The 54,500-nt window shown below is 67.5% G+C and carries 57 protein-coding genes (2 of these 57 running past the window's edge); 30 read left to right on the top strand and 27 right to left on the bottom strand.

Annotated features, from left to right (window positions below):
• Positions 1-342, top strand: partial view of a LysR family transcriptional regulator gene (locus tag J0J10_RS12190; RefSeq protein ID WP_291646831.1) — the 3' portion only. 627 nt of this gene lie to the left of the window's left edge; 342 of the gene's 969 nt are visible here — the last part of the coding sequence; its start codon lies beyond the left edge, outside the window; the stop codon is at positions 340-342.
• Complete coding sequence (locus tag J0J10_RS12185) at positions 339-1,793, top strand: SNF2-related protein (RefSeq protein ID WP_291646830.1); 1,455 nt, start codon at positions 339-341, stop codon at positions 1,791-1,793. Before J0J10_RS12190 ends, J0J10_RS12185 begins: the two co-directional genes overlap by 4 nt.
• Before the next feature lie 114 nt (positions 1,794-1,907).
• On the opposite strand, the gene J0J10_RS12180 is transcribed toward J0J10_RS12185, so the two are convergent.
• Entirely contained in the window at positions 1,908-2,090 is a 183-nt protein-coding gene (locus J0J10_RS12180) for a hypothetical protein (protein ID WP_291646829.1), read from the bottom strand.
• 153 nt (positions 2,091-2,243) lie between these two features.
• Here J0J10_RS12180 and J0J10_RS12175 point away from each other — a divergent pair, with 153 nt between their 5' ends.
• Positions 2,244-3,005 (top strand): SDR family NAD(P)-dependent oxidoreductase, encoded by a 762-nt coding sequence (locus J0J10_RS12175; protein ID WP_291646828.1) that lies wholly within the window; start codon positions 2,244-2,246, stop codon positions 3,003-3,005.
• A gap of 235 nt (positions 3,006-3,240) precedes the next feature.
• On the opposite strand, the gene puuE is transcribed toward J0J10_RS12175, so the two are convergent.
• Together puuE and uraH are read right to left on the bottom strand one after the other, a co-directional pair.
• Complete coding sequence (gene puuE / locus J0J10_RS12170) at positions 3,241-4,665, bottom strand: allantoinase PuuE (RefSeq protein ID WP_291646827.1); 1,425 nt, start codon at positions 4,663-4,665, stop codon at positions 3,241-3,243.
• Positions 4,666-4,737: 72 nt separating this feature from the next.
• On the bottom strand, positions 4,738-5,091 hold the full coding sequence (gene uraH / locus J0J10_RS12165; RefSeq protein ID WP_291634262.1) for a hydroxyisourate hydrolase: 354 nt from the start codon (positions 5,089-5,091) through the stop codon (positions 4,738-4,740).
• Positions 5,092-5,246: 155 nt separating this feature from the next.
• Here uraH and J0J10_RS12160 point away from each other — a divergent pair, with 155 nt between their 5' ends.
• The 3 genes from J0J10_RS12160 (at position 5,247) to J0J10_RS12150 (ending at position 9,752) form a co-directional block, all read left to right on the top strand.
• Complete coding sequence (locus J0J10_RS12160) at positions 5,247-6,497, top strand: urate hydroxylase PuuD (RefSeq protein ID WP_291646826.1); 1,251 nt, start codon at positions 5,247-5,249, stop codon at positions 6,495-6,497.
• A 260-nt stretch (positions 6,498-6,757) separates the two neighbouring features.
• Positions 6,758-9,196, top strand: a complete 2,439-nt coding sequence (locus J0J10_RS12155) for a glycosyltransferase family protein (RefSeq protein ID WP_291646825.1) — start codon at positions 6,758-6,760, stop codon at positions 9,194-9,196.
• Between the two features lie 70 nt (positions 9,197-9,266).
• Entirely contained in the window at positions 9,267-9,752 is a 486-nt protein-coding gene (locus J0J10_RS12150; RefSeq protein ID WP_291634268.1) for a cysteine hydrolase family protein, read from the top strand.
• Positions 9,753-9,785: 33 nt separating this feature from the next.
• Here J0J10_RS12150 and J0J10_RS12145 read toward each other — a convergent pair whose 3' ends face one another.
• A complete protein-coding gene (locus J0J10_RS12145; protein ID WP_291646824.1) occupies positions 9,786-10,868 on the bottom strand; it encodes an NAD(P)/FAD-dependent oxidoreductase in 1,083 nt (360 codons plus the stop codon).
• A 151-nt stretch (positions 10,869-11,019) separates the two neighbouring features.
• Positions 11,020-11,454, bottom strand: a complete 435-nt coding sequence (locus tag J0J10_RS12140) for a GlcG/HbpS family heme-binding protein (RefSeq protein WP_291646823.1) — start codon at positions 11,452-11,454, stop codon at positions 11,020-11,022.
• Positions 11,455-11,645: 191 nt separating this feature from the next.
• Here J0J10_RS12140 and lysM point away from each other — a divergent pair, with 191 nt between their 5' ends.
• From lysM to J0J10_RS12095, 9 genes are all read left to right on the top strand, one after another.
• Positions 11,646-12,089, top strand: a complete 444-nt coding sequence (gene lysM, locus J0J10_RS12135) for a peptidoglycan-binding protein LysM (protein WP_066472202.1) — start codon at positions 11,646-11,648, stop codon at positions 12,087-12,089.
• Between the two features lie 171 nt (positions 12,090-12,260).
• Complete coding sequence (locus J0J10_RS12130; protein ID WP_291646822.1) at positions 12,261-13,313, top strand: TRAP transporter substrate-binding protein; 1,053 nt, start codon at positions 12,261-12,263, stop codon at positions 13,311-13,313.
• An 8-nt stretch (positions 13,314-13,321) separates the two neighbouring features.
• The gene (locus tag J0J10_RS12125; protein WP_291646821.1) at positions 13,322-13,825 is read left to right on the top strand and encodes a TRAP transporter small permease; all 504 of its coding nucleotides are present in this window, start codon (positions 13,322-13,324) and stop codon (positions 13,823-13,825) included.
• Positions 13,822-15,141 (top strand): TRAP transporter large permease, encoded by a 1,320-nt coding sequence (locus tag J0J10_RS12120; protein WP_291634280.1) that lies wholly within the window; start codon positions 13,822-13,824, stop codon positions 15,139-15,141. The genes J0J10_RS12125 and J0J10_RS12120 overlap by 4 nt, the downstream gene beginning before the upstream one ends.
• 20 nt (positions 15,142-15,161) lie before the next feature.
• Positions 15,162-15,476, top strand: coding sequence for a rhodanese-like domain-containing protein (locus J0J10_RS12115; protein ID WP_291646820.1), 315 nt, complete (start codon positions 15,162-15,164; stop codon positions 15,474-15,476).
• A 71-nt stretch (positions 15,477-15,547) separates the two neighbouring features.
• Positions 15,548-16,513, top strand: a complete 966-nt coding sequence (locus J0J10_RS12110; protein WP_291646819.1) for a YiiG family protein — start codon at positions 15,548-15,550, stop codon at positions 16,511-16,513.
• A gap of 128 nt (positions 16,514-16,641) precedes the next feature.
• Positions 16,642-18,951: a xanthine dehydrogenase family protein molybdopterin-binding subunit gene (locus J0J10_RS12105; protein WP_291646818.1), complete on the top strand. Its 2,310-nt coding sequence runs from the start codon at positions 16,642-16,644 to the stop codon at positions 18,949-18,951.
• A gap of 132 nt (positions 18,952-19,083) precedes the next feature.
• Positions 19,084-19,518: a c-type cytochrome gene (locus J0J10_RS12100; protein ID WP_291646817.1), complete on the top strand. Its 435-nt coding sequence runs from the start codon at positions 19,084-19,086 to the stop codon at positions 19,516-19,518.
• A gap of 243 nt (positions 19,519-19,761) precedes the next feature.
• Entirely contained in the window at positions 19,762-20,700 is a 939-nt protein-coding gene (locus J0J10_RS12095; protein ID WP_291646816.1) for a cytochrome c, read from the top strand.
• A gap of 39 nt (positions 20,701-20,739) precedes the next feature.
• On the opposite strand, the gene J0J10_RS12090 is transcribed toward J0J10_RS12095, so the two are convergent.
• The 4 genes from J0J10_RS12090 to J0J10_RS12075 all read right to left on the bottom strand — a co-directional run bounded on the left by J0J10_RS12090 (position 20,740) and on the right by J0J10_RS12075 (position 23,944).
• On the bottom strand, positions 20,740-21,360 hold the full coding sequence (locus tag J0J10_RS12090) for a helix-turn-helix domain-containing protein (protein WP_291634293.1): 621 nt from the start codon (positions 21,358-21,360) through the stop codon (positions 20,740-20,742).
• A 107-nt stretch (positions 21,361-21,467) separates the two neighbouring features.
• Positions 21,468-22,397 carry a DMT family transporter gene (locus J0J10_RS12085; RefSeq protein WP_291646815.1) on the bottom strand — a complete coding sequence of 310 codons (930 nt, stop codon included), beginning with the start codon at positions 22,395-22,397 and terminating at the stop codon, positions 21,468-21,470.
• 149 nt (positions 22,398-22,546) lie between these two features.
• The gene (locus tag J0J10_RS12080; RefSeq protein WP_291646814.1) at positions 22,547-22,999 is read right to left on the bottom strand and encodes a GNAT family N-acetyltransferase; all 453 of its coding nucleotides are present in this window, start codon (positions 22,997-22,999) and stop codon (positions 22,547-22,549) included.
• Between the two features lie 165 nt (positions 23,000-23,164).
• Complete coding sequence (locus tag J0J10_RS12075; protein WP_291646813.1) at positions 23,165-23,944, bottom strand: SDR family oxidoreductase; 780 nt, start codon at positions 23,942-23,944, stop codon at positions 23,165-23,167.
• 118 nt (positions 23,945-24,062) lie between these two features.
• On the opposite strand from J0J10_RS12075, the gene J0J10_RS12070 reads away from it, so the two are divergent.
• Both J0J10_RS12070 and J0J10_RS12065 read left to right on the top strand, forming a co-directional pair.
• Positions 24,063-24,896: a UDP-2,3-diacylglucosamine diphosphatase gene (locus tag J0J10_RS12070; protein WP_291634301.1), complete on the top strand. Its 834-nt coding sequence runs from the start codon at positions 24,063-24,065 to the stop codon at positions 24,894-24,896.
• Positions 24,896-25,984: a glycosyltransferase family 4 protein gene (locus J0J10_RS12065; RefSeq protein WP_291646812.1), complete on the top strand. Its 1,089-nt coding sequence runs from the start codon at positions 24,896-24,898 to the stop codon at positions 25,982-25,984. Before J0J10_RS12070 ends, J0J10_RS12065 begins: the two co-directional genes overlap by 1 nt.
• Here J0J10_RS12065 and J0J10_RS12060 read toward each other — a convergent pair.
• Positions 25,923-27,710 carry a cation:proton antiporter domain-containing protein gene (locus J0J10_RS12060; protein ID WP_291646811.1) on the bottom strand — a complete coding sequence of 596 codons (1,788 nt, stop codon included), beginning with the start codon at positions 27,708-27,710 and terminating at the stop codon, positions 25,923-25,925. The two genes, J0J10_RS12065 and J0J10_RS12060, sit on opposite strands and share 62 nt — an antisense overlap.
• A 198-nt stretch (positions 27,711-27,908) precedes the next feature.
• Between J0J10_RS12060 and J0J10_RS12055 the strand changes: the two genes are divergently transcribed.
• Complete coding sequence (locus J0J10_RS12055) at positions 27,909-28,754, top strand: AAA family ATPase (protein WP_291634307.1); 846 nt, start codon at positions 27,909-27,911, stop codon at positions 28,752-28,754.
• Here J0J10_RS12055 and J0J10_RS12050 read toward each other — a convergent pair.
• The gene (locus tag J0J10_RS12050) at positions 28,729-29,391 is read right to left on the bottom strand and encodes a hypothetical protein (protein WP_291646810.1); all 663 of its coding nucleotides are present in this window, start codon (positions 29,389-29,391) and stop codon (positions 28,729-28,731) included. The genes J0J10_RS12055 and J0J10_RS12050 overlap by 26 nt on opposite strands.
• A 50-nt stretch (positions 29,392-29,441) precedes the next feature.
• Here J0J10_RS12050 and J0J10_RS12045 point away from each other — a divergent pair, with 50 nt between their 5' ends.
• Together J0J10_RS12045 and J0J10_RS12040 are read left to right on the top strand one after the other, a co-directional pair.
• Entirely contained in the window at positions 29,442-30,008 is a 567-nt protein-coding gene (locus tag J0J10_RS12045; protein WP_291646809.1) for a DUF2975 domain-containing protein, read from the top strand.
• 10 nt (positions 30,009-30,018) lie between these two features.
• Entirely contained in the window at positions 30,019-30,264 is a 246-nt protein-coding gene (locus J0J10_RS12040) for a helix-turn-helix domain-containing protein (RefSeq protein ID WP_291646808.1), read from the top strand.
• Positions 30,265-30,273: 9 nt separating this feature from the next.
• Here J0J10_RS12040 and J0J10_RS12035 read toward each other — a convergent pair whose 3' ends face one another.
• On the bottom strand, positions 30,274-31,533 hold the full coding sequence (locus tag J0J10_RS12035; RefSeq protein WP_291646807.1) for an ABA4-like family protein: 1,260 nt from the start codon (positions 31,531-31,533) through the stop codon (positions 30,274-30,276).
• 103 nt (positions 31,534-31,636) lie between these two features.
• Between J0J10_RS12035 and J0J10_RS12030 the strand changes: the two genes are divergently transcribed.
• From J0J10_RS12030 to J0J10_RS12000, 7 genes are all read left to right on the top strand, one after another.
• Positions 31,637-32,323, top strand: a complete 687-nt coding sequence (locus J0J10_RS12030; RefSeq protein ID WP_291646806.1) for a TetR/AcrR family transcriptional regulator — start codon at positions 31,637-31,639, stop codon at positions 32,321-32,323.
• A 38-nt stretch (positions 32,324-32,361) separates the two neighbouring features.
• Positions 32,362-32,889 carry a SixA phosphatase family protein gene (locus J0J10_RS12025; RefSeq protein WP_291634319.1) on the top strand — a complete coding sequence of 176 codons (528 nt, stop codon included), beginning with the start codon at positions 32,362-32,364 and terminating at the stop codon, positions 32,887-32,889.
• Positions 32,890-32,902: 13 nt separating this feature from the next.
• On the top strand, positions 32,903-34,351 hold the full coding sequence (locus tag J0J10_RS12020) for a YcjX family GTP-binding protein (protein WP_291646805.1): 1,449 nt from the start codon (positions 32,903-32,905) through the stop codon (positions 34,349-34,351).
• Positions 34,352-34,364: 13 nt separating this feature from the next.
• Positions 34,365-35,372 (top strand): YcjF family protein, encoded by a 1,008-nt coding sequence (locus J0J10_RS12015; protein ID WP_291646804.1) that lies wholly within the window; start codon positions 34,365-34,367, stop codon positions 35,370-35,372.
• A gap of 297 nt (positions 35,373-35,669) precedes the next feature.
• Entirely contained in the window at positions 35,670-37,082 is a 1,413-nt protein-coding gene (locus J0J10_RS12010; protein WP_291646803.1) for a flagellar hook protein FlgE, read from the top strand.
• 64 nt (positions 37,083-37,146) lie between these two features.
• Entirely contained in the window at positions 37,147-39,009 is a 1,863-nt protein-coding gene (gene flgK / locus J0J10_RS12005) for a flagellar hook-associated protein FlgK (RefSeq protein ID WP_291646802.1), read from the top strand.
• A gap of 12 nt (positions 39,010-39,021) precedes the next feature.
• Entirely contained in the window at positions 39,022-40,539 is a 1,518-nt protein-coding gene (locus tag J0J10_RS12000) for a flagellar biosynthesis protein FlgL (protein WP_291646801.1), read from the top strand.
• A gap of 160 nt (positions 40,540-40,699) precedes the next feature.
• Here J0J10_RS12000 and flaF read toward each other — a convergent pair whose 3' ends face one another.
• The 8 genes from flaF to J0J10_RS11960 form a co-directional block, all read right to left on the bottom strand.
• On the bottom strand, positions 40,700-41,071 hold the full coding sequence (gene flaF / locus J0J10_RS11995) for a flagellar biosynthesis regulator FlaF (RefSeq protein WP_291634331.1): 372 nt from the start codon (positions 41,069-41,071) through the stop codon (positions 40,700-40,702).
• Positions 41,055-41,447, bottom strand: coding sequence for a flagellar biosynthesis repressor FlbT (gene flbT, locus J0J10_RS11990; protein ID WP_291634334.1), 393 nt, complete (start codon positions 41,445-41,447; stop codon positions 41,055-41,057). Before flbT ends, flaF begins: the two co-directional genes overlap by 17 nt.
• Before the next feature lie 47 nt (positions 41,448-41,494).
• A complete protein-coding gene (locus J0J10_RS11985) occupies positions 41,495-42,829 on the bottom strand; it encodes a flagellin N-terminal helical domain-containing protein (RefSeq protein ID WP_291646800.1) in 1,335 nt (444 codons plus the stop codon).
• A gap of 206 nt (positions 42,830-43,035) precedes the next feature.
• Positions 43,036-44,361, bottom strand: coding sequence for a flagellin N-terminal helical domain-containing protein (locus J0J10_RS11980; protein WP_291646799.1), 1,326 nt, complete (start codon positions 44,359-44,361; stop codon positions 43,036-43,038).
• Positions 44,362-44,636: 275 nt separating this feature from the next.
• A complete protein-coding gene (locus J0J10_RS11975) occupies positions 44,637-45,110 on the bottom strand; it encodes a flagellar protein FlaG (RefSeq protein ID WP_291646798.1) in 474 nt (157 codons plus the stop codon).
• A gap of 189 nt (positions 45,111-45,299) precedes the next feature.
• A complete protein-coding gene (locus J0J10_RS11970) occupies positions 45,300-45,788 on the bottom strand; it encodes a hypothetical protein (protein ID WP_291634341.1) in 489 nt (162 codons plus the stop codon).
• On the bottom strand, positions 45,778-46,164 hold the full coding sequence (locus J0J10_RS11965) for a rod-binding protein (protein WP_291634342.1): 387 nt from the start codon (positions 46,162-46,164) through the stop codon (positions 45,778-45,780). Before J0J10_RS11965 ends, J0J10_RS11970 begins: the two co-directional genes overlap by 11 nt.
• Entirely contained in the window at positions 46,164-47,417 is a 1,254-nt protein-coding gene (locus J0J10_RS11960; RefSeq protein ID WP_291646797.1) for a flagellar basal body P-ring protein FlgI, read from the bottom strand. The genes J0J10_RS11965 and J0J10_RS11960 overlap by 1 nt, the downstream gene beginning before the upstream one ends.
• 241 nt (positions 47,418-47,658) lie before the next feature.
• Here J0J10_RS11960 and J0J10_RS11955 point away from each other — a divergent pair, with 241 nt between their 5' ends.
• Positions 47,659-48,066, top strand: coding sequence for a flagellar assembly protein FliX (locus J0J10_RS11955; RefSeq protein WP_291646795.1), 408 nt, complete (start codon positions 47,659-47,661; stop codon positions 48,064-48,066).
• A gap of 184 nt (positions 48,067-48,250) precedes the next feature.
• Here J0J10_RS11955 and J0J10_RS11950 read toward each other — a convergent pair whose 3' ends face one another.
• The 3 genes from J0J10_RS11950 to J0J10_RS11940 all read right to left on the bottom strand — a co-directional run bounded on the left by J0J10_RS11950 (position 48,251) and on the right by J0J10_RS11940 (position 50,568).
• Positions 48,251-48,796, bottom strand: a complete 546-nt coding sequence (locus J0J10_RS11950; protein ID WP_291646792.1) for a 2,4'-dihydroxyacetophenone dioxygenase family protein — start codon at positions 48,794-48,796, stop codon at positions 48,251-48,253.
• A gap of 113 nt (positions 48,797-48,909) precedes the next feature.
• Positions 48,910-49,626 carry an SDR family NAD(P)-dependent oxidoreductase gene (locus J0J10_RS11945; RefSeq protein WP_291646790.1) on the bottom strand — a complete coding sequence of 239 codons (717 nt, stop codon included), beginning with the start codon at positions 49,624-49,626 and terminating at the stop codon, positions 48,910-48,912.
• A gap of 195 nt (positions 49,627-49,821) precedes the next feature.
• Positions 49,822-50,568 carry a hypothetical protein gene (locus J0J10_RS11940; RefSeq protein ID WP_291646788.1) on the bottom strand — a complete coding sequence of 249 codons (747 nt, stop codon included), beginning with the start codon at positions 50,566-50,568 and terminating at the stop codon, positions 49,822-49,824.
• Positions 50,569-50,902: 334 nt separating this feature from the next.
• Between J0J10_RS11940 and J0J10_RS11935 the strand changes: the two genes are divergently transcribed.
• Complete coding sequence (locus J0J10_RS11935; RefSeq protein ID WP_291646786.1) at positions 50,903-52,117, top strand: NADP-dependent isocitrate dehydrogenase; 1,215 nt, start codon at positions 50,903-50,905, stop codon at positions 52,115-52,117.
• 145 nt (positions 52,118-52,262) lie between these two features.
• Positions 52,263-52,724, top strand: a complete 462-nt coding sequence (locus J0J10_RS11930; RefSeq protein WP_291646784.1) for a GFA family protein — start codon at positions 52,263-52,265, stop codon at positions 52,722-52,724.
• Positions 52,725-52,734: 10 nt separating this feature from the next.
• Here J0J10_RS11930 and J0J10_RS11925 read toward each other — a convergent pair whose 3' ends face one another.
• The 4 genes from J0J10_RS11925 to J0J10_RS11910 form a co-directional block, all read right to left on the bottom strand.
• Complete coding sequence (locus tag J0J10_RS11925; protein WP_291634362.1) at positions 52,735-52,938, bottom strand: DUF4167 domain-containing protein; 204 nt, start codon at positions 52,936-52,938, stop codon at positions 52,735-52,737.
• 39 nt (positions 52,939-52,977) lie between these two features.
• Positions 52,978-53,136 carry a hypothetical protein gene (locus tag J0J10_RS11920; protein WP_291646782.1) on the bottom strand — a complete coding sequence of 53 codons (159 nt, stop codon included), beginning with the start codon at positions 53,134-53,136 and terminating at the stop codon, positions 52,978-52,980.
• A gap of 244 nt (positions 53,137-53,380) precedes the next feature.
• Positions 53,381-53,989: a hypothetical protein gene (locus tag J0J10_RS11915; protein ID WP_291646781.1), complete on the bottom strand. Its 609-nt coding sequence runs from the start codon at positions 53,987-53,989 to the stop codon at positions 53,381-53,383.
• 17 nt (positions 53,990-54,006) lie between these two features.
• Positions 54,007-54,500, bottom strand: the 3' portion of a protein-coding gene (locus J0J10_RS11910) for a cyclic nucleotide-gated ion channel (protein ID WP_291646779.1). 658 nt of this gene lie beyond the right edge of the window; the window shows 494 of its 1,152 coding nt (coding positions 659-1,152); the start codon falls outside the window, past its right edge; the stop codon is at positions 54,007-54,009.

Below are 54,500 nucleotides of genomic sequence, written 5' to 3'. Positions count from 1 at the left end.
GCGCGGGGGCTGACCGTCGATCCGGTGCTGACCTCGACCAATGTCGCGAGCCTGCGCCATTTCTGCAAACTCGGCGGCGCCGTGATGTTCGCCAGCTCGATCTCGTTCGGGGCCTCGATCCGCGATGGCTCGGTGGTGGCGCTGCCGCTGAAGGACGGCGATCTGCCGCCGCGCAGCCTGCAGATCCAGACCATGTCCGGCCGGGCACTGCCGAAAGTGGTGACGAATTTCATCGGCACGCTGATCGAGCGGCTGCAAAGCGAGAATGCGGCGGTCGCCGAGGCCGCGCCCGCAGGCGAAGCGGCGAGGCCGGGTGATCGTCCGCAAGGGCTACAGGGATGAGGCTCGATGACGTGACGGGCCAGGGCGCCGCGCCCGACACCATGGTGCCGCATCCGCACCAGCTGATAGCGCGCGACGCGATCCTGGCGGCGCGGGCGGCCGGCAAGCCCGGATTCCTGCTCGGCGATCTCACCGGCCTCGGCAAGACGCTCTCGGCCTGGCTCGCCATCGCGGCGATGCCTGAGCAGGAGGTGCTGGTGATCTGCCCGAAGGGTGCGATCCCGCAATGGCGGCGCACCATCGCCCGTTCCGGCCTGCCGCCGAAGAAGCTGACCCTGATGAATTTCGAGCGGACGAAGTCGCTGCTCGCGCCGCCGCCGGCGAGCAACAAGCGTTCGACCAGGGCGAAGAACAACGAACTCGCCAAGCATGGCACGCCGAAGCGAACCTGGCCGCTGGTGATGATCGACGAGGCGCACCGCATCCGCAATCCGAATTCGCAGCAGGGGCTGGTCTGCCGGCAGATGGCCGCGGCGGCGCAGTTCACGATCTATATGAGCGCGACGGCCGGGCAGGCGCCGCATGAACTCTCCTATCTCGCGAGACTGCTTGCGGAGGCGACCGGCGCGCCCGATGGCGATCTCGACGGTTTTCGGGCACTGATGAAGCGGCTGAAGATCGGCAAGGCCAGGGGGCGCTGGAAGAACTGGAGCTGGGAGGCGAACGAGTCCGACCGCAAGGTGATGGCCGAGCTGCTCTATCGCGGCCGCAACGCCATCGGCCTGCGCCGGCGGCCGGAGGAGATCGCCGGCTGGCCGGAGGTGCAGCGCGAACTCGCTCCCGTCGCGCTCGATGCGGGCGAGCGCAAGCTCTACGACGCGACCTGGCGCGAGTTCCGGCGCGAGCTCGGCCTCGCCGGCGGCTCGACCCGCAAGCCGGCCGGCTGGGCGGCGGATCTGCGCTTCCGCCAGAAGGCGAGCCTGCTCAGGACGGCGGGCACGGCCGATTTCTGCCAGGATCTGCTCGAGAATGACGAGCAGGTCGCGATCTCCGTCGCCTTCCTCGAAACCGGCGCCATGCTGGCGGAGAAGCTCGCAGGCCGAGGCTGGCGCGTCGGCTCGATCACCGGCGAGCATTCCGGCGAAGCCAATGAGGCGACGCGGATCGCCTTCCAGACCGGCAGGCTCGACGCCGTGATCTTCACCGTGACCGAGTCGATCTCGCTGCATCGGGCCGAGATGCCGGGCGGCGAGCGCGAGCGGGCGCTGGTCGTCCATGATCTGCGCCACAGCGCGATCCAGCTCCAGCAGATCGAGGGGCGTTGCCATCGCGACGGCCAGCACGCGACGATCTTCTACGCCTATGCCGAGGACACGGTGGAAGAGAAGGTCGCCGCGACGGTGCTCCAGCGCATGGCGGCGATGGAAGGGCTGGCCGGCGACGAGACCGCGCTGATCGAGGCGATCGCCGGCGAGATCGAGCAGGCGGCCCTGGCGAGGGAAGCGGCGTAGGCTTTTCGATGCTTTCCGTCATGGTCGGGCTTGCCCGCCAGCCACGTCTTTGCCGGTCGAAGGCCGTGTTCAAGACGCGGATGCTCGCCAGAAGGGCGAGCATGACGGAGCCGCTCAATTCATCTGGGTGCGCGGCGGAGCGTTCGGCGCCCGCTCGCTGACGCGCTTGGCCTCGTCGACAACGCGCTCGGTCGCGCCGACGGCCTTGGACCAGAGGTCGCGCGTATAGGAGCCCTGATGGACCACGGCGTCGTAGCCGATCGCGACGACCGCGATCACCAGCAGAATGCGAAACATGGGTTCCCCCGTCATTGCGATGTCGGCTGGAAGAACGCCTCGGCCGCCGGGCGGTTCCCGCAGCGTTCGGCGGTCGACCGGTTGACCGGGCCGGTGCGGCATTGTCCCCTCGCAGCCTGACAACGCTTCGCAGGGCCGCGGGAGAGAAACGGCATGTTCGACGATCTGAAGGGAAAGCGCGTGCTGGTGACCGGCGCTTCCTCCGGGCTGGGGGCGCATTTCGCCCGGCTGCTGGTGGAACGCGGTGCGCATGTCGCCGCTGCGGCGCGCCGTGCCGACCGGCTCGCGGCGCTGGCGCAGGAAGCCGCCGGCCTGCCGGGCAGGATCGTCCCGCTGGCGCTCGATGTCGCTTCGGTCGCCGCGATCGAGGCCGGGATCGGCGAGGCGGCCAGCCTGCTCGGTGGGCTCGACGTGCTCGTCAACAATGCCGGCGTCGGCGAGACGGAGCAGGCGCTTTCGGTGAGCGAGGCGCAATGGGACGCCCAGCTCGACGTCAACCTGAAGGGCTGTTTCTTCGCGGCGCAGGCGGCGGCGAAGATCATGGTGGATCAGGGAGGTGGCGGCGCCATCGTCAACATCGCCTCGATCCTCGGCGAGCGCGTCGCCGGCAGGGTCGCGCCCTATGCGATCTCCAAGGCGGGGCTGATCCAAATGACCAAGGCGCTGGCGCTGGAATGGGCGCGCCATGCGATCAGGGTCAATGCGCTGGCGCCCGGCTACATCATCACCGACATCAATCGCGAATTCTTCGCGGGCGAGTCCGGGGAGGCGCTGAAGAAGCGCATTCCGATGCGCCGGGCGGGCGAGCTCGAAGACCTCGACGGCCCCTTCCTGCTGCTCTGCTCGGATGCAGCCCGCTACATGACCGGCGCAGTCGTCGCCGTCGATGGCGGCCATCTGGTCAGCGGTCTGTAGGGGCTGCGCCTCACCGTCATTCCGGCCGCACCGAAGCGGAGCGCCGGAATCCATGGCCTCGACGCTGCTCCAGCTCGTCATGCTCGCCCTTGTGGCGAGCATCCACGTCTTGAACACAGGTCTCTGCCAGCGAAGACGTGGATGGGCGGGACAGGCCCGACCATGTCGGAAAGGGCTGTGTTCATGGCTTCCGGGCTCAGGCCTGTGACCTGCCCCGGAAACAACGCGGCGTGTTCTAGCTGGCCGGCAGCAGGTCCCTCAGCCTGATCAGGGCGATCTTCTCGACCTGCGTCAGTGCGGTCTCGAACTCCTGCTCCGGCGTGCTCTTCAGCCTGGCCTCGAAGGCGGCGAGGATGTCCGCCTTCGTCAGCCCCTTCACCGCGAGAATGAAGGGAATGCCGAATCTGGCCTTGTAGGCCTCGTTCAGCGCGGTGAAGCGGGCGCGCTCATCCGAGGTCAGCCGGTCGAGCCCGGCCGAGCCCTGTTCGCCGGCCGATTCCGGCGTCAGCTCTCCCGCCGCAGCGATCTTGCCGGCAAGGTCCGGATGGGCGAGGAGCAGCGCCTTCTGCCGCTCGCGCGGGGCGGCGCGCATCACCGCGACCATCGCCCGGTGCAGCGCCTCGGCGCCGTCATGCTGTGGCCCGAGCCCGGCAGCATGGGTCGCCTCGGCGATCCAGGGCGAATGCTCCCAGATGCGGCCGAAGGCCTCGACGAACAGCGCTTTCGGCACGGCCGAGGGGCGATAGCCGCCGGCGGGCGGATGCGTCCGCACCCAATGGCGGGCGATGTCGAGCCGGGTCGCGACCCAGACGCGCTCATGGCTCTGGACATAATCGAGGAAGCGGGCGAGGGCCGCGGCGCGGCCCGGGCGGCCGACGAGGCGGCAATGCAGGCCGACCGACAGCATCTTCGGGGCGGTCTCGCCTTCCGCATAGAGCGTGTCGAACGAGTCCTTGAGATAGGCGAAGAACTGGTCGCCGCTGTTGAAGCCCTGCGGCGTCGCGAAGCGCATATCGTTGGCGTCGAGCGTATAGGGCACGGCGAGTTGGGGGCCATGCGGGCCTTCGAGCCAGTAGGGCAGTTCGTCGGCATAGACGTCGGCGGTGTAGAGGAAGCCGCCTTCCGCCATGGTCAGGGGAATGGTGTTGACCGAGGTGCGGCCCTGATAGCAGCCGAGCGGGCGCTCCCCGGAGAGCTCGGTCTGGATGCGGATCGCTTCCTCGATATGGGCGCGCTCGGTTTCGGCTGGCAGGTCGCGATAATCGATCCATTTCAGCCCGTGCGTGGCGATCTCCCAGCCGGCCTCCTGCATCGAGGCGACGATCTCGGGATAGCGCTGCAGCGCCGACGCGACGGCGAAGACCGTGACCGGCAGCTTGCGCTGCGTGAACATCCGCCAGAGCCGCCAATAGCCGGCGCGCGAGCCGTATTCGTAGAGCGACTCCATGTTCATATGGCGCTGGCCGGGCCAGGGCGCGGCGCCGACGATCTCGGAGAGGAAGGCTTCCGAGGCCGCGTCGCCATGCAGCGTGCAGTTCTCGCCGCCTTCCTCGTAGTTGATCACGAACTGCACCGCGATCCGCGCCTCGCCCGGCCAGTGCGGATGCGGCGGGGTGCGGCCATAGCCGACGAGGTCGCGCGGATAGGATGAGGGGTTCATAGCTAGATTCAAGTCCATGCGGAGGTGATTCAGGAGCGGCGCGTAAGGCGTTGGAAACGGAATCGTTTCGCCTCAGCTGCCGCGATAGGTCGAGTAGCTCCAGGGCGAGGCGAGAAGCGGCACGTGATAGTGCCCCTCCGGCTCGGCGATACCGAAGCGGATCGGTACCTGGTCGAGGAAGGCCGGCTCCGGCTGGGCCGTGCCGAGTCCCCGAAAATAGTCGCCGATGCGGAAGCTCAGCTCGTAGCAGCCTGTCGTCAGCGTGCCGCTCAGCAAGGGGGCATCGGTGCGGCCATCGGCATTGGTCTGGGTTTCCAGAACGCGATTGCGCGAGCCGTCCGGAGCGATCCAATCGAGCGTGAGGCGTACCCCCGCTGCCGGCCTGCCATTGACCGTGTCGAGCACATGCGTCGACAAGCGCCCCATGCCTGATCCTTTCGCTGGTGAAGCCGCGGGAGCGCGGCGGGAATGATGCTTGCGTTCCGGAAAAGGCCGAACCTAGTCTGGAAGCCGCATGCAAGTTCCATCCCCGAATCTGCCCTGTCAATTCGCGCGCCGAGGCGCCTTCGCGGAGACGCCGCATGCTTGAGGCCTATCTCATGGAATGGGGCGGCATGCTGCTGCGCTGGCTGCATGTGATCGCCGCCATAGCCTGGATCGGCTCGTCCTTCTTCTTCATCCATCTCGACGCCTCGCTCAGGGCGGCGCCCGACGCGCCCAAAAACGCGGCCGGCCAGCCGACCCAGTTCCTCGCCTGGCAGGTGCATGGCGGCGGCTTCTACGCGATGCGGAAATATCTGGTCGCGCCGGAGGTGCTCCCGAAGGAACTGACCTGGCACAAATGGCAGGCCTACTGGACCTGGATCTCCGGCTTCTTCCTCCTGGTCTGGGTCTATTACGCCCAGTCGGAACTCTATCTGATCGACCCGGCGGTGATGGCGCTCTCGCCCTTCGCGGCAGGGGCGATCGGCATTGCGGCTTTGGCCGGCGGCTGGCTGTTCTACGACCTGCTCTGCAAGTCGCCGCTGGGCAGGAACGACGTCGTGCTCGGGCTGCTCGGCTTCGGCTATGTCATCGCAGCGAGCTGGGCCTTCTCCAGTGTCTTCTCAGGCCGCGGCGCGCTGATCCATACCGGCGCGCTGATGGCGACGATCATGTCGGCCAACGTCTTCTTCGTGATCATGCCGAACCAGCGCAAGACCATCGCCGCGATGGTCGCCGGCGAGGTGCCCGATCCGAAATACGGCAAGCAGGCCAAGCAGCGCTCGCTGCACAACAACTACATCACCCTGCCGGTGCTGTTCCTGATGCTGGCGAACCATTACCCGGTGACCTACGCCAATTCGGCGGTGATCCCGGTTCTGGTCGCGCTCGTGATCGTCGCCGGCGCGCTGATCCGCCACTTCTACAATGTCCGCCATGCCGACCATGCGAAATCACCCTGGTGGACCTGGGCGGTGGCGGCGCTGGCGCTCTGGCTCGCCTTCTGGGGCGCGATGGCCTCCTCGCCCGGCGGGCGCGAGCGGCTCGGCCTGAAGCCGTTGCCGGAGAGCAAGCCGATCATGCTGGCCGGGCTGGTGCCGCCGCCGGCCGAGGTCGCCAACATTGTCACCGGGCGCTGCGCCATGTGCCATGCGCCGGAGCCATCCTGGCCCGGCATCGGGGTCGCGCCGAAGGGCGTCTATCTGCACGAGCCGGAGCTGATCGCGCGCCAGCGCCATGCGATCGGCGTGCAGGCGGTGATGACCCATGCCATGCCGCCGAACAATCTGTCGGGGATGACCAGGGATGAGCGGCGCCAGCTCGCCGCCTGGGTGGCGCAGAAGCGCTGAACTGTGTCGGGAATGCCTTTTCTTCCGTCCTCATCCTTCGAGACGCGATCTGCGATCGCTCCCTAGGGTGAGGGCTGAGAACCAGATTCCGCGACCCTGGTAGCGGCGCGTTGACGCTGCCGCGTGAATCTGAACGGCGCGCCGGTTTCATTCAGTTTCGGTTCACGTCGCGGGCCGCATTTTTCCGGCCTGTTCAAATCGGCGTGAACAACCCCCCGGCAAGCGGGCGGTGGGCGCGCCCCAGGGACCGGGGGGTCCAGTTGGACCACGCATCGACCAAGGGTGCCGGCTACAAGCTGGCGGCCGTGCTGTTCCTGTGCGCCTGGGTGGCGCTGTGCTGGCCCTGGCTCTCCGGGGCGGTGACGATTCCATTCGACGCCAAGGCGCATTTCCAGGCGCAGATCCAGTTCCTCGCGCAGGCGCTGCATTCCGGCCAGTCGCCGTTCTGGACGCATAACGTCTTCGGTGGCTCGCCGCAGATCGCCGATCCGCAATCGCTGATCTTCTCGCCGGCGATCCTGCTGGCGCTGATCAACCCTTCGCCGAGCTTCCGGGCGGTCGACGCCTATGTGCTGGCGCATCTCCTTGTCGGCGGCCTCGCCTTGCTGATGTTCTTCCGCGACCGCGGCTGGCATCCGGCGGCGGGCCTGCTCGCGGCGCTGGTCTTCGCCTTCGGCGCCTCGGCGGCCTGGCGCGTCCAGCATGTCGGGCAGATTTCGAGCCTCGCCTTCTTCGCGCTCTCCCTCTGGCTGACGGCGCGCATGCTGCAGCGTTCCTCGCTGCTCTATGGGTTCCTCGCCGGGCTGGCCTCCGGGATGATGGTGCTCGATCCCGACCAGGTCGCGCTGCTCGGCGCCTATGTCCTCGTCGGCATGGTGGTTTCCCACTGGATCGCGGAAGGCAAGGCGGGCTTCCGCGCCAGCCTCGCGCCGATCGCCGCGGCCTCCGTCGCCGGTATCGCGACCATCGCCGTGCCGCTGCTCTGGACCTGGCTGTTCGCCGAGGCGACGACGCGCCCGGCGGTCGATTTCGTCGAGGCGGGGAGGGGCTCGCTGCACCCGGCCTCGCTGCTCACCGCCTTCATCGGCGACCTGTTCGGCGCGAGCGACCCGGCCGTCGACTTCTGGGGGCCCTACAGCCCGCAATGGGACGCCAAGGAGCTGTTCCTGTCGCAGAACATGGGGCAGGTCTATGTCGGGGCGCTGCCCTTCCTGCTGCTGATCGCGCCGGGTCTCAGCCGTGGCTGGCTCTGGGACAGGGCGATCCGGCCCTTCACCATCCTGTTCGTGCTGATGGTGCTGTTCTCGCTTGGGCGCTACACGCCGTTCTTCCACCTCGCCTATGAGTACCTGCCCGGGGTCAAGGCGTTCCGCCGGCCTGCCGACGCGACTTTCCTGATCGGGGCGCTCGGCGCGGTGCTCTCGGGCTATCTGCTGCACCGGCTCCTGACCGAGGAGAAGGCGAAGGCCCCCTGGCGCGATCTCGGCATCGTGGCGCTGGTGCTCGCGGCGTTGATCGCCGGGGCGCTGCTGGTCGCGCAGCGCGAAGGCCATCTCGGCGATGCCTGGTGGCCGAGCGCGATTGCGGGGCTCTGGTTCGCGCTCGCCGGGGGCATCGTTCTCGCCCTGACGCGCTGGCGCGCCGCGATCGGCCCTCTGGCGGCGAGCCTGATCGTCACGGCCGCCGTCGGCGCCGATCTCGCGTTCAACAACGGTCCGAACGAGTCGACGGCGCTGGCGCCCGAGCTCTACGACGTGCTGCGGCCGGAGACGCAGAACGAGACGGTCGCCGTGCTCAAGCGGCTGACGGCGCAGCCCGCCGACTCGCCGCGGCGGGACCGGGTCGAGCTGCTCGGCCTCGGCTTCGAATGGCCCAATGCCGGCATGATCCACGGCTTCGACCATACGCTGGGCTACAACCCGCTGCGGCTTGCCGATTTCTCGGACGCCGTCGGCACGCGCGATTCGATCGCCGGGCCGGACCAGCGCGTCTTCACGCCGCTGTTCCCGTCCTATCGCTGCCGGCTCGCCGATTTCCTCGGCCTGCGCTACATCGCTTCGCGCGTGCCGATCGGCCAGGTCGACCGGACGCTGCGGCCGGGCGATCTCAAGCTCGCCGCCTACACCAAGGACGGCTTCATCTACGAGAACCCGCGCGCCTTGCCGCGCGTGCAGTTCGTCGGCGGCTGGCAGCTCGCCGATTTCGAGGGGATGAAGACGGCCGGCAAATGGCCGGATGCCGACCCACTACAGGTCGTCCTGCTCGACAGCGAGCCGGGCGAGGGCGTCGCCGAGGGGCCGAGCCGCGCCCAGGGCGAGGTCAAACTCAAGCGCTACGGCAATACCGAGGTCGAGATCGAGGTCGCAAGCGCCCAGGCCGGCTTCGTCGTGCTCAACGACATCTGGCATCCCTGGTGGCGCGCCGAGCTCGACGGCACGGAAGTCGAGATCCTCAAGGCCAATGTCCTGTTCCGGGCGGTCAAGGTCCCCGCCGGCAAGCACAAGGTCCGCTTCGTCTTCAGGCCGCTGGAAGGCGCGATCGCAGAACTGCGCGATCGTGTTAGCGAGCCGCAGGAGGAGAGCGCCGTGGCCGAGCAGGCGCCGGAAACCGTGCCCGTGACGCCGGCAGCCCTGCCTGTCGCGCCACGCAAGCCGGCTCGCCCGTCGCCCGACCTCACCGCCTCGTCATCGGCGCATTAGCCCGGCGCGTCCGGCTGCGCAGCTGCGGCCGGAGGCTCGCCTTCCTCCTGGCCGGAAGTTATGAAGCGCCATGCAACAGGCGCTCCTGATCATCGACGTGCAACCCGGCTTCGATCCGCCGGAATGGTTGGTCGAGGGGATCGGCAGACTGATCGGGAGCATGCCTTCGGTCGCTACGGTCGAACGCCATGACGAAGCCGTCACGCCGTTCCGGCGCCAGCTTGGCTGGGCCCCGGCGCCGGACGATGACAGCCTGATAGCGGCGGACCTCGTCCATGTGAAGCACGGCTATGGGCCGCCTCCCGAGACGGTCGCCCATCTGAAGAACCTGAATCCGGAGCGCGTGCTGGTCTGCGGCATCCAGACCGATACTTGCGTCCTCGCCGCCGGCTTTGCGCTGTTCGATGCGGGGCTGATGCCGACGCTGATCAGCGACCTGACCGTCGGCTCCTCGCTGGATCGCTCGGGCGAACTCGGCGTCCGGCTCTGGCGTCACCATTTCAGGCACGTGATCACCAGCCGCGAGCTCGGACTGGCCGATCCACGGACGGCGTGAATCCGGCGGCGTTGGTCCGCCGGTATCCGCGCCTCAGGCGACGCCGAGCTTCTTCTGGAGCGAGCTCGACGAGGTCGTGTACTGGAAGGTCAGCCGCTTCTCCGGATAGACGTAGCGGTGGACCTTCTGGGCGGCGAGTGCGGCCTCGTGGAAGCCGGAGAGGATCAGCTTCAGCTTGCCCGGATAGGTGTTGATGTCGCCGACGGCGAAGATGCCGGGGACGTTGGTCTCGAACTTCTCGGTGTCGACCGGAATCAGGTTCTCGTGGAGATTCAGGCCCCAATCGGCGATCGGCCCGAGCTTCATGGTCAGGCCGAAGAAGGGCAGCAGCGTCCCGCAGGGGACTTCGAAGGCGGCATTGGCGTTGTCGCGGCAGATCGCGGCCTCGAGCGTCGTGCCGTCGCCGCGCAGGCCGGTGATCTGGCCGATCTTCAGGTCCATGGCGCCGGAAGCGACGAGGGCGCGCATCTGCTCGACCGAATGCGGCGCGGCGCGGAAATCGTCGCGGCGGTGCATCAGCGTGACACGCTTGGCGAGCGGCTGCAGGCTCAGCGTCCAGTCAAGGGCCGAATCGCCGCCACCGACGATCAGGATCTCGCGGTCGCGGAACATCTCCATCTTGCGCACGGCGTAATAGACGCCGCTGCCGTCGCTGCGGTTCTCATAGGCCTCGATGCCGGGGATCGGCGGCTTCTTCGGCAGGAAGGAGCCGCCGCCGGCGGCGATCAGCACGGTCTTGGCGTCGAAGACCGTGCCGGCATCGGTGCGCAGCCGGAACCGCGGGGCCTCGGGCGTGCCGAGGACCTCGACCGCCTCGATCATCTGGTTGAGGTGGAAGCTCGGCCCGAACGGCCGAATCTGCTCCATCAGATTGTCGACCAGCTGCTGGCCGGTGACGAGCGGGAAGCCGGGAATGTCGTAGATCGGCTTCTCGGGATAGAGTTCCGCGCACTGCCCGCCGACCTTCGGCAGGATGTCGACGAGATGGGCCTTGATGTCGAGCAGGCCGAGCTCGAACACGGTGAACAGGCCGCAAGGGCCCGCGCCGATGATCAGCGCATCGGTTTCGATGATCTCGCTGGCGGGCAGGTTCTCGTTGGCGGTCGCGGCGGTCATGATGCAATCCCTGTGGAGGCTGGCAGAGGCGCGCCCTCGCCTCGGGCGCCCTCCGTTGCCGCAAATTCAGCCGCAAGGCAATGCGACACGCCGTAGCCCGGCCGTCGCATCGCTGCATGGCTTCCCGCTGCGCGCGGCGGGGCGACCTGGCTCAGGCGCCGGTGTCGGCGACGAGCCCGGCGGCGGCGATGCCGGCCAGCGCCGCGGCTTCGTCATTGTCGGAGGTGTCGCCGGAGATGCCGATGACGCCGAGCAGGGCGCCGTCCGCATCGCGGATCAGCGCGCCGCCGGGCACCGGAACGAGCGAGCCGCCGATGGCGAGCGAGGCGCCGCTGATGAAATGCGGGCGTTCCAGAGCCATCTTGTTGAGGGCGCGCGGCCCGACGCCGAGCGCAACCGCGCCATTGGCCTTGCCGAGCGCGATCTCGCCGCGCTTCAGGCTGGTGCCGTCCTGCGCGATGAAGAGCTTCTGGGCACCGCGGGCATCGAGCACGGCGATGGCGAGCGGCTTGAAGCCTTGCTCGCGCGCATGCTTGAGCGCGCCGTCGACGATGGTGCGGGCCTGATCGAGAGTGAGCATGGTCATGGCGTATCCCTTGTGGACGGAGGGCTCGCGAGGGCGCGCGCTCCGGCGCCGGTCCGGCAGCTCCGACGCTTCTGCCAGTCGTCCGCGCCGTGCGGAAGCGCTTCTCCCGGTCGGGGCGCGGTCTGGAGTTCTGTCTTGAACTTGTGACGCCGAGCGGGCTTCATGGGCCCCCAGCTACAGGAGGACGTCCCATGGGCTTGTTCAGTTTCATCAAGGAAGCCGGATCGAAAATCTTCGGATCGAGCCCTGCCAAGGCGGCGACCTCCGAGGAGTTGCAGAAGGAACTCGCCAGCCATGGCCTGCCGGCCGGCGTCGAGGTCAAGGTCGAGGGCGATAAGGTCAAGGTCAGCGGCAACGCGGTTTCGACCGAGGAGGCCGAGAAGATCATCCTGGCGCTCGGCAACACGACCGGGGTCGCCTCGGTGGAATCGGAGCTGATCGTCAACAAGGAGGCGCCCGCCGCCGTGTTCTACACGGTGAAGAAGGGCGACACGCTCTGGAAGATCGCCGAGGTGCATTACGGCAAGGGCCAGGGCGCCAAATACACCGAGATCGTCAAGGCCAATACGCCGCCGGTGAAGGATCCCGACCTGATCATGCCGGGCTGGGTGCTGCGCATCCCGCCGCAGGCCTGAGAAACGGCATAGCCAATTCGTCGAGCAAGCCCGGTTCCCGGTGGAGCCGGGCTTGCTTCGCGTCGGATTTGGCCGTCATGTGACTGGACGAGACGGGGCACGCGGCCGGTATGGGCGCGAAAAGCTCTGCGAGGGGCAGACGAAGCGAGCGCGATCCCGGGGAGGGGACCGATGAATTTTGACCGTCGCAAATTCTTGATGCTGACCGGTTCGGCGGTGGCCGCGCCGGCGGTGCTGCGTGCCACGCGGGCGAACGCCCAGGAAGTGACGTTGCGCATGCACCACTTCCTGCCGCCGGTCTCGAACGGGCACGCCAAGTTCCTGAAGCCCTGGGCCGACAAGGTCGGGGCCGATTCGAACGGCCGCATCAAGATCGACATCTTCCCGTCCATGCAGCTCGGCGGCACGCCGCCGCAGCTCTTCGACCAGGCGCGCGACGGCGTCGTCGACATCGTCTGGACCCTGCCCGGCAACACGCCCGGCCGCTTCACCGGCATCGAGGCGTTCGAGCTGCCCTTCGTGCCGAACAAGCGCGCTTTGGTGAACTCGCTGGCGCTCACCGACTATGCCGAGCAGCACCTCAAGGACGAGTTCAAGGAGATCAAGCCGATCTGCTTCTGGGCGCATGATCACGGGCTGATCCACGCCAACAAGCCGGTGAAGACGATGGAGGACCTGAAGGGTCTGAAGCTGCGCTTCCCGACCCGCCTCGCCGGCGAGGCGCTGCGCGCGCTCGGCGCCAACGCCATCGGCATGCCGATCCCGCAGGTGCCGGAATCGCTGGCCCAGCGCGTCATCGACGGCTGCGTCGTGCCCTGGGAGGTCGTGCCGTCGATCAAGGTGCAGGAACTGGTCAAGAACCACACCGAGATCCCGGGCTCGCCGACCTTCTATGTCGCGACCTTCGTGCTGGCGATGAACCGCGCGAAATATGACGGGCTCGCGCCAGACCTGAAGGCGATCATCGACAAGAACGCCGGTGCCGCGGCGGCCGCGATGGCCGGCAAGGTCTGGGACGAGCAGGCGGTGGTCGTCGCCGAGATGGTGAAGAAGCGCGGCAACAACATCATCACGATCGACGAGGCCGAGGCGGCGCGCTGGCGCAAGACCACCGAGCCGGTGATCGAGGGCTGGCTAAAGACCGCCAAGGACAAGGGCCTCGACAGCGAAAAGCTGCTCGCCGCCGCCCGTGCCGCGCTCGCCAAGCACCAGAACGCGGCCTGAACCGACGGATGGCGGACGAGCTGGGCGATAGGCCGCCATCGCGGATCGACGCGGTGGCGGAGGCGGTGGCGCTCATCGGTGGGGCGCTGCTGGTCGGGCTGGCGACCATGGTCGTGGTCAGCGTCACCCTGCGCAGCGACCTGGTCGGCGCAGCTGGCGTGCCCGGCGATTTCGAGCTGGTGCAGATGGCGACGGCGGTCGCGGCCTTCTGCTTCCTGCCCCTCTGCCAGCTCCGGCGCGGCAATATCTTCGTCGACACCTTCACGCTCAAACTGCCGCGGCGCTGGCGCGATGGGCTCGATGCGCTCTGGGACGTGGTCTACGGGCTCGCCATGGCGCTGATCGCCTGGCGGCTCGGCGTCGGTGCGCGCTCGGCCTTCGTCAGCGGCGAGAACACCATGGTTCTGCAATTGCCGAGCTATCTGCCGATTGCGGTCTGCGCCGTGCTTGCGGGTTTCGTCGCGCTCGCCGCCTTCGTCAGCGCGAGCCGCCTCATGAGACCGTCGCGATGAGCGGCTTCTCCCTGGCTCTTACCGGTTTCGGCGTGATGCTGGCGCTGATGGCGCTGCGCCTGCCGATCGGGCTCGCCATGCTCGTCGTCGGCAGTGCCGGCTATGTTCAGCTCAACGGGCTCGAGCCCTTCCTGAACTATATCCGCACCACCCCCTACCAGATCTTCGCCAACTACACGCTCTCGGTGATCCCGCTCTTCGTGCTGATGGGGGCTTTCGCCGAGCGCTCGGGGCTGGCGGGGGACCTGTTCAAGGCCGCTTCCGGTTTCATCGGTCACCGCCGCGGCGGGCTGGGCATGGCGATGATCGGCGCCTGCACCGGCTTCGGCGCGATCTGCGGCTCCTCGGTCGCGACCACCGCGACCTTCGCCCGCGCGGCGCTGCCGCAATTGCGCGGCTATCGCTACGATCCGGGCTTCGCCTGCGGCGTCACGGCGGTCGGCGGCACGCTCGGAATCCTGATCCCGCCCTCGGTCATTCTCGTCGTCTATGCGATCTCGACCGAGCAGAACATCGCCAAGCTGTTCCAGGCGGCGCTGATCCCCGGGCTGATGGCGACGGCGTTCTACTGCCTGACCATCGGGATCATGTCGCGGCGCGACGCCACGCTCGGCCCGGCGCATGAGCGCATTCCCTGGCGCGAACGCTGGCCGCTGCTGATCGGTGTCATCCCGGCGCTGGCGGTCGCGGTGATCGTGGTCGGCGGCATCTATGGCGGCATCTTCACGCCGACCGAGGGCGCCTCTGTCGGGGCCTTCATCATGCTGGCGATCGGCCTGTTCCGCCGCACGCTCGGCTTCGAGGGCATCAAGCAGGCGATCCTCCAGACCGCCGAGACCTCGGCGATGATCTTCGCGATCCTGCTCGGGGCCGAGGTCTTCAACGCCTTCCTCGCCCTGACGCAGGTGCCGACCGCGGCGGCCGAGATGATCGCGGCCTCGGGCTGGCAGCCCTATACGGTGCTGATCGGGCTGCTGCTGTTCTACATCGTGCTCGGCGGCGTGATGGACGAGCTCGCCATGATCCTTTTGACGCTGCCGGTGTTCTTCCCGATCGTCACCGCGCTCGACTTCGGCATGCCGGTCGACGACATCGCGATTTGGTTCGGCATCCTCGTCTTGATCGTCGTCGGAATCGGCATGACCTGCCCGCCGATCGGTCTCAACGTCTTCGTCGTCGCCTCGCTGGCGCGCGACGTGCCGATCACGCGGATCTATCGCGGGGTGCTGCCCTTCGTCGCCTCCGACATCATTCGCCTCGGCATCTGCGTGGCATTTCCGGCCCTGAGCCTCTATCTGGTCAAGCTCCTGAACTGAAGCGCCGCCGGAGCAAGGGCATGATCGTGAACGACCTCGACATCGACGCCGTCAAGGCAGGGCTCGCCGCCGGCTCCATCCTGATCGTCGACGTGCGCGAGCCGCATGAATTCGCCGCCGGGCGCATCCCCGGCTCGCTGTCGCGGCCGCTCTCGCAGTTCGATCCGGCCGATCTGCCGAATGAGCCGGGCAAACGACTGGTGCTCTCCTGCGCCGCGGGCGTGCGCTCGCTGCGCGCCATGGAATTCGCCCAATCGGCTGGCCTCGATGTCGATAGCCATTATAGTGGCGGCTTCAAGGATTGGGTCATGCATGGCGAGCCGGTCGAGCGCTGAGCGGCCTTTGGGGCCGAATGGGTTCAAGCGCCGCCGGCTGCGATGCCGGCCGGCAGGATCGGGAATGCGGCATGCCGTCTAGAATCCATCTTCGCTCCGCAACCTTGGCGCTGGCGCTGATGACCTGCGGACTGACGGCCCTTGTTCCGGCTTCCGGCCTGGCCCAGGGGGCAGCCGCTCCGGCCGCGACCCCGGCGGGCGATGCCGGTCTTCAGGCGGCGATCTCGAAATCCAACGCCTACACGGCCCTGATGAACCGGACGCTGCGCGCCAATCAGTCCTGGGAGCGCTATGCGAGCTGGGTCGACATGAAGAAGGGGCCGACCGGCAAGGAACGCTACATCTCCTACGGGCTCTACAGCCTCTACGACGTCAACAGCGAGATCGCGGCGGCCGAGCAGGCGACGGTGCGCGATCCTGCGCTGCCCGAGATCGACCAGACGATCCGGCGCTATATCGCAGCCTATCAGGCGCTGGCGCCGTTGATCACGCGGGCCGAGCGCTATTACGAGCGCAAGGACTATCGCGACGACGGCGCCGCGGAAGGGCGCAAGCTGCACGAGCAGATGGTGCCGGCCGCCAAGGCCCTCCTGCAGGAGCGCGCGACGCTCGATCGCCAGATGCGCGTCTTCAAGCGCGATCTCGACGCCAAAGAGCTGGCGGCGATCGAGGCGCGCGAAGGCAAGTCGGCGCGCTGGCAGGTCCGCAACATCATGATCAACGCTCGTGCCGTCGTCGACCTGATGCCGAGCAATGAAAGCCCGATCGTCGATCTCAAGGCGTTCGACGTGGCGGTCGCCGGCTATGCCGCCGCGGTGCGCGAGATGGACGATTTCAAGGAGCGCGAGCCCAAGGGCGTGCCCTTCATCGAATCGCAGGCGAGTTCCTGGCTCGGCAAGGCCAGGGATTTCCGCGAGAAGCTCGGCAAGTCGAAGGGCGATGTCCGAAGGGGCGCGGCCAATGACGCGAACTGGCTGATCACCAATTACAATACCATGGTTTCGCTCGCCGATACCGCGGTGCGGATGGCGCGCTGACGGACCCCTCGTCCCGAAAAAGGCGCCGCCGGCCTGCGTTGCGTGCAATGGGGCAGGCATCCAGCCGGGGCTGACTGCAAGCCGAGCCTGTTTCAGACTCTCTTTCGAACAATTCCGAGGACACCGCCATGCGCCCCATGAAGTTCGGAGTAGGCCAGCCGGTTCGCCGGGTCGAGGATCAGCGCCTGACCACCGGCACGGGCCGCTATACCGACGACACCGCGATCGAAGGCGCGCTGCACGCCTATGTGCTGCGCTCCCAGCACGCGCATGCGCGCTTCAGGATCGTCGACAAGCAGGCGGCGCTGAAGCTCAAGGGCGTCAAGTTGATCCTGACAGGCGAGGATGTCGCCGATCTCGGTGACATCCCCTGCAAGGGGCTGATCAAGGAAATCTCGGGCGAGAACGTCAAGCCGACGGATGTCCCGGTCCTGCCCGTCGATACGGTACGCCATGTCGGCGAGGCGATCGCCTTCATCGTCGCCGAGACGCTCGACCAGGCGCGCGATGCCGCCGAGGCGATCGAGATCGAATTCGAGACGCTGCCCTCGATCACCGGCATCGAAGCGGCGCTGGAGAAATCGGCGCCGCAGGTCTGGCCCGGCCGTGCCGGCAATGTCGCCTTCGAGGCCGAGCAGGGCGACCGCGAGAAGGCCGAGAAGGCCTTCGCCAGGGCCGAGCGCACCGTTTCGGTGACCATCGTCAACAACCGGCTCGCCTCCAACTACATGGAGACGCGCGCCTGCATCGCCGAATACGACAAGGCGACCAAGCGCTGGACGCTGACGCTCGGCAGCCAGGGCAGCCATGGTACGCGCGATATCCTCGCCAAGAACATTCTGAAGGTCGATCCTGCCCGGATTCGGGTGATCACGCCCGATGTCGGCGGCGGTTTCGGCACCAAGATCTTCATGTATCGCGAATACCCGCTGACCATGGTCGCGGCCGAGAAGCTGAAGCGCCCGGTGCGCTGGGTCGCCGACCGGACCGAGCATTTCCTCGCCGACACCCATGGCCGCGCCAATCTGACGACGGCGACGATGGCGCTCGATAAGCGCGGCAAGTTCATCGGCCTCAAGGTCGATCTCGCCGCCGATATGGGCGCCTATCTCTCGCAATATGGGCCCTTCATCCCCTGGGTCGGCACGACGATGACGCCGGGCTGCTACAATATCCCGGCCGTGTATGTCCGCTTCCGCGGCGTCTTCACCAATACGACGCCGGTCGACGCCTATCGCGGCGCCGGGCGGCCGGAAGCTGCCTATCTGATCGAGAGGCTCGTCGACGCGATCGCCCATGAGACCGGCAAGACGCCGGATGCCGTGCGGGCGCTCAATTTCGTCAAGCCGAGCGAGATGCCGCACAAGACGCAGACCGGCCCGGTCTATGATTCCGGCGAGTTCGAGGGCCATATGCGCCGCGCCATGGAGGTGGCGGACTGGAAGGGCTTCAAGTCCCGGCTGAAGGCCTCGACCAAGGCCGGCAAGCTCCGCGGCATCGGCCTCGCCTGCTATATCGAGGCCTGCGGCGGCGGCGGGCCGGAAAGCTCGACCGTCATCCTTGAGAAAGACGGCACCGTCACCGTGCTGATCGGCACCCAGTCGAACGGCCAGGGCCACGAGACCGCCTATTCGCAACTCGTCGCCCAGCATCTCGACATCCCGATGGACAGGATCCGCGTCGTCCAGGGCGATACCGACAAGGTCGCCACCGGCTCGGGAACGGGCGGTTCGCGCTCGATCCCGGTCGGCGGCGCGGCGCTGAACGCGGCGACGGGCATCCTCGCCGACAATCTCAAGAACCTCGCTTCGGAGGCACTCGAGACCAGCGCCGGCGATCTCGAGATCGTCGACGGGGCTGTGCGCATCGTGGGTACCGACAAGAAGCTCGACCTCAAGGCGATCGCCAATCTGCCGGGCGCCAAGGCCGAGCAGCTCAGCGTCCACCAGAGCTGGACGCCGCCGGAGGCGACCTATCCGAACGGCACCCATGTGGTCGAGATCGAGGTCGATCCCGCGACCGGGGAGACGCAAATCCAGAACTATGTCGTGGTCGACGATTTCGGCGTGACGCTGAACCCGATCATGCTGCAGGGCCAGGTCCATGGCGGCGCGGCGCAGGGCATCGGCCAGGCGCTGATGGAGGAGATCCGCTTCGACTCGTCCGGTCAGATGCTGACCGCGACCTTCATGGACTATGCCCTGCCGCGCGCCATCGACATCCCGAACTTCCATTTCGAGACGCGCAACGTTCCCTGCGTCACCAACGCCATCGGTGTGAAGGGTGCGGGCGAGGCCGGAGCGATCGGGGCCTGCCCGGCGGTGATGAACGCCATGGTCGATGCGCTGAACCGGGCAGCGGGCATCAAGGCGATCGATATGCCGGCGACGCCCGCCAAGGTGTTCGCGGCGCTGCGGGCGGCCGGATACGGAGGTTGATGCAAGATCGAGTTTGCATTCGCGCAAACAATTTCACACGAATGCGACTTGGCGCCGTCATCGTCATCGGTTGATCTGGAAGCGTTCCAAACGGCGCCGGTCCCGGCGCCAGCCTTCCAGAGGATATAGCGTATGATCCGCACTGCTCTCGTCGCCCTTGGCCTCGCCATCGGCGTCTCTGCCGTCGTCGCTCAGTCGAACCCGATCGCAGAGCGCAAGGACGCGATGAAGAGCGTCGGCGCGGCGACCCGTGAAGGCGCGGCCATCGCCAAGGGCGAGGCGCCGTTCGACGCTGCCAAGGTGAAGGGCATCTTCAAGGTCTACAGCGACGCGGCCAAGAAGGTCCCGGCCCTGTTCCCGGACAATTCCAAGACCGGCGGCGAGACCACGGCCGCCCCGAAGGTCTGGGAGGACCAGGCCGGCTTCAAGACGGCCTTCGCCAAGTTCGAGGCCGATGCGGCCAAGGGCGCTGCCAGCGCGACGGATCTGGCTACGTTCCGCGCGGCGTTCGGCGACGCCACCAAGAATTGCGGCAGCTGCCACGAGGCCTACCGCATCAAGAAGTGAGGGGCCTCGCCAGCGAGGTCCTTTGCAGCCGTCATTTCGGACAAGCAGCGCAGGTGCGCAGCTCCGGAATCCATCGTAGCGCATTGAGCCCTATGATGGATTTCGGCGCGCCGCTGCGCCGCGGCCGGAATGACGGCGCTTGTTTTCGACGAGGTGTCGGGCCGTTCTTGACCGACGGGCTTTTCGGCCGGGCCTTCTTGGCCGAAACTGCCTTGGACATGACGGGCCACAGATGAGGAACCGATGCGCCGCCTGCTGATAACCCTCCTCGTCTTCGCTCTGGCGGGCATCGCCGGCTTCTTCGTCCTCACCGATCCGCGCGTGGTCTCGCCGGGGCCGGAGATCGGGACCCTGCCGCAGCCGGATATCGAGAACGGCAAGCTGCTCTTCGCCGCGGGCGGCTGCGCCTCCTGCCATGCGACGCCGGGCCAGGACGACAAGACGCGGCTCGGCGGCGGGCTCGAACTCGGCTCGCCCTTCGGCAAGTTCCACGCCCCGAACATCTCGCCGCATACGCGCGACGGCATCGGCAACTGGGGCACGGCCGATTTCATCCAGGCGATGGCGGCCGGCGTCTCGCCCGCGGGCCAGCACCTCTATCCGTCCTTCCCCTATACCTCCTACCGGCTGATGACGCCGAAGGCGCTGGCCGATCTGCTGGCCTATATCCGTACGTTGCCGGCGGTCGAGGGTAGGGCCCCGCCGCATGAGCTGCCTTTCCCCTTCAACATCCGCCGCATGGTCGGTGGCTGGAAGCTGCTCTTCTTCGACGGGGCGCCGTTCAAGCCCGATCCGACGAAGAGCGACGAGTGGAATCGCGGCGCCTATCTGGTGCAGGGGCCCGGCCATTGCGCCGAGTGCCATTCCGCCCGCAACAGTCTCGGCGCGATCGTCCAGGCGACGCGCTATGCTGGCGGGCCTGATCCGGAAGGCAAGGGCTGGGTGCCGAACATCACGCAGTCGGAGGACGGCTTAAGCAAATGGTCCAAGTCCGAGATTGCCGAATTGCTGAAATCGGGCTTCACGCCGGAGTTCGACAGCGTCGGCGGCTCGATGGCGGCGGTGGTGCGCAACACGGCGCAGCTTCCCGAGGCCGACCGGCTGGCGATGGCGGAGTACCTGAAATCGCTGCCGCCGGTGCAGGGACCGCCGCGGCCGCCCAAACCCGCGTCGGGCGGCTGATAGGCTCCGCTGCAGGTGGCAGAGGTCGCCGCCGGGCGCTCAGTCCATCACCGCCGCTTTGAGGATGCAGACCATCAGGGCGGTGCCCGGCTTGTCGCCGACGCAGCGCACGACATGCTGACGGTCGCAGCGATAGCGCAGGGTCTCGCCGGCCTTGGCGCGCTGGGTGATGCCGCCGACCTCGACCTCGAACTCGCCGGCGCTGACCGAGAGCGACTCGATCGAACCGCGCTGGTGGCCTTCGGAATCGAGCTCGCCGCCCGGCTCGGCGCTGACCTCGTACCATTGCAGCCATTCGACGGTCTTGATCCAGCCGATGATGGCGAGCCGGAGCTTGCCGTCCTCGGAGACCAGGATCGGCGTGTCCGGGCGGACGATCTTCTCGATGAAGGCCTCTTCCTCATTCGAGGAGAGCACCCGCTCGATCGAGACGTCGAGCGCCTGCGACAGCCGCCAGATCGTCGCGAGCGTCGGATTGGTTTCGTTCCGCTCGATCTGGCTGATGATCGACTTGGCGACGCCGGACTGCTCGGCGAGTTCCGAGAGCGAGAGATTATAGGCCTTGCGCAGCCGCTGGATCGTCTTGCCGAGCTGACCGGAGATCACCTGCGCGCCGGACTCCATCTCGCGGCCGCCACGTTCTCTGGTTTCGATGCCCATAGGATCCTTGCCTCATCGCTTCACCGCTCGTTTGGGAAAGCGAACGATCGTTTGTATTGGCGGACAATGCCTCGGATTGCTCCAAGCAGCAAGCAAAGGCTTCCGCGTCAGGTCGAGCGCGAAGGGCCGACCTCGCGGGTCTCGCGCTTCAGCAGGCCGAGCTGCTTCTCGCGCAGGATCACATAGATCCCGGAGGCGATGACGATCAGCGAGCCGGTGATGACCGCCGCCGCCGGCCATTCGCCGAAGAAGAACCAGCCGAGCGCAGTCGCCCAGATCATCGTCGAATACTCGAAGGGCGCGACCAGCGAGGCATCGCCATAGCGATAGGCCTGCACCAGCAGGATCTGGCCGAGGCCGCCGAGTACGCCGATCGTCACCAGCAGCAGGAATTCCTGCCAGTTGGGCATGGTCCAGCCGAGAAAAATCGTCAGCAGGCCGAGCAGGGAGGTCAGCGACATGAAGTAGAAGACGATGGCGCCGGTCTTCTCCGTGCGGGTGAGCATGCGCACCTCGACCGAGGCGAAGGCGGAGCAGAAGGCGCCGCCGAGCGCCAGCAGCGCGCCGATGGCGGGAGCGCCCGACAGCCCCTGCGCGAACGCATCCGGCTTCATATGGGGGAAAAGCATCAAGAGCACGCCGAGGAAGCCGACGCCGACTGCCGTCCAGCGATAGACCCGGACCTTCTCCTTGAGGATCAGGGCGGCCAGCGCCACCAGGATCAGCGGGGCGGCGTAGCCGATCGCCACCGCATCCGAGAGCGGCAGCAGATGCAGGGCAGAAAAGCCGAGGAACATGCCGGTCGAGCCGATGATCCCGCGCTTCATATGGCCGCGCAGATTGCTGGTCTTGAGGGCGCTCGGGAACTCGCTGCGCCAGGACAGCCAGATCACCAGCGGGATCAGGGCGAAGAAGGAGCGGAAGAACACCAGCTCGCCCGTCGGATAGCGCGCGGCGAGCAGTTTGATCGCCGCCGACATCAGCGTGAAGGACAAAGCCGAGAGCAGCTTGAAGCTGATGCCGAGAAGAGGGGACAAAGCGAAGTTCGGGGCGTGGGGGAGGAGACTTGTACAGGACTGCTTAGACCACGAGGCTGGAGTGGTTCAAAGCGTCGATCTTGCAGAGCCGACCGGCAGGGCGTGGGACGCGCCGGCCATCGGCAGGGCGCATGTCCTCGCCGGCGGGGTCAGCGCAGCGTGTATTCCAGAACCTCGTCGCCGGCTTCGTCGAAGCCGCCGGTCGAGCGCCAGCCGAGATGCCGGTAGAAGCCGTGGGAGCGCACCTTGGGATCGGCCGAGCAACCGAGGAAAAGCCGTGTGAGGCCGCGCTGCCGAAGGTCCTCGACCATCAGCGCGAGCAGTTTCCTGCCGATGCCCTTGCCCTCATGGCTCGGGAGCAAAGCGAGGACCGCGATCTCGCCGCTGTCGGCATGCCCGAAGCAGTAGCCGACGATCTTGCCGTCCTCGGTTGCGACATGGCCCGGCAGGCTGCCATCGGCGATCGCGTCGCGCCAGCTCTCCAGCGTGATGCCGCGCTCCGCCAGTTCCGCGACCGAGATGGCGTTCTCGCGGGTTATGCCGCGCAGGGTGATGCAGTCGGGCGTGTCGTCCGGGACGGCGTTGCGATAGGCGATGGTCATGGGGGTTGGGTTGGCCTGCCGCGGTGTCCGGAGTTTCTCGACCTCATCCTGAGGAGGCCTGATAGGGCCGTCTCGAAGGATGCTCCAGATGGTTCCGGAGCCTCCTGGAGCTTCCTTCGAGACGCCGCTGCGCGGCTCCTCAGGATGAGGGCTGTATTGCTGGTGTCAGAAGTTGGCGCGGAACGAGCCGCCATCCATCAGGAAGTTCTGGCCGGTGATGTAGCCGGCATGGACGCTGGCGAGGAAGGCGCAGAGCTTGCCGAACTCCTCGGCCTCGCCGAAGCGGCCGGCCGGGATCTCGGCGCGGCGCAGCTTCATGACTTCGTCTTCCGAAATGCCCTTCATCGCCGCGACGCGCTTGGTCGAGCTCGTCAGGCGGTCGGTGGCGAAGACGCCAGGCAGGATGTTGTTGATGGTGACGTTGGCATGGGCGACCTCGCGCGCCACGCCGGCGAGGAAGGCGGTGAGGCCGGCGCGGGCGGCGGAGGAGACGTCGAGCCCGGTCAGCGGCGTCAGCACGCTCGCCGAGGTGATGTTGACGATGCGACCGAAGCCGCGCGCGATCATGCCGTCGACCACGGCTTGCGTCAGCTCGAGCGGAGTCGCCATGTTCTGCGCGACGCCTTCGAGCAGCGCCTCGCGCGTCACCTCGCGGAAGGGCTTGGGTGGCGGGCCGCCATTGTTGTTGACGAGGATGTCGACCTCCGGCGATGCGGCGAGCAGCGCGTGCTGGCCGGCCTTGGTCGAGACGTCGGCGACGACTGCGATCACAGTCGCGCCGGTGCTGGCGCGGATCGCGCTCGCGGTCTCTTCCAGGGTCTTGGCGTCGCGCCCGTTGATGACGACGGTGCAGCCGGCCTCGGCCAGCGCCTGGGCACAGCCGCGTCCCAGCCCCTTGCTCGAGGCGCAGACGATGGCGGTGCGGCCGGCGATTCCCAGATCCATAGTGTTCCTCCGAATTTCCAGTGCCTGAGCCAAAGCACGGTTTTCCGGCCGCGTCATCAAAGCGTAGTGCAAATCAGACACACGCCGCAGGCATCGCAACAGGGCGGGCCGGTGGCACATGAGCGACGACAGCGACGCCAAGCAGGTTCGCAGCATCTTCATCTCCGACCTGCATCTAGGTACGCGCGGGGCGCAGGCGGATCTCGTTCTCGAGTTTCTGCGGGCCTATGACGCGCCGCGGATCTATCTGGTCGGCGACATTATCGACGGCTGGCGTCTGAAGAACGGCTGGTATTTCCCGCAGGCCCATAACGACGTCGTGCAGAAGCTGCTGCGCAAGGTCCGCAAGGGCTCGAAGCTGGTCTACGTCACCGGCAATCATGACGATTTCCTGCGTGACTACACCGGGCTGCAATTCGGCGGCATCACGCTGGTCGACGAGATCATTCACGAGACCGCCGATGGCCGGCGGATGCTGGTGATCCATGGCGATCTGTTCGATCTCGTCGTGCGCAACGCCAAATGGCTCGCGCTGCTCGGCGACTGGGCCTACACCGTCGCCCTCGTCCTGAACCACGGGATCAACAAGGTGCGCCGGACCCTGCGCCTGCCGCACTGGTCGCTCTCGGCCTGGGCCAAGCACAAGGTCAAGAACGCGGTCAATTATATCGGCGAGTTCGAGCAGTGCCTGGCCGACGAGGCGAGGCGGCACAAGGCCGACGGCGTGATCTGCGGCCATATCCACCACGCGACGCAGCGCCGGATCGACGGGCTGGACTACATCAACACCGGCGACTGGGTCGAGAGCTGCACGGCGGTCGTCGAGCATGATGACGGCCGCTTCGAAATCATCCGCTGGCCGCAGCATCGCTTCAGGGGCGAGAATCCGGGCCTGTCGGCCGCATCCGCCCCGCAGCGGCCGGCGCCGGTGCTGGTTGGCGAGGCCGCCTGATGCGCGTCCTGATCGCCACCGACGCCTGGCGGCCGCAGATCAACGGCGTCGTGCGCTCGCTGGAGCGGATGTTCGAGGCAGCGCCCGATTTCGGCGTCACGGCGCAGATGCTGACGCCTGAAGGCTTCCGGCAGGTCGGCCTGCCGTCCTATCCGGATATCCGGATCGCGCTGGCCAGCCAGCAGCAGGTGGCGAAACGCATCGCCGAGTTCGGCCCCGACCATATCCACATCGCGACCGAAGGGCCGATCGGCTGGCTGGCGCGGGCGGCCTGCCTGGCGCAGAAGCGCAGCTTCACCACGAGCTACCACACCCGCTTCCCGCAATATGTCGCGGCGCGCTGGCCGATCCCCGAAAGCTGGAGCTATCGCTTCCTGCGCCGCTTCCATGCACCGGCGGCCGGGGTGATGGTCTCGACGGCGACGGTCGAGGCCGAGCTGCGCGAGCATGGCTTCGAGCGCATCCTGCGCTGGGGCCGCGGCGTCGATCTCTCGCTGTTCCATCCGCGGTCTGCGAGCGTGCTCGACCTGCCGCGGCCGATCTTTCTCAGCGTCGGCCGGGTTGCGGTCGAGAAGAATCTCGCGGCGTTCCTGTCGCTGCGCCTGCCAGGCAGCAAGGTCGTGGTCGGCGACGGGCCGGCCCTGGGCGACCTGAAGCGCGCCTTTCCCGAGGCGCATTTCCTCGGCGCGCGCGAGGGCGAGGAGCTCGCGGCGATCTACGCCTCCTCCGACGTCTTCGTCTTTCCGAGCCTGACCGACACGTTCGGCATCGTCCTGCTCGAGGCCGCCGCCAGCGGCCTGCCGGTCGCGGCCTTTCCGGTGCAGGGGCCGAGCGACGTCTTCGCCGGCAGCAATGCCGCCGTGCTGCACGAGGACCTGCGCCAGGCGGCGCTTTCGGCACTCAGATTGCCGCGCGAGGCGGGGCCGCAGCTCGCCGCCCGCCATAGCTGGCAGAGCAGCGCCGAGCAGTTCTACGGGCATATCCGCCGGGCCGCGCAGGCGGCGCGGCAAGCGCCGGTGCAGAGCGTCACAGCCTTCGCGAGCGGGCGTGGCGCGGAAGGGAACGGCCGGGCGCGCTCGCCGGCTTGAGCTCGGCGCGGAAATCGTCGCGGCGCTGATGCACCGAGGCGATGACCAGGCCCATCGGCACGCCGAGCCCGACCAGCGCGGCTTCCGACAATTGCAGGCTGGCCTCGATGGTCTCAGGCACGGCGTCGTTGACGCCGATCTCGTAGAGATGGCGGGCGTGCCTGGCATCGCGGGCGCGGGCGACGATCACGAGGTCGGGCCGCATCTCGCGCGCGGCCCTGACGATCTCGTCGACCGCACGCTGGTTGTCGATCGTCACGATCAGCGCGGTCGCTTCCTGCAATCCGCAGAGGCGCAGGAATTCCGGCTTGGTCGCATCGCCGAAGAAGGCGGGGCGGCCGGCCCGGCGCTGGCTCGAAACCAGGGCGGGGTCGGCGTCGATCACCAGGAAGGGCGCCTTGTGCTGCTCCAGCATCTCGCCGACGAGCCGGCCGACGCGGCCGCAGCCGACGACGAGGGCGCGGGCGGCGTGATCGTCGGGCGGCAGGATCTGCGCTTCCTCCGGTAGCTGTACCATGGGCGCGAAATGCGCCGCCAGCATGCGTGCCAGCCGGGCGGCCAGTGGCAGGGCGATCATGGTCAGCGACACCGCGGCCAGGACAAGGCCCGAGGCCGAGCGATCGACCAGCTCGGCCGCCACGGAGGCGCTGAGCAGGACGAAGGCGAACTCGCCGCCAGGGCCGATCAGGATCGCGCTTTCCAGCGCGGTCGCGCGCCCGAGCCGGAAGAAGCGCGCCAGCAGGAAGGTGATCACCGCCTTGGCGAGAAAAAGCCCGAGCGCGATCGAAAGGATCGCCAGTGGCTGGGCGGCGAGCTGGGCCGGGTCCACGCTCATGCCGACCGTGAGAAAGAAGACGCCGATCAGCAGCGATTTGAAGGGCTCGATCGTGACCTCGATGGCGCGGCGATACTCGGTCTCGGCGAGCAGCAGTCCGGCGATGAAGGCGCCGAGCCCCATGGAGAGGCCGGCGGCGGCGGCGATCAGGCCGGTGCCGAGCGCGACCAGAAGCGTCGCGGCGAGGAAGCTCTCGGAGGAGTCGGTCGAGGCGACCAGCCGGAACAGCGGGCGCATGGCGAAGCGTCCGATCACGATGATGGCGGCGATCGCCGCAGCCGCCTGGAGCAGCGCCTGGGCGAGGCCGGCCAGCAGCGAGCCGTTTTCCTGCGCGCCGAGCACGCTGATCAGGAAGAGTAGGGGAATAACGGCGAGGTCCTGGCAGAGCAGGATCGCGAAGCTGGCGCGGCCGGCGGAGGAGGTGATGCGGCGGTGGGCCGAAAGCAGTTCCACCACCATCGCGGTCGACGACAGCGCCAGCGCCGTGCCGATGATCAGCGCCGCCGTAGCCGGCTGGCCGAAGCCATAGGCGACCGCACCGATAACGCAGGCGGAGAGGCTGATCTGACCGAGGCCGAGGCCGAAGACCAATCGGCGCATCGTCATCAGCCGGTCATAGGAGAGTTCGAGCCCGATGACGAAGAGCAGGAAGGCGATGCCGAGCTCGGCCGGCCCGGCGAGGGCCTTGGCGTCCGAGACAGTGATCGTGCTGAGGAAGGGCACCTTGGCGACGAGGCCGCCGAGGCCGTAGGGACCCAGCACGGCGCCGCAGGCGACGAAGGCGACGACCGAATTGACGCGGAAGCGCTTGGCGAACGGCACGATGACGCCAGCCGTCGCCAGCACGACCACGGCGTCGCGAAAGGTAGAGGGGTCGATCGTTGCGGCCACATGCCCCCCAAACTGAATTGCCGATTCTGCTGATGGGGGAATTTTGCTTGCTGCGCCGCGGCAACACAACAAAATCAAGAGGCTACTTCGCGAAAACTTGCTCGCCCGGGATCGGCCGACTAGACCTCGGTCAGGCTCGCGGCGATGCGGGCCCGAAGGAAGCGGCTTTCTGGCCGCCGATCACGCGAAGGGTCACGCATGCGCTTCACCGGCACCGCTTCTTACGTCGCCACCGAGGATCTCACCGTCGCCGTCAACGCTGCGATCCGGCTGGAGCGGCCGCTTCTGGTCAAGGGCGAGCCCGGCACCGGCAAGACCGTGCTGGCGGAGGAGATCGCCGCGGCGCTCGGTGCGCCGCTGATCACCTGGCACGTCAAGTCGACGACCAAGGCACAGCAGGGCCTCTACGAATACGATGCGGTCAGCCGGCTGCGCGACAGCCAGCTCGGCGATGCCCGCGTCTCCGACATCGCCAACTACATCAAGCGCGGCAAGCTCTGGGAGGCCTTCGTCTCGCCGGTCAGGCCCGTGCTGCTGATCGACGAGATCGACAAGGCCGATATCGAGTTCCCGAACGACCTGCTGCTCGAGCTCGACCGCATGGAATTCCATGTCTACGAGACCGGCGAGACGATCCGCGCCGCGCAGCGCCCGGTGATGATCATCACCTCGAACAATGAGAAGGAGCTGCCGGACGCCTTCCTGCGTCGCTGCTTCTTCCATTACATCCGCTTCCCGGATGCAGAGACGATGCAGGCGATCATCGAGGTGCATTTTCCGGGCATCAAGAAGCGGCTGATGGAGGAAGCGCTGCGGCTGTTCTTCGAGGTCCGCGAGGTGCCGGGGATCAAGAAGAAGCCGTCGACCTCGGAGCTGCTCGACTGGCTGAAGCTGCTCGTCGCCGAGGATATCGGCCCCGAGGTGCTGCGCGAGCGCGACCCGCGCAAGCTGATCCCGCCGCTGCATGGCGCCCTGCTCAAGAACGAGCAGGACGTCTCGCTGTTCGAGAAGCTCGCCTTCATGGTCCGACGCGAGAACCGCTGAGCTTCGCCAGCGGCGGCTCGTCGCAAGGCGGGATGGCTGTTGCCAGATCGATCTTGGGATCGATTTCGCGGACGGCTTCCCTGAGATCGAAATCGCGCATCAGCAGGACATAATCCTGTGTTTCCGAGGTTCTGAGGTAGCCGCTCATCGCGATCGGCTTGCCCGTGAGCTCGCCGAGCCGGCAGGCCTTGTCGGCGGCCAACGCCAGGCTGCCGCGGTTGCCGCTGTTTTGCGGTCCGGCGAACATCTCCTCGCGAAAGGCGCCGAGGCGGGCGGAATCGGCAGCGCTCAGCTTGAACAGGGTGAAGCGACGCCCAGGTGCTCCCATGGTCGGCAGCTTCGCCAGTTCGACCGCGTCGCGGACCTCCTCCAGCACGACCTTGCGCTCATGGCGACCGCCATCCTTCGGCATGGCGACGAGCGTCAGACTGACCCCGCCGGGGAGGGGGCGGATATCGGATGGCAGGCTGATGCCGGCCCGCAATTCGGCGAGGTCCGTTGTCTTGATGTCGATCTTCGACAATTTCGGCAGCGAGGCCAGAGGAACATGGCCGCAGCCGGCGAGCAGGCCGAAAAGCAGCAGTTTGGCGGGTAGGGCGATGCGCATGGGGGGGCTTTCGGTGAATGGCTTTGACATTCAGAAATTCATTTCTTAGTTTAATTTTGTCAATCAAGGAGTGAAATTTTATGTCGCTCTGCATCAACTCGCCCGAAGGGCCGCTCGCCATGGCGAGGCTGCGCCGCGTGAGCGCGGTCGCGCGCATCTTCTGCTTGGCGGCGGCGGCGTTGATGGCCTTCGGCACTTTCTGGCTCTGGCGTGATCCGGAGCAACTCGCCGCCTATGCCCGTGGCACGATCGGCGTCAGTGCGCTGCCCGGCTCGCTATCGGAGCGTGGTTACTGGCTCGCGCTTGCGATGGGCTTCGTGCCGGCCGGTCTCTTCGCTGCGGCCATGTTGCGCCTTGCCAGTCTGTTCGGCCGTTTCGGCCGTGGTCTGGTGCTGGAGGAGGAGAATGCCCAACGGCTGGTGCGGGTCGGCTGGCTCTTGGCGGCGATGGGCGTGGCCACGCCGCTGGCGCGCGCGCTGCAGAGCGTGGCGCTGACCTTCGACAATCCGTCAGGGCAGAAGCAGCTGGCGCTCACGCTCGATCCGGGCATGTTCGGTGCACTGGCGGCGGGCGCTGCGCTCGTCGCCTTCGGACTGGTGCTCAAGGAGGCGGTGCGGCTCGCGGACGAGAATCAGAGTTTCGTATAGGAGCTTGGCGATGCCGATCATCGTCGAACTCGATGTCATGCTGGCGCGTCGCAAGATGCGCTCGAAGGAGCTCGCCCAGCGTATCGGCTTGACCGAGCAGCAGGTCTCGCAGCTGAAATCCGGCAAGGTTCGGGGCATGCGCTTCGACACGCTCAGCCGGATCTGCGTGGTGCTCGACTGCCAGCCGGGCGATCTGCTGCGCTACGAAGCGGGGCCGGAGGAGGTGGCCATGGAAGGCGAGGGCGGCGAGGCCTGAGTTGCGCGCTCAGCCGAAGCCCAGCAGGGGGCGCGCATCGAGCGCCGCGAGCAGCGCGATCACGGTGAAGCCGGCATAGATGGCCGAGACGGCGCCGAGTGTGACGAGGCCCGGCCCGGTCCGGCGCGTTGCCAGCCAGATCAGGAGCCCGAAGGCCGGAACGATCTGCAGGGCGTGCAGCCCGAGGAAATGCGCGAGGCGCAGATCGCCGACGCTGAGCGACCAGCCCAGCAGCGGGAGCGTCGGATGTAGCGCAGGGAGTGCGCCGACGAAGTGGCCGCCAGGGTTCCGACCGAGCACGATACCGCTCAGCAAACCGAGAACGCAGGTCAAGGCAAGGCCGACCACCAGCGACCAGCGCAGCACCGGGGGCATCGGACGGGCATCGCGCCGCGCCAGCCCATAGGCGAGGAAGCCCGGCGCGAGCGTGAACATCACGGCGCCGATGCCCATCAACACGTAGAGCGCCGTCCCGAGCGAGGTTGCATTGTAGTGCGAGGCCTCCACGCGGGAGGCACGCCAGGCGATGTAGAGCACTTCCAGCACGATCGGCACGATCACCGGCCAGACCATGTAGCGCCCGGCGAGCGAGGCGCGGAAGCGTTCGCTGCTCAGGGGCAGTAAGATCGCGAGCGTCAGCAGGTAGAAGGCGACCGAGATCTCGAATTTCAGCGGCTTCACCCAGGGGCTGACGCCCCCGAACAGGCGCTCGTCCAGGCCCAGGGCAAGCATGGTCGGCAGCACCAGCGCGGCCATGGCGAAGGCCGCTGCCGTGAGGCGCGGCTCGATCTCGATATCGCGCAGCCAGCCCGGCATCCGCGCCTGGAACCGGGCGATCCGGTCCTCGCGGGCAAGGCGAAACGATGCGGCGGTGAGCAGCCAGGCGAGATAGCCGGCAGGGCCGAACAGAAAGGTCAGGATCAGCACCGGCACCATCAGCCCGTGCGGGATCGCCTCCTCCTGCGAGCGCCTGAGGATCCAGTTCCCGAGGAACAGATCGAAGGCGAGGTAGTGCACCCAACCCGCCAGCAGCAGCGGCTTCGAAGCGAACAGGCTGGCGACCGCGTCGAGCGAGCGGAAGCCGCCCTGCGCATCGTGCCAGTAGACCAGGATCAGAACGAGATAGCCGAGAGAGAGCGCGGCCGGAATGATCCAGCCGGCGAGCGCCGCCGAGACCCCACGCCAGCACGGCAGCAGGATCAGCGAAAGCCAGCCGATGAGGGCGAGGCGGCCGGCGAGAGCGAAGGCGTCATCGAAAAAGCTCGGCATCGCAAACTCCGATCTTGACGCTGTTAAGTTGCCGCCTCTGCCTATTGCGCTATCTTGACGGCGTCAAGTTAGATTTTGACGCTGTAAAGATGCGAGGCCGGCAATGGCGATCGGGGTAGCGGGGCGCGGCGGTTATCATCATGGCGATCTGCGCCAGGCGATGATCAACGCGGCCGAGGCGGTGCTGGCCGAGAAGGGCGTCGACGGCTTCACCCTGCGCGAATGCGCCCGGCGTGCCGGGGTTTCGCCGGCGGCGCCGGCGCATCATTTCGGCAATCTGGTGGGCTTGCTGACCGCCGTGGCGACGCTCGGCTTCGACGAGCTTTCCAATGCGATGGAGGCGGCGGTGGCGGAGGCCGTCACGAGCGGCGGCGACCGGCTCGCGGCGATCGCGGACGCCTATGTCGCGGCCGCCCTGGCGCGGCCCGGCCGCTTCCGGGTCGTCTTCGGGCGTCTCGGCCTGAAGCGCGGCGACGACGCGCTGATGCGCGCCGGCCTGCGGGCCTTCGGCATCCTGGTGCGCGAAACCAAGCTGGCCCTCGGGCGGCAAATGACGGACGATCCGCTGACGCGGTTGCCGTCGAGCTATTCCGAGGATGCCGATCTCGGCGCGATCCTCTTCGTCTGGTCGCTGACGCACGGATTTTCGACGATGCTGATCGATGGCCAGCTCGGCTCATTCGAGACCCTGCCCGGCGGCCGCGAGCGCCTGCTGAAGCTCTATTCCCAGCAACTCGTGCAGTTGCTGGTCAGCGCGGTGCGCCAGCGGCGGAGCGATGTCGGAGCATAGCCCTCGCAAATCCCGGCGGGCATGGTTAGATGGCGGTCATGCGCCGCCTGATGCTCCTGCGCCATGCCAAATCGGCCTGGCCCGCCAACACCGCCGATCGTGACCGGCCGCTCGCCACGCGCGGGCGGGAAGCCGCGCCGCTGATGGGCCGCTATCTCGCCGAGGAATTGCTGCTGCCCGACCTCGTCCTGATCTCGCCGGCCAAGCGCACGGTCGAGACCTGGGAGCTGGTGCGGCCGATGCTGTCGGAAAAGCCGGCGACGCAGTTCGAGCCGCGGATCTATGAATCGCCGTCCGAGCGCCTGCTCGCGGTGGTGCAGGAGGTCGAGCCTTCGGTGCGGACTCTGCTGATGATCGGCCACAACCCCGGCTTCGAGGAGCTGGCCTCCAAGCTCACCAGCCATGGCGACCGCTATGCGGCGGCACGCATGGCCCAGAAATATCCGACCGCCGGGCTTGCGGTGCTCGATTTCGACATCGAGGACTGGCGCGACCTTGCGCCCCGCTCCGGCCGGCTCGACCGTTTCGTCACGCCCGCCTCGCTGGGCGAGGGGCCGGACGAGTGAGGCGCCCGGCCTGATGGCGTCGGCCTCCTATCTCGACGAGGCCCGCGATGCGGCGCTGGCTTTCGGCGACAGCCTGCTCGGCCTGGCGCGGCCACGGCTGCGCATCGGCGTGACCGGCCTGTCGCGCTCGGGCAAGACCGTCTTCACCACGGCGCTGATCCAGAATCTGGTCGAAGGCGCCAAATTGCCGGTGCTGAAGGCTTCGGCGGAAGGGCGGATCGCCCGCGTGCGGCTGGTGCCGCAGCCCGATCCCGATATTCCGCGCTTTCCCTACGAGGCGCACCGCGCCGCCCTGTCGGGGCCGGATCGGCGCTGGCCGGAATCGACCCGCCGCATCTCGGAGCTGCGGCTGGAGATCGACTATGAGCGGGCGCAGGGCTGGTTCAAGGGGCCGGCGACGCTGACCCTCGACATCGTCGATTATCCCGGCGAATGGCTGCTCGACCTCGCTTTGATCGGCCAGGACTATGCCGGCTGGTCGGCCCAGGAGGTCGTCGATGCGCGCAAGCCGCATCGCCTGCCGGTGGCGACGCCCTGGCTCGAGGATCTGAAAGCCCGCGATCCCGGCGGCCCTGCCGACGAGATGGCGGCGGAGGCGGCGAGCGAGCGCTTCAAGGCCTATCTCGCGGCGCTGCGAGCCGACCCCGAGGCCGTCGCGGTGACGCCGCCCGGGCGCTTCCTGATGCCGGGCGATCTCGATGGCTCGCCGGCGCTGACCTTCGCGCCGCTCGATCTTCCGCCCGGCGTCCAGCCCGCGCCGGGCACGCTCGCCGGGCTGATGGCGGAGCGCTTCGAGGCCTATAAGCGGGTCGTGGTGGTGCCGTTCTTCCGCGAGCATTTCGCCAGGCTCGACCGGCAGATCGTACTGGTCGACGCGCTGGCGGCGCTCGATGCCGGCCCGGCTGCGCTCGCCGATCTCGAGACGGCGCTCGGCCAGGCGCTGTCGGCCTTCTCGGTCGGCCGCAATTCCTGGCTCTCCAGCCTGTTCGCGCCGCGCATCGAGAAGGTGCTCTTCGCCGCGACCAAGGCCGACCATATCCACCACACCAGCCATGACCGGCTCGCCAATGTGATGTCGCATCTGGTGGCGCGCGCCGCGAGCAAGGCGCAAGGGGCGGGCGCCAAGGTCGAGGCGATGGCCTTCGCCGCGATCCGCGCGACGCGCGAGGTCCGCATCCGCGACGGACGCGAGGAGCTGCCGGCGATCGCCGGCGTGCCCGAGGCCGGCGAGGTCGTCGATGGCGAGGTCTTCGATGGCCAGACCGAGGCCGCGATCTTTCCCGGCGAATTGCCGCAGCGGCCCGAGGCGATCTTCGATCCGGCGACGCCGCGCTGGCAGGTGCGCGCGCCGCGCTTCCGCCCGCCATTGGTCAAGCCGGATGCCGGCGGAAGGCTTTCGCCGCCGCCGCAGATCCGCCTCGACCGTGCGCTCGAATTCCTGATCGGCGACCGGCTGGCATGAGGGGAGGGCAAGGGTGAGCAAGGCACCACGAGCCGTCCGTCTCGACCCGGCGAGGCCGGAAGACGAGCTGTCCGAGCGGCTGGCCGCCGGCGGCGACGTCGCGATCCTGCCGGAGCACGAGCCGATCGAACCAGAGGCGGCGCCCGCCACACCGGTACCGCGCCGCCGCGGCTTCAGCTGGGGGAGCCTGTTCGTCGCGGCGCTGTCGGGCCTGCTCGTACTCTCCGCCACGATCTGGACCGAGCAGACGATCAGGTGGCTGCTCGCCCTTAACCCGGCCGTCGGCATTGCGGCGCTGATCTGCGCCGGTCTCGCGGCGCTGGCGCTCCTCGTCATGCTCGCCCGCGTGCTGCGCGACATCCTGCGCGAACGCCGGGTCGAGGCCTTGCGCGAGCGCGCCGTCGCGGCGCTCGCCGAAAGCGACCTCGCCAAGGCTCGGGCCGTCACGGCCGATCTTGAACGGCTCTATTCGGGCCGGGCGGAGACCGCCAAGGGCCGGGCCGAGCTTGCCGCCCACACCCCGCAATTGCTGGCGGCGCGGGATCTCCTCACGGTCGCCGAGCGCAGCCTGATGGCTCCGCTCGATGCGCTCGCCCAGGCGCAGGTGGCGCAGGCGGCGCGGCGGGTCTCGCTGGTCACCGCCGTCAGCCCGCGCGCGCTGATCGACGTGGTCTTCGTGCTCGTCGCCTGCGCCCGGCTGCTGCGGGCGGTCGCCGGTGTCTATGCCGGCCGGCCGGGGACCCTCGGCCTGCTCAGGCTGGCGCGGCATGTGCTCGGCCATCTCGTCGTCACTGGCGGCATCGCGGCCGGCGACGCGGTGGTCCAGCAGGTGCTCGGCCAGGGGCTGGCGGCGAGGCTCTCGGCCAAGCTCGGCGAGGGCGTGCTGAACGGGCTGCTGACCGCCCGCATCGGCCTCGCCGCGATTGCCGTCTGCCGGCCGCTGCCCTTTGTCGAGGCGCAGCCGCCCGGCCTGTCGGACGTGGCCGGGGACCTGTCGGGTTGGGGCGGCAAGGAGAGCTGAAGCGTATCTCTTTGGCCGGCACCGTCATTCCGGAGAGCGCCGCGGCGCGGCTTGTCCAGAATGACGTCGACATATTCGAAGACAATCTGGTGCCGAGACGGACAGGGGCACCCGGCAGAATTTGCCGGTGCCGGACGAATCTGCCCGGTCGGAAGCGCCGGGAAACGCTCTGAAAACCATCCAAGTTCTTGAAATATCTCAGCCCTGGCCGTGGCACGGGGCGTGCAAACTCACCTGCGGTTCGACATGCCGCCCATGGGGGGCGCTGTCCGGGTCTGATGGCCAGGTGAGGTTGCGATGGGTGTTTTCAGTGCGCTGACGACGGCGGTGACGGGCATGCAGGCCCAGTCCTATGCCCTCGAGAATATCTCCGGCAACATTGCGAACTCGCGGACCGCCGGCTTCAAGCGGGTCGACACCAGCTTCTCCGACCTGATCCCGGATACGGCGCTGAACCGCCAGATCGCCGGCTCGGTCGCGTCCTATAGCCGCGCCACCAACACAATCCAGGGCGATTTGAACTCGACGCGCATCGACACCAATGCGGCGATCAACGGCGACGGCTTCTTCGTGGTCGACCAGCGCCAGAGCGGCGTCGGCGCCTCGACCCAGTTCGCAAACAGCAATCTCTACACCCGCCGCGGCGATTTCGACTTCGACGCCGACGGCTATCTCGTCAACGGCGCCGGCTACTATCTCAAGGGTCAGAAGATCGATCCGGTGACCGGTCAGGTGATCGGCAGCCAGCCCGACGTGCTGCGCATCACCAAGGACCAGTTCCCGGCCAAGGCGACCACCGAGATCGAATACAGCGCCAATATCCCGGCCTATCCGAAGACCAACAGCGCCGTTTCGACGACGGCAGGCTCCGAGCTGCTGAACGCCGGCACTGGCTTCGGCACCAATCCCGGGACGACGGCCTCGGGCGGCACCGGCACCGTGGTCGGCAGCGATATGACCACTTTCCTCAACCGCTCGATCCCGGGCGGCTCGGTCACGGTTTATGACACGCTCGGCAAGGCGACCAGCGTCGAGCTGCGCTGGGCCAAGGTTTCCAACGCCACGGCCGGCCCGCCGGCGGTCGCCGACACCTGGAACCTCTTCATCGCCGAGAACACCGGAGCCACCGGCTCCACCGTCGCCTACCGCAACGTCAATGTCGACATCACCTTCGATTCGACCGGCAAGATGACGACCCCCGCCAGCGGCAACATCACGATACCGCCCATGACGATCGGCGGCACGGCGATCTCCCCGGCTACCGCTCCCATCACGATCGTGACCAACGGCACCAGCCTGACGCAGAACGGCGACACCAGCGGCCAGATCGACGCCCGCAGTATCCGCCAGAACGGCTACACCGCCGGCACGCTCGACCGCGTCTCGATCTCGAACGAGGGACAGGTCATCGGCACTTTCAGCAACGGCCAGGTCGTCGCGCTGGCGCAGATCTCGGTGGCCCGGTTCAATGCGGGCAATGCGCTGAAGCGCCTCGATGGCGGCGCCTTCGAGGAGACGATCGAGTCGGGCGCGCCGATCGTCGGTCTCGGCACCTCCCAGCTGATCGGCGGCAATGTCGAGCAGTCCAACACCGACATCGCCGACGAATTCTCGAAGATGATCATCACCCAGCAGGCCTATTCGGCCAACACCAAGGTGATCTCGACGGCGCAGGAGATGCTGCGCGACGTCTTCAACATCATTCGCTGAAGACGTTCGCGCGCCGGCGGCCTGACGGTCCAGGAGGGCCGGGGCGAGACGACAGGAGTTGACGATGGGGCTCGGAACCGCTCTCGACACCGCCATCTCCGGTCTGCGCGGCACGCAGACCGGGATCGGCGTCGTCTCGCAGAACGTCGCCAATGTCGGCACGGCCGGCTATGTCCGGCGCACGGTCTCGAATCTCGATTCGAGCACCGGGCGGACGGTCGGCGTCAACAATCCCAATGTCCAGCGCCTGCTCGACCGGATCGTCCAGCACCAGCTCTGGCAGGAAAGCTCCGGCGCCGCCTATACCGCGACGCGCGCCGAGGCCTTCGCCGGGCTCGACCGCCTCTATGGTGCTCCCGGCAGTGCGACCGCGCTGGACACGATGTTCAGCACCTTCACCAATTCGCTGCAGGCGCTGCGCAACGACCCGTCCTCCTATACCAGCCGCACCGCCGTGCTCGATGCCGCAAGCCAGCTCGCCAGCCGCCTGCGCTCGATGTCGGAGGGCGTGCAGACCCTGCGCAACCAGGCCGAGGCCGGCATCGGCAATGCGGTGGGCCGGGTCAACGAGCTGCTGGAATCGCTGACCAAGGTCAACGCCCGCATCGTCAATGGCGAGGCGAGCTCGGGCACGGCCGATCTGCGCGACCAGCGCGACCGGATCGTCTCGGAGCTCTCACAATATGTCGAGATCCGCACGAGCGAGCAGCCGAATGGCGGAATCTCCATCACCGCCGCCTCCGGCACGCAGCTCTTCGACGGTCGGCCGACGGTCACCTTCGCGTTCGACCAGCGCAGCGCGCTCGGCCCGGCCGCGCAATGGAACTCGGATCCGGCGCAGCGCGGCGTCGGCACGATCGTCGCGAAGGATATCTCCGGCAACGGCTTCGACGCCATCGCCAACAACACCTTCCGCTCCGGCGAGATCGGCGCCCTGATCGAGCTGCGCGACAAGACGCTGGTCCAGGCACAGGCGCAACTCGACGAGATCGCGGCCCAGCTCGCCAGCGCGCTCTCCGATCGCGAGATCGCGGGCACGGCGGCGACCGCCGGCGCTGCCACCGGCTTCGATGTCGACCTCGCCGGCCTGAAGGCCGGCAACACGGTGACGCTCGACTACAAGGTCACGCCCGGTGGGCAGACGCAGCGCTACACCTTCGTGCGTGTCGATTCCGCCGCTTCGCTGCCGCTGCCCGCCTCGGCGGAGGGCGATGCCAATAACCGGGTCATCGGCATCGATTTCTCCGGCGGCCCGGCTTCGGTCGCGGCGCAGATGCAGGCGGCGGTCGGCCCCGGCTTCACGATCTCGAACACCGGCTCGGTGCTGCGGATCGTCGATGACGGCGCCGGCGGTACCCGAGACGTGCTCGGCCTGACCGCCCGCCCGACCCAGGATCTGCTGAGCGGCGGCACGGCGGAACTGCCCTTCTTCGTCGATTCCGGCCGCGCCAACGGCGCCTATACCGGCTCTTATGAGGGCGGGGCGCAGTCGGTGGGCTTCGCCTCCCGGATCGTCGTCAATCCCAATCTTGCGACCAACCCCAAGGCCCTCGTCCTGGTCAGCCCGAGCACTCCGGAGGGCGATACGACGCGGCCGCAATTCCTGCTCGACCGGCTGACCTCGAGCCAGCGCAGCTTCACCAACGCCACCGGCTTCGACGGGTCACGCAACACCTCCTCGATGACGATGGCGAGTTTCGTCCAGCGCATCGTCGCCGGCCAGGGGCAGGCGAGCGCGGCCGCACAGCGGCTGGACGAGGGCCAGCAGGTCGCGCTGGCCTCGGTTCAGAGCCGCTTCCTCGAGGACTCGCAGGTCAATGTCGACCAGGAAATGTCGACCCTGATCGAGCTCCAGTCGGCCTACGCCGCCAATGCGCGCGTGATCTCGACGGTCAAGGAACTGCTCGACGTGCTGTTGAGACTGTAAGGAAACCGCGCCATGACCATCACCGCCACCGGCACCGGCGCCTATCGCTCGGCCAAGCCGAACCAGTTCGTCTCCAGCCGCGCGCAGTTCGACGATCTGCAGCGCCAGCTCGCCACCAAGAAGAAGAGCGAGACCTTCGCCGGCCTCGGCATGGATCGGGGCAGGAGCCTCGACCTCAACAACCGGCTCTCGACGCTCGAAGGTTATCTGACCGGGATCCAGCGTGCCGATGTCAATCTGAAGCTGGCGACGCAGGCGGTCGAGAATTTCGCCAAGATGACGCGCGAGACGGTGAGCGACACCCGCGCCGGCAGCTACCAGCCGAGCTCGACCGGCCGTACCGCGCCGCAGGTCCTGGCCGAGGAGAAGTTCAAGCAGGCGCTCGACCTGCTCAACACCAATGTCAACGGCCGCTACCTGTTCTCCGGCCGTACCGCCAACGAGCTGCCGGTCGTCGACTATTCGCTGATCATGAACGGCGACGGCGCCGGCAAGGCCGGGCTGAAGCAGCTGATCTCGGAGCGTCGCGAGGCCGATCTCGGCGTCGACGGCTTCGGCCGGCTGACCACGGGAGGGTCCGGTACCGCGGCGACGATCGCCAAGGAGCCGGGCAATCCGCCCTATGGCTTCGACCTCATCGGCGCCTCGGCCAGTTCCGCGGCGTTGACGGTGAACTACACCGCCGGCCCTCCGGCCGATGTCGCGGTCGATGTGGTGGGAACGCCGCTGCCCGGCGAGACGCTGACGATCAGGCTCAAACTGCCCGACGACACGGTCGAGGAGATCACGCTGACCGCCCGCGCCGAGGGCACGGACGGCACCGCCCATGGCAGCTTCGCGATCGGTCCGGACAATGCCACGACGGCGATGAGACTGCGCGAGACGATCGACGCGGCGCTGTCACGCGAGGCGAACACCACCCTCTCGGCAGCGTCGGCACAGGTCGCTGCCGAGAATTTCTTCGCGGGCAGCCCGAGCAACCCGCCGCTGCGCGTTCCAGGCCCGCCCTTCGACGCTGCCTCCACCGCGCCAGCGCCCGGCACCGACGCCAACACGGTGATCTGGTACAGGGGCGACGACGCGGCGGGCTCGGCGCGGGCGACCTCCAGCGTCCAGGTCGACCAGAGCCAGCTCGTCGCAACCGGCGCGCGCGCCAATGAGCAGGCCTTCCGCATCGGCCTTGCGCAATTTGCCGTGCTGGCGGCCGAGACCTTCCAGGCGAGCGATCCCAATTCCGAGGCGCGCTACGAGGCGCTGACCGAGCGCAGCCGCAATGCGCTCGGCTACCCGCCCGGCACCCAGAATCCGTCCGAGATCATCGTCGAGCTTGGGACGGCGCAGACGGCGCTGGCGCAGGCCAAGGAGCGCCACACCGCAACTAAGAACTACCTGACGACCACGCTGGACGGCATCGAGAACGTCACCACCGAGGAGGTGGCCGTGCAGATCCTGGCGCTGCAGAACCAGTTGCAGGCGAGCTACCAGACGACCTCGATCCTCTCGAAGCTCAGCCTCACCAATTATCTCTAGATCGCCGCGCGTCCGTCCGGACGCGGTTCCGGTGATCTATCTTTTCGGTCCAATGCTATAGGAGGTGGCGCCGCGCTCTGCGCCGCCTGCCGCCCGAACGAAAACGCCGCCCGGGATCCGGGCGGCGTTTTCGTTCGGTGATGGCTGTCGAAGCGGACGCTCAGCGCCCGCGCAGTCCGGCGGCGATGTCGCGGTTGATGTCGACCAGTACCGTCAGGGCGGAGGGCCCGGGATTGGCGGCGACGCGGAAGGTATGGTTGAAGATGAAGTTGGCCAGCGACAGGATGTTGCGCTTGATGTCGACCGGCAGGGGATTGTCTTCCGCGATCACGGCCGAGACCAGCAAAGTCCAGAGCTTCCGGTTGTAGTTCAGCGCTTCGTCGAGCTCGCGCGAGCGGCCAGCCCAGTCGTCGATGATCGACTGAAGCCGAACGCTGGCTTTCAGGAGCAGAGAAGCCTCCAGTTCGCGGGGAGAAGCCGTATTCTGCGCAGACCTGGCCGCTGCGGCGTAGGCATTAAACCCGCTTTGCATTCTCGATGAGCTCCGCCTCGTACGCGATCAGCTTCTTCGCTGATTTCAGACCTTTGTAGAGTTCGGAGCTTAAGATGCAGTTATTGATCTCGGAAACATGTGGCAGAGCGCTCGGGGCGGCCTGGAGGAAGTCGCGCACCAGCTGGAAATAGACCTCGTGCTGATGCGTCGGGCTGCCGGCCAGATACATCAGCTGGATAGCCAGGTAGATTTTCTTGGCCGGGCTGTCGGCGGTCGCCGGGGTGAGGATGTCCTTCTCGCGCAGGATCGGTGCGTCACCCTCGATGAAGAAGCGCGTGCGCTGCTCATCGTTGCGGATGACGACCGAGCCGATGATGATGCGCTCGTTCGGCTTGAGCTCGACCTTGAGGGCCATTGTCGTTCCTGCCTTCTGGCTGGCGGGGAGGGCGGGGCCTTTCGGGATCAGCCGAAGAGACGCAGCACGCCCTGGTCGGCCTGAGAAGCCAGCGACAGCGCCGTCTGCGACAGCTGCTGGCGGGTGTTTAGGGCGAGCAGCTTGGCGCCTTCCTCGTTGGAGTCGGCAAGCACCAGATTATCGGCGCCGGTGGTCAGGGTGTTGACCAGGTTCTTGGTGAAGTCCTGACGGGTCTGCACCACCGAGAGGTTCGAGCCGAGCGTCGAGGAGATCGAGCGCAGCGAGGACAGCGCGCTGGTCAGCGTGTCGGCGACGGTGTTCAGCGAGGTGTCGTCCTGAATGTTGAACTGGCCGGTCAGGGCGGTGCCGCTGACCGCGGTCAGAACGCCGAGATTGGCGGCCGACAGGGTTTCGCCCTGGATGTCGAGCTTCGACTGGTTGGTGCCGGTCTTCTCGTTGAAGATGATCGAGAGCTTGTCGCCGTTGAGCAGGTTCTTGCCGTTGTAGCCGGCATCCTTGGCGAGCTTGTCGATCTGGTCGCGCAGATCGTTGAACTGCTTGATCAGGTTGGAACGGACGGTGGAGTTGCCGCCGGTCGAGGTGATGCCGGCGCCGGCCGAGTTGCCGTCGGCGACGAGCAGGCCGAAGGCGGCGTTCTGGTTGGTCGCGCTGGAGGCGTTGGTGCGGGCCGCGGTCGCGTCGGCTCCGGCGCCGATGCCGACGCGCAGCGTGTCGGAGCCGGAGCCGGTGACGTTGAGGCGCCCGGAATCGTCGACGGTGGCGGTGGCGATTCCCGATTTGTTGATCTCATTGACGAGGTCGCGGACGGTCGCGTTGGCGCCGAGATCGACGGTGTAGGTGGTCGCGCCGGCCGAGACCGTCAGAGCCGTCGCCGGTGTCGCGGTCGCGTTGATCAGGTGGCCGACGCTCGAGGCGGTCGCGTCGGCCGCCGGGCCGGCATTGCTGATCCGCTTGTCGAGCGCGATGTCCTTGCGGCTCTTGCCGCTGGTCGCGGTCACTTCGCCGGCATCGGCGAGGACGTCGGACGCGCCGATCCGGTTCGGGCGATTGGCGGCGGCGTCGGCCTGGGCCTGCTTGACCGTCGATTGCAGCGACTGCACCAGCTTGGTGATCGAGTCGATGCCCTGCGAGGCGGCGGTGATGGTCTGGATGCCGTTCGAGATGCCGTCCAGCAGGCCTTTCAGCTCGTTGGCGCGGTCGTTCAGGCCGAGCGAGGTGAAGTAGTTGACGGGGTTGTCGATGGCGGAGTTGACGCGCTTGCCGGTGGCGAGACGGTTCTGGATGATGCCCTGCTCGGCAGTGGTCTGCTGGAGGGTCAAAAGATTGGCCCTGACGCCGCTGGTGAGAATCGTGTTGGCCATCTTCGGTCCCCTGAAGGCGCGATTCGGGCGCCATGCGGTTTGCTCTGCGGGGATAATCCTTCGTTAGGACTAACAGCCGGTTAACGGCCTCCAGGCGACATATGACGGAGCCCGAACGGCGAAAAGGCGGCGGAGCTTTCGCTCCGCCGCCTTTCTTTGCTTCGTCCCACTTCTGTGGGCAGGCCCGCTCCTGCGGGGCCGAAGGATCAGAACAGACGCAGGACCGCCTGGTCGGCCTGCGAGGCCAGCGACAGGGCCGTCTGCGACAGCTGCTGGCGGGTCTGCAGGGCGAGGAGCTTGGCGCCTTCCTCGCTGGAGTCGGCGAGGACCAGATTGTCGGCGCCCTGGGTCAGGGTGTTCACCAGGTTCTTGGTGAAATCCTGGCGGGTCTGGACGACGGACATGCTGGAGCCGAGCGACGACGCCATCGAGCGCAGCGAGGTCAGCGCGTTGGTCAGCGTGTCGGAGGCAGTCTCGAGCGACGAGTCGTTCTGGATGTTGAACGACACGCCGGCCGCGTCGGCGGTGCCGGCCTGGAGGACGCCGAGATTGCCGGCCGTCAGCACCGAGCCCTGGACGTCGAGCTTCGCCTGCTGCGTTCCGGTCTTCTCGTTGAACACGATCGAGAGCTTGTCGCCGGCGAGCAGGTTCTTGCCGTTGAAGCTCGCATCCTTGGCAAGCTGGTCGATCTGCTTGGTCAGATCGTTGAACTGCTTGATCAGGTTGGAGCGGACGGTCGAGTTGCCGCCGGAGGCGGTGATACCGGCGCCGGCAGAGCTGCCGTCGGCGGTGGCAAGGCCGATGGCGGCGTTCTGGTTGCCCGCGGCAGTGCTGTTGGTCCGAGCGGTCGCGGCGTCGGTGCCAGCGCCCAGGCCGACGCGCAGCGTGTCGGAACCCATGCCGGTCACGTTCAGACGGCCGGAATCGTCGACCGAAGCGGTGGCGAGACCCGAGCTGTTGATCGTGTTGACGAGGTCGCGGACCGTTGCGGTGCTGGCCAGATCGACGGTGAAGGTGGTCGCGCCGGCCGAAACCGTCAGGGCCAGGTTGGTGTTGGTGGTGGTGTCGATCAGGTGGCCGGCATCGGAAGCGGTGGCGCCAACGACCGCGCCGGCCTTGCCGATACGCTTGTCGAGAGCGATGTCCTTCAGGCTCTTGCCGCCGGTGGCGGTGACTTCGGTCGACGTTGCCAGGGCCGTACCGGTCTTGGTCGGGCGGTTGGCGGCGGCGTCGGCCTGGGCCTGCTTGACGGTCGACTGCAGCGACTCGACGAGCTTGACGGCCGAGTCGAGGCCCTGCGAGGCGGCCTGGATCGTCTGGATGCCGTTGGAGATGCCGTCGAGCAGGTTGGTCATCTGGCCGGCGCGGTCGTTGAGGCCCGCGGCGGTGAAGTAGTTCACCGGGTTGTCGACAGCGGAGTTGACCTTCTTGCCGGTGGCGAGACGGTACTGGCCCTGCTGGGAGGCGGCGGTGGTCTGGGAGAGCGAGGTCAGCGCGCTGCGAACGCCGGCCGAAAGAGAGACGGTAGCCATCTTAGTATACCCTTCTGGTATGATGCCTTCTGGCGTCCCGGCCGTTCTGGTCAGGACCGGGCGACCATCGATCGCCCTCTCGTAACAAGCGGTAAATTCGATCTGGAAAATAGCCGCGAAATCGGCCGGCCTCTGCTTGTGGTTAACGGTCCGTCAAGCGGCGGCAGCCGATCTCCGGCGAGGGCCGCGGCGGCACGAAAACGCCAGCGCCCGCCGGCTAGGCCTTGCGGCGAGCGACGGCGGACATTGGGAAGTCGGGCGGTGGGTGGCTTGCTTCAGGCCGTGCGTTCGACGACGTGCGAGGTGGAGGGGGCCGCCGTCTCGCGTGCGCGCTCGATCAGGTCCCGGGAGAGGGCGCGCAGCTTCAGCATGGTCTCGTCGGGCAATTGCTCGACGGTCTCGCCGGTGTCTGGGTCCCGCTTCTGGAGCACGATGCTGTGGGTCTTGGCGTCGATGACCAGGCGCCGATCGACGGCCTCGCGCCGCTCCTGCTTCTGATAAGCCGCCTCGGAGCGCTCGCGGTTGACGGCGTCCTCCTGTTTCTGGCGGTGCTGCGCCTGCTCCTGGCGCTTCTCGTCGGCCCGGGCCCTGATGTCGAGCCGGACGGCCTCGCCGGCCGCCGCCGACTGCACGGTCTTCTCGGCCGGAAGCTCCACCGGCGCACTGCCCGGCTGGATCGCAATATCGGTCCGAACCGTTGCCTGCACGGCGCCGGTGGCGATCGTTCTGGGTGCCCCGCCGAAATCCATTCTGGACTCCTCTCGCCTGAGACGGACTCAGTTCATGGTAGCGAGACTGGCGGCGAAAGTTGAATCTGCCGTTAGGGAAATTGGTAAATTGTGAAGGATTGGCTGCTAAGGGCCGCTTTTGGTTAAGGAATTTGCGGTCGGCGCCGCGGATGCAGCCGGCCGTTCCGGCCCGGATGGGCCGGAGTTGCGCTAAAGGCTCTTCGAGATCACCATCGGCCCGGCATTCGGCCGGGCGAAGACGCCGGCGCCGACGCTCGCAGCCGGCCCATAGCCCGCCGCCTTCATCGGCCGGTTGGCATCCGTGGCGAGATCCCGGACGATCGATTCCGACACGGCCCGCGCCGTCGCCAGCACCGCCTGGTTGGTCTCGATCAGCTCCTGGAAGGCGAGATGCGCCGCCTTCAGCCGCTTGACCTTCTCGGGTACGAAACGGGCCAGCGCGACGGCGTTCAGCTTGATCTGCTCGACGCCCTTCATATAGACGCCGGCGAGCTCGGATTTGCGCGGCTCGCGCTCCATCGCGTCCTTGAGCTTGCCGGCCTTGACCAGGGCGGTTTCCTCGCCGACGACATGCGACAGCGAGCCTAGCACCTCGATAACGGCTTCGATCAGGCTCTCCGCCTCGATGGCGCTGCCGACGCGCGGCCGCTCGTCGATGACGCGCGGCCTAGCCAGCATTGCCGCCTCCGCCGGTCGTGGCCGTGGCCGTAGTCTTGGCCGTAGCGGTCGCCTTGGCCTGGACCTGGATCAGGTCGCGCAGGATCTGGTCCGACAGGCCGAGGCCGCCGGCCTTCTGCAGGCTGCGGGCATATTCCTGGGTCAGCATCGAGCGATAGACGCCGCCGCCGGTGCCGTTCTCGCCGAGCGGTCCTTCGGTCTCGCTGGAGTTCATGATGCTGTTGGTGAAGTTCTCGAGGAAGACGGTCTCGAACTCGTCGGCTGTCTTCTTGGCCTTGGCCGCCTTGGCGTCGAAGGCGCCGGCGATGCCGCTGGCGAGGTTGACGGCGGCGCCGAGCGCGAGCTTGGCGGCGGGAATGGCGAGGGCAGCACTCATTACATCACCTCGATTTCGGCTTGCAGCGCGCCGGCTGCCTTGATGGCCTGAAGGATGGAGATCAGGTCGCGCGGGCCGATGCCCAGCGCGTTGAGTCCGTCGACGAGTTCGCGCAAGGTCACGCTTTCCTTGACGAGGGCGAGCTTGTTGGTGCCCTCGGTGTCGACCCTGACATTGCTGCGCGGGACGACGACCGTGCGGCCATTGCCGAATTCGTTCGGCTGGCTGACCTGCGGCTCCTCGGAGATCGTCACGGTCAGGTTGCCCTGGGCGACGGCGACGGTGGAGACGCGCACGTCGCGACCCATCACGATGATGCCCGAGCGCTCGTCGATGATGACCCTCGCGCCCTGGTCCGGCTCGACGCGCAGCTGCTCGATATCGGTCAGCAGGCGGATCATGTTGCCGTGGAAGCGCGGCGGAATCTGCAGCACGATGGTCGACGGGTCGGTCGGCTCGGCGGAGTCGCCGCCGATGAAATCGTTGATCGCCGCGGCGACGCGCCGGGCGGTCGTCAGATCGGGGTTGCGCAGCGACAGGCGCAGCGTCTTGAGCTTGTTCAGGGCGAACTCGATCTCGCGCTCGACCAGGCCGCCATTGGCGATACGGCCGACGGTGGGCACGCCGCGGGTGATTTTGGCGGCCTCGGCCTCGGCCGAGAAGCCGGAGATCGCGACCGGCCCTTGCGAGACCGCATAGACCTCGCCGTCGGCGCCGAGCAGCGGCGTCGCGAGCAGGGTGCCGCCCTGCAGCGACTTGGCGTCGCCGAGCGCCGAGACGGTGACGTCGAGCCGGGTGCCCTGCGTGGCGAAGGGCGGCAGGTTCGCCGTCACCATCACCGCTGCGACGTTGGCGGTGCGCATATTGGCGCCGCGGGTGTTGACGCCGAGCCGCTCCAGCATCGCCTGCAGCGACTGCTTGGTGAAGGGGGCGTTGTTCAGCGTGTCGCCGGTGCCGTTGAGGCCGACGACGATGCCGTAGCCGAGAATCTGGTTGGAGCGGACGCCCTCGACCGAGGCGAGGTCCTTGATGCGCGAGAGCGCGCCGCCGATGCCGGGGGAGGTGCCATGGGTGCCGCCGAAGGAGGCCGGGGCGAGCTTTGCCGGCACGCCGCCGCGCGCCTGGCCTGGGATCGGGGTCGGCGCCAGGTCGGCCGCCCACGCCGTAGCGACGAGCAGCAGCGATGCGGCGGCCTGCGTCAGCAAATGGCGGGTCGGGAAGAGGGCGAACATGCGGCCACCGGTTTCGATCATCGTCGGACTGCGATGGCCATGCGAACTCCGTGCCAGTTCGAGAAAAAGCAAAAACCGTTCTTAATCAGAAGTTTAATGATCTCCGGCCTGATCGCCGGCAGGGCAGGGGCCTGTTCAAACCTGCCGGGCGCGGCAATTCCTGCCGAGTCGTTTACCGCTCGTTAACCATGCCGCCGGCAAGAAGGAGGCAGGGGCGAGCGAGGCCGAAGAGCCGCCATTTCGAACCGTCGCCGAGAGCGCCATGATCCGTATCGACCAGCGCGCAGCCATCACCTCGACCGGCGCGACCAGCCGCGGCAGAGCCGCGGGCGGCACGGGCTTCAGTCTGCCGGGGCGCGAGGCGGCCGCGAGCACGCAGTCCTCGACGATAAGCCATGCCGGCCCGCTCGACGGTCTGCTGCTGGTGCAGGAGGAGGAGAGCGGCCAGGAGCGCCGCCGCCGCCAGGCACGCCGCGGCCATGACCTGCTCGACGGGCTCGACCGGCTCAAGGCGGCGCTGCTTTCCGGCCGGGTTCAGCTCGTCGAGCTGGAGCGTCTCAAGGCGATGCTGTCGACGCGTCGGGAAAACACCGACGATCCGCGCCTCGACGAGGTTCTGGCCCATATCGAGCTGCGCGCCGCGGTGGAGCTGGCGAAGCTCGGGCGTTGATGCCTTAGCCCGGTTCCGTCACGGTCGGGCTTGTCCCAACCACCCACGTCTCCTGCTGGCGAAGGCTGTGTTCTCAAGACGGAGATGCTCGCCACGGGGGCGAGCATGACGATCCGGAGCAGCCTCTGCTCCCCATGTCGGCGCAGCGCTGGCTGTGGGCCGTGCGTGACGGCCCTTATGTTCTTCAGCGGATGAACTGGTCGACGAAATCGGCGCCGAGGCCGTTCGCCGCATAATGCGCCCGGCATTTGTCGATGCGGGTGAAGACGTCGTCATAGCCGAGGCACTTGCCGTCGGGGTCGACATAGATCATCGCGCCATTGACCTGGAACATGGTGATCATCTCCTCGACATCGGGATCGACCACCAGCGTGTGGGTCTCGCCGGGCGCCTCGTAGACATAGCCGCCTTCGGTCGCGACCCAGTCATGCTCGAGATAGCGCCACTTGCCCTTGAGCACATAGCCATGCACCGGCTGGGGATGGCGATGACGCGAGAGCACGCCGGCGCGCCGGACCTTGAGCAGGTTCATCCAATAGCCGCGCGTCGCCGAGAGGCAGAGCGGACGGAACCAGACATTGTCGTCGACCGGGACCCAGACGCGGTCATCCTCGGGGATGACGTTGGGGATCACCAGCTCCGGCGGCGATTCCTTGGGCTGCGGATGGCGGTAGGGGGTCCAGCGCTCGGCGTTCGTGGCGGCGACCGGGATCGGGCTGACCTTGTCCATGGCTCGTTTCTACCCTTGAGTTTTCGATTCAGGCCCTTCCTAGACTGAATCCGGAAAGCGGGCCATGTCCTTGATCGGGCGGCGTTTCGTCGCCCGGCTGAAGAGTCTGGCGCTCAGACCGCGAGATAGCCGCCGTCCACCGGCAGGACGGTGCCGGTGACGAAGCGCGCGGCGTCCGAGAGCAGGAAGACGATGGCACCGCCGACATCGGAGGGCTCGCCCCAGCGGTTCATCGGCGTGCGCGCCAAGATCGGGGCGGAGCGCGCGGCATCCTCGACCAGCGGCCGCGTCAGTTCAGTGGCGATCCAGCCCGGCGCGACCGCATTGACCCGGATGCCGTCAGTCGCCCAGGCGGCAGCGAGCGATTTGGTGAGCTGGCCGACGCCGCCCTTCGAGGCGGCATAGCCCGGGGCGAAGGGCGAGCCGTGGAAGGTCAGCATCGAGGCGGTGTTGACGATGGCGCCCTTGGCCGCCGCGAGCTTTTCCCTGGCCGCGACGCTCATCCGCATGGTGCCGGTGAGGTTGACCTCGACGGTCAGGCGGAAGGCCTCGATCTCGAACTCCTTGCCGCCGCGCTGGATCATGCCGGCACAATTGACCAGCGCGTCGATCCGCTCGCAGCCGGCGACGATGGCGGCGACCTGATCGTCGCTGGTGACGTCGAGCCTGGCATGGCGGATCGCGGCATGGGCCGGCGTGGCGGCGACCTCCTCATCGGTGAGGCCGGTGGCGAGGACCCGGTAGCCGGCCTCGGCGAGGGCGAGCGCGGCGCCGGCACCGATGCCGCGGGTGCCGCCGGTGACAAGGGCGAATTTCTGGGTGTCGGTCATGGGCTCGCTGCTCTCGCACGTTTGCTTCTTGGACGACCGCTTCTCGGGCGTTCGCTGCTTGGACGCGTCGCTCGGGGGGCTCGTCGATGTTACGTGGCAATCTAGACGGGAGTGGCGGGCCGGGGGAAGCGGCCGGCTCCCCTGGCTTTGCGCGCTTGACCTGCGCCTTCGGTCTGCCGCGCTGCGCCGGGCGGGCTAGCGCGGGCCTAGCTCGAAGCGCAGCATTGCCGAGGCGCCGCCTTTGACCTCGCCGCCCGAGAGCGGCAATTCGCGGTTCATCTTCACATCCAGCGTCGTCTTCCACGGCGTATCGGGAGCGAGGCCGAGATCGGTGACGATCTGGAGCTGCGGGGTCAGCCGCGCCTCGGGCATGGCCTGGCTGGCGAAGGCGTAGCTGCTGGCGAGCGCGACCTCGGAGATCAGCGTGACCTTGTCGAACAGGGAGTGGCGATATCCCAGCATCGCATTGGCGTTGTGGCTGCCGCTGCCGGCCATGCCGAAATCGCCGCCGGTGGACAGGCGCCAGCGCAGCCCGTCGCCGGAGGTGGTGGAGCGCCGCGCCAGCGACCAGTCGAGGCGCGTATCCGTGCTCTGCCAGGATCCGCTCCCGCTGACGATCGTGGTCTCCAGCGAGAGAAGCTGCGGGCCGATTCTGAAGCCGACGGCTCGCTCGGTCGCGGCAGGAAGGCCGGGCGAAACCGTGCTGAGGCCCCTCCGGATCGTCGCGGTTTCGAGCTCGGGTCGGGCGAGCCCGGACCGTCGCGCCCGCTCGCGATAGGCGCCACTCTTGTCGAGCGTGGGCGCGATCAGGGTTGGGATCGCCAGGATGGAACCGGACTCATCCTCCTGTCCTTGCCAGAAGGGCGTGCTCGGCAGGTCGGCGAGCTCATAGGTGATCGCGACCCTGGCGCCGTCATCGACCGGCTTGGCAGCCGCAGTCATGGGCGCGAGCAGGCAAAGGGGCGCGCAAAGCAGGCCGGTCCGGACAAAGGCGATGGAGAATCCGCTGGTCAAGGCATCGGGTCGTGGCGAGGTTGACGAAGCGAGCCCTTGTGCCGGCCGATCGTGCTCACAATGCGGCAGTGCAACATAAGATGGCTCGGCCCGGCCCGAGGGCGACCTGTACCGCGCTCCGCGGACGGGCCCGCAGCTCTGCCCCAAAAGGCCGGCTTCCCCCTGCGGCCTTAACCCGCTAGGAAGCGCGCGAGCCTGCTGCGGCCCTCGAGCCGCAGTTCGGGACCGTTCCAGACTGGCCAGAAGCAGGGGTCGTAATCACATGAGCAAGATCAAGGTCGCCAACCCGGTCGTCGACATGGACGGCGACGAGATGACCCGCATCATCTGGCAGAAGATCAAGGACACGCTGATCTTCCCCTATCTCGATCTCGAACTCGACTATTACGACCTCTCGGTCGAGAACCGCGACAAGACCGACGATCAGGTCACCATCGACGCCGCCAACGCCACCAAGAAGCATGGGGTCGCGGTGAAGTGCGCGACGATCACGCCGGACGAGGCGCGCGTGAAGGAGTTCAACCTCAAGCAGATGTGGAAGTCGCCGAACGGCACGATCCGCAACATCCTCGGCGGCGTGATCTTCCGCGAGCCGATCATCTGCAAGAACGTGCCGCGCCTGGTGCCGGGCTGGACCCAGCCGATCGTCATCGGCCGCCATGCCTATGGCGACCAGTACCGCGCCACCGATTTCAAGTTCCCCGGCAAGGGCACGCTCTCGATCAAGTTCGTCGGCGAGGACGGCAATGTCATCGAGAAGGAGGTCTTTAAGGCCCCGGACGCCGGCGTCGCCATGGCGATGTACAATCTCGACGAGTCGATCCGCGACTTCGCCCGCGCCTCGCTGAACTACGGCCTGATGCGCAAGTACCCGGTCTATCTCTCGACCAAGAACACCATCCTCAAGACCTATGACGGGCGCTTCAAGGACATCTTCCAGGAGATCTACGAGGCCGAGTTCAAGGCGGAGTTCGACAAGCTCGGCATCACCTATGAGCACCGCCTGATCGACGACATGGTCGCTTCGGCGATGAAGTGGTCGGGCGGCTATGTCTGGGCCTGCAAGAACTACGATGGCGACGTGCAGTCGGACACGGTGGCGCAGGGCTTCGGCTCGCTCGGCCTGATGACCTCGGTGCTGATGACGCCGGACGGCAAGACCGTCGAGGCCGAGGCCGCCCACGGCACGGTGACCCGCCATTATCGCGAGCACCAGAAGGGCAAGGAGACCTCGACCAACTCGATCGCCTCGATCTTCGCCTGGTCGCGTGGTCTCGCCCACCGCGCCAAGCTCGACAACAATGCCGAGCTGGCGAAGTTCGCGACCCTGCTCGAGAAGGTCACGGTCGACACGGTGGAAGCCGGCGACATGACCAAGGACCTCGCTCTGCTGGTCGGCCCCGACCAGAAGTTCCTCTCGACCACCGGCTTCCTCGACAAGGTGAGCGAGAACCTGCGCAAGGCGATGGCCAGCTAAGCGGTTCAGCCTCGACCGAAACACGGAAGCCCGGCCGTATGGCCGGGCTTCTTTCGTTTGTGCGATGGTGATCGGCGGCGATGCCCTGCTGACGCGGCCTGTCCCGGCGGCATGCATTCTTGCCTTCCGCGATGGAGGATAAGCCATGTCAGCGACGTCGACGATCCTGACCGGCGGCTGCCAGTGCGGTGCGGTGCGCTACCGTCTGAAGACACCGCCGCGCGAGGTTTCGGTCTGCTTCTGCCGGATGTGCCAGAAAGCGGCCGGCAGCTATTTCGGCGCCTTCGCCAGCTCGCGGATCGGCGAGGTCGAGTGGACGCGCGGCCGACCGGCGATCTTCAACTCGTCGGAGGTCGCCGAACGCGGCTTCTGCCGCGATTGCGGCACGCCGCTCACTTTCAGCTATCCGAGTCTCGGCTCGCTCTCGGTCTCGGCCGGAAGCCTCGACGATGCCGCCGCGTTCCAGCCGAGCCAGGCCTATGGTGTCGAGGGCAGGCCGGCCTGGTTCGACGAATTCTGCCGCCTCGAAGGCTCGCGCACCGAGGATGATATCGCGCCGGGTCTGCCGGAATTTCGCTCGCAGCAGCATCCCGACCATGACACATGAACGGTGCCGCTCAGGCGGCGCGGTCCTCGGCGAGCGAGCGCAGGTAGTGCTCGGCCTGCTGGTAATGGCGTTCCGCTTCGATGCGGTCGCCCGCCAGCGCCGCAGCCTGCGCCAGCGCGAGATAGTGCTCATAGGCCTGGCGCAGGGCGGCCGGGCTGAGATTGCCGCGCTGCGTCCGTAGGGCAGGGCGGGTCATGAGGGCAGGACGGGTCATGGGGATTCTCGGGCGACGATAGGTCACCGCTGTCTCCTGTTAGCCGAGGATTTCCTCGACGATCTTGCGGAGCTCTTCCCGGCTCAGGCCGCAGGGTTGCGGCTTCCAGTCGGGGGCAGCCCTGCGTGGCGTCATGGCGATCGTGGCGTTGTGCTGGGTCTGATCGTTCTTGGTGTTGAGTTCAGTGTGCTTTTTCATTGGAATCCATAGCGTCGCTCGGCTGAGCCGGGCGTTGGTCAAGGTGGAGGGTCGAGCGCAGAAAGAGCGGCTCGCTGCACGAAACAGCGATCAAACTTCGGGGCTTGCCGCGGCGAAAGGGCTCGTCTCTCGATCTCGAGGACTGGAGCCAGCCGAACTCTTCTGGTCGACGCGTCCTATCTAGCAACGCAATGTGGCGAATTAAGGTTCCCGGCATCGTGCGGGAAAAACACCGGCTGCGGCGTCACTCGACCGTGATCTCCTGCCGGGTGAGCACGCGCGGCCCGCTGAGCGGGGCGTTCAGGACATAGCGCAGCTCGTAGACGCCCGGCTCCGCCGGCGCCTCGAGCGTGTCCTCGACATTCTCGGCCGGGTAGAAGCTCGGTCCCTCGGCTTCGGCCGGCTCGCCGGGCTTAACCAGCATGACCCGGTCGCGATCGCCATTGGGGCCGATGCCGCGAATGGGAAGGGCTTGCGAGCGCCCGACGCGGCGGGGCGCGGCGAGCGTCGCCTCGGGAGTCGTCGTGGTCAGCGTCTGGCGCAGCAGGATCACCGGCTTGCCCTCCGTCTCGGCGAGCAAGCGCAATTCGAAACTGCCGACTTCGCCGGGGGCGGGCAGGGCCAGCACCGAGGTGGAGCCGAGCGGGGCGGCGACGATGGCCGATTCCGGCGGGTCACCCGGCCGCGCAATGGCGAGGCGGGCACCGGCCGGGGCGCGGCTGACGAAGGTGCTCGCCATCGCGCCCGCCATCAGCGAGCGCGGAGCCGACAAGGCCGGCCCCTGAACCGGGCGGCCCGGCTTCGGAGGCTGGGCGAAAGCGGGCCCGGCGAGCCCGGCCAGGGCCAACAGCACGTGTCGTCGGTGCAGAATCATGGCGCGAGGCGGTGCAGATGCGCGGCGAGGTCCGGATAGCGGCTGGTCAGCGCCCGGAAATCGATGGGGTCGAGCACCAGGAGCTTGCTCGGGACCTTGGCGCGCGCGGCGAGTCCGCCGCGCCCGGCTTTGGTATCCAGCGGCAATTCGCCGAAATGGCAGCCTTCCTCCAAGGTCTCGCTCGCCTCCTCGCGCATGATCTCGACTTCGCCGCTGGCGACGAAATAGAGCGCCTGCGCCGGTTCCTCGGGCCGCAGGATGACGGCGCCGCCGCGCACGCTCTGCGCCCGCAGGACCCGCATGATCTCGGCGATCTCGGCGGCATTGAGGCCGCTGAACAGCGGCACCCTCGCGATCATGCTCCAGGTCACCACGAATTCGCGGCGATGGATCTCCTGGGCGAAGGCGGTGGCGATGATACCGACCGGCAAGGCGAGCATGACGAGCCCCATGATCGCCGTGATCGAGGCGACGACCTTGCCGAGCGGGC

Origin of the sequence: Allobosea sp., assembly GCF_017308075.1 — a bacterium.
Taxonomy (GTDB): Bacteria; Pseudomonadota; Alphaproteobacteria; order Rhizobiales; family Beijerinckiaceae; genus Allobosea.
This window is presented reverse-complemented; position numbering and strand designations above follow the sequence as displayed.

What these genes read in the sequence shown, in the direction of transcription:
- flbT (WP_291634334.1), bottom strand. Translation starts at nt 41,447, where the DNA reads ATGGCCCTCAAGGTCGAGCTCAAGCCGAACGAGCGCATCATCATCGGC.
- puuE (WP_291646827.1), bottom strand. Translation starts at nt 4,665, where the DNA reads ATGAACCCCTCATCCTATCCGCGCGACCTCGTCGGCTATGGCCGCACC.
- J0J10_RS12185 (WP_291646830.1), top strand. Translation starts at nt 339, where the DNA reads ATGAGGCTCGATGACGTGACGGGCCAGGGCGCCGCGCCCGACACCATG.
- J0J10_RS12090 (WP_291634293.1), bottom strand. Translation starts at nt 21,360, where the DNA reads ATGGGCATCGAAACCAGAGAACGTGGCGGCCGCGAGATGGAGTCCGGC.
- J0J10_RS12125 (WP_291646821.1), top strand. Translation starts at nt 13,322, where the DNA reads ATGGCGGACGAGCTGGGCGATAGGCCGCCATCGCGGATCGACGCGGTG.
- J0J10_RS11930 (WP_291646784.1), top strand. Translation starts at nt 52,263, where the DNA reads ATGTCAGCGACGTCGACGATCCTGACCGGCGGCTGCCAGTGCGGTGCG.
- J0J10_RS12045 (WP_291646809.1), top strand. Translation starts at nt 29,442, where the DNA reads ATGTCGCTCTGCATCAACTCGCCCGAAGGGCCGCTCGCCATGGCGAGG.
- J0J10_RS12180 (WP_291646829.1), bottom strand. Translation starts at nt 2,090, where the DNA reads ATGTTTCGCATTCTGCTGGTGATCGCGGTCGTCGCGATCGGCTACGAC.
- J0J10_RS12100 (WP_291646817.1), top strand. Translation starts at nt 19,084, where the DNA reads ATGATCCGCACTGCTCTCGTCGCCCTTGGCCTCGCCATCGGCGTCTCT.
- lysM (WP_066472202.1), top strand. Translation starts at nt 11,646, where the DNA reads ATGGGCTTGTTCAGTTTCATCAAGGAAGCCGGATCGAAAATCTTCGGA.
- J0J10_RS12120 (WP_291634280.1), top strand. Translation starts at nt 13,822, where the DNA reads ATGAGCGGCTTCTCCCTGGCTCTTACCGGTTTCGGCGTGATGCTGGCG.
- J0J10_RS12065 (WP_291646812.1), top strand. Translation starts at nt 24,896, where the DNA reads ATGCGCGTCCTGATCGCCACCGACGCCTGGCGGCCGCAGATCAACGGC.
- J0J10_RS11955 (WP_291646795.1), top strand. Translation starts at nt 47,659, where the DNA reads ATGATCCGTATCGACCAGCGCGCAGCCATCACCTCGACCGGCGCGACC.
- J0J10_RS12075 (WP_291646813.1), bottom strand. Translation starts at nt 23,944, where the DNA reads ATGGATCTGGGAATCGCCGGCCGCACCGCCATCGTCTGCGCCTCGAGC.
- J0J10_RS11980 (WP_291646799.1), bottom strand. Translation starts at nt 44,361, where the DNA reads ATGGCTACCGTCTCTCTTTCGGCCGGCGTTCGCAGCGCGCTGACCTCG.
- J0J10_RS12150 (WP_291634268.1), top strand. Translation starts at nt 9,267, where the DNA reads ATGCAACAGGCGCTCCTGATCATCGACGTGCAACCCGGCTTCGATCCG.
- J0J10_RS12130 (WP_291646822.1), top strand. Translation starts at nt 12,261, where the DNA reads ATGAATTTTGACCGTCGCAAATTCTTGATGCTGACCGGTTCGGCGGTG.
- J0J10_RS11945 (WP_291646790.1), bottom strand. Translation starts at nt 49,626, where the DNA reads ATGACCGACACCCAGAAATTCGCCCTTGTCACCGGCGGCACCCGCGGC.
- flgK (WP_291646802.1), top strand. Translation starts at nt 37,147, where the DNA reads ATGGGGCTCGGAACCGCTCTCGACACCGCCATCTCCGGTCTGCGCGGC.
- J0J10_RS12055 (WP_291634307.1), top strand. Translation starts at nt 27,909, where the DNA reads ATGCGCTTCACCGGCACCGCTTCTTACGTCGCCACCGAGGATCTCACC.
- J0J10_RS12105 (WP_291646818.1), top strand. Translation starts at nt 16,642, where the DNA reads ATGCGCCCCATGAAGTTCGGAGTAGGCCAGCCGGTTCGCCGGGTCGAG.
- J0J10_RS11920 (WP_291646782.1), bottom strand. Translation starts at nt 53,136, where the DNA reads ATGAAAAAGCACACTGAACTCAACACCAAGAACGATCAGACCCAGCAC.
- J0J10_RS12080 (WP_291646814.1), bottom strand. Translation starts at nt 22,999, where the DNA reads ATGACCATCGCCTATCGCAACGCCGTCCCGGACGACACGCCCGACTGC.
- J0J10_RS12020 (WP_291646805.1), top strand. Translation starts at nt 32,903, where the DNA reads ATGGCGTCGGCCTCCTATCTCGACGAGGCCCGCGATGCGGCGCTGGCT.
- uraH (WP_291634262.1), bottom strand. Translation starts at nt 5,091, where the DNA reads ATGGGGCGCTTGTCGACGCATGTGCTCGACACGGTCAATGGCAGGCCG.
- J0J10_RS12010 (WP_291646803.1), top strand. Translation starts at nt 35,670, where the DNA reads ATGGGTGTTTTCAGTGCGCTGACGACGGCGGTGACGGGCATGCAGGCC.
- J0J10_RS11960 (WP_291646797.1), bottom strand. Translation starts at nt 47,417, where the DNA reads ATGATCGAAACCGGTGGCCGCATGTTCGCCCTCTTCCCGACCCGCCAT.
- J0J10_RS12095 (WP_291646816.1), top strand. Translation starts at nt 19,762, where the DNA reads ATGCGCCGCCTGCTGATAACCCTCCTCGTCTTCGCTCTGGCGGGCATC.
- J0J10_RS11970 (WP_291634341.1), bottom strand. Translation starts at nt 45,788, where the DNA reads ATGCTGGCTAGGCCGCGCGTCATCGACGAGCGGCCGCGCGTCGGCAGC.
- J0J10_RS12115 (WP_291646820.1), top strand. Translation starts at nt 15,162, where the DNA reads ATGATCGTGAACGACCTCGACATCGACGCCGTCAAGGCAGGGCTCGCC.
- J0J10_RS12110 (WP_291646819.1), top strand. Translation starts at nt 15,548, where the DNA reads ATGCCGTCTAGAATCCATCTTCGCTCCGCAACCTTGGCGCTGGCGCTG.
- J0J10_RS12175 (WP_291646828.1), top strand. Translation starts at nt 2,244, where the DNA reads ATGTTCGACGATCTGAAGGGAAAGCGCGTGCTGGTGACCGGCGCTTCC.
- J0J10_RS12160 (WP_291646826.1), top strand. Translation starts at nt 5,247, where the DNA reads ATGCTTGAGGCCTATCTCATGGAATGGGGCGGCATGCTGCTGCGCTGG.
- J0J10_RS11950 (WP_291646792.1), bottom strand. Translation starts at nt 48,796, where the DNA reads ATGGACAAGGTCAGCCCGATCCCGGTCGCCGCCACGAACGCCGAGCGC.
- J0J10_RS11975 (WP_291646798.1), bottom strand. Translation starts at nt 45,110, where the DNA reads ATGGATTTCGGCGGGGCACCCAGAACGATCGCCACCGGCGCCGTGCAG.
- J0J10_RS11940 (WP_291646788.1), bottom strand. Translation starts at nt 50,568, where the DNA reads ATGACTGCGGCTGCCAAGCCGGTCGATGACGGCGCCAGGGTCGCGATC.
- flaF (WP_291634331.1), bottom strand. Translation starts at nt 41,071, where the DNA reads ATGCAAAGCGGGTTTAATGCCTACGCCGCAGCGGCCAGGTCTGCGCAG.
- J0J10_RS12025 (WP_291634319.1), top strand. Translation starts at nt 32,362, where the DNA reads ATGCGCCGCCTGATGCTCCTGCGCCATGCCAAATCGGCCTGGCCCGCC.
- J0J10_RS12030 (WP_291646806.1), top strand. Translation starts at nt 31,637, where the DNA reads ATGGCGATCGGGGTAGCGGGGCGCGGCGGTTATCATCATGGCGATCTG.
- J0J10_RS12070 (WP_291634301.1), top strand. Translation starts at nt 24,063, where the DNA reads ATGAGCGACGACAGCGACGCCAAGCAGGTTCGCAGCATCTTCATCTCC.
- J0J10_RS12035 (WP_291646807.1), bottom strand. Translation starts at nt 31,533, where the DNA reads ATGCCGAGCTTTTTCGATGACGCCTTCGCTCTCGCCGGCCGCCTCGCC.
- J0J10_RS12040 (WP_291646808.1), top strand. Translation starts at nt 30,019, where the DNA reads ATGCCGATCATCGTCGAACTCGATGTCATGCTGGCGCGTCGCAAGATG.
- J0J10_RS11925 (WP_291634362.1), bottom strand. Translation starts at nt 52,938, where the DNA reads ATGACCCGTCCTGCCCTCATGACCCGCCCTGCCCTACGGACGCAGCGC.
- J0J10_RS12000 (WP_291646801.1), top strand. Translation starts at nt 39,022, where the DNA reads ATGACCATCACCGCCACCGGCACCGGCGCCTATCGCTCGGCCAAGCCG.
- J0J10_RS11965 (WP_291634342.1), bottom strand. Translation starts at nt 46,164, where the DNA reads ATGAGTGCTGCCCTCGCCATTCCCGCCGCCAAGCTCGCGCTCGGCGCC.
- J0J10_RS12145 (WP_291646824.1), bottom strand. Translation starts at nt 10,868, where the DNA reads ATGACCGCCGCGACCGCCAACGAGAACCTGCCCGCCAGCGAGATCATC.
- J0J10_RS11985 (WP_291646800.1), bottom strand. Translation starts at nt 42,829, where the DNA reads ATGGCCAACACGATTCTCACCAGCGGCGTCAGGGCCAATCTTTTGACC.
- J0J10_RS12050 (WP_291646810.1), bottom strand. Translation starts at nt 29,391, where the DNA reads ATGTCAAAGCCATTCACCGAAAGCCCCCCCATGCGCATCGCCCTACCC.
- J0J10_RS11935 (WP_291646786.1), top strand. Translation starts at nt 50,903, where the DNA reads ATGAGCAAGATCAAGGTCGCCAACCCGGTCGTCGACATGGACGGCGAC.
- J0J10_RS12140 (WP_291646823.1), bottom strand. Translation starts at nt 11,454, where the DNA reads ATGACCATGCTCACTCTCGATCAGGCCCGCACCATCGTCGACGGCGCG.